The 54,919-nt window shown below is 65.6% G+C and carries 54 protein-coding genes (2 of these 54 only partly in view); 24 read left to right on the top strand and 30 right to left on the bottom strand.

Annotated features, from left to right (window positions below):
* A protein-coding gene (locus tag PVZ77_RS13035; RefSeq protein WP_273806897.1) for a methyltransferase crosses the window boundary here: on the bottom strand, positions 1-106 show its beginning. The gene continues 1,103 nt to the left of window position 1, outside the view; the window shows 106 of its 1,209 coding nt (coding positions 1-106); the start codon lies at positions 104-106; its stop codon lies beyond the left edge, outside the window.
* 288 nt (positions 107-394) lie between these two features.
* Between PVZ77_RS13035 and PVZ77_RS13030 the strand changes: the two genes are divergently transcribed.
* A complete protein-coding gene (locus tag PVZ77_RS13030) occupies positions 395-1,258 on the top strand; it encodes an isocitrate lyase/PEP mutase family protein (RefSeq protein ID WP_133860426.1) in 864 nt (287 codons plus the stop codon).
* Between the two features lie 3 nt (positions 1,259-1,261).
* Here the strand turns inward: PVZ77_RS13030 and PVZ77_RS13025 are convergent, their stop codons facing one another.
* The 17 genes from PVZ77_RS13025 to lptM form a co-directional block, all read right to left on the bottom strand.
* Positions 1,262-2,461, bottom strand: coding sequence for a glycosyltransferase family 4 protein (locus PVZ77_RS13025; protein WP_273806896.1), 1,200 nt, complete (start codon positions 2,459-2,461; stop codon positions 1,262-1,264).
* Between the two features lie 45 nt (positions 2,462-2,506).
* On the bottom strand, positions 2,507-2,824 hold the full coding sequence (locus tag PVZ77_RS13020) for a hypothetical protein (RefSeq protein ID WP_273806895.1): 318 nt from the start codon (positions 2,822-2,824) through the stop codon (positions 2,507-2,509).
* Positions 2,825-2,861: 37 nt separating this feature from the next.
* On the bottom strand, positions 2,862-3,950 hold the full coding sequence (locus tag PVZ77_RS13015) for a glycosyltransferase family 4 protein (RefSeq protein WP_133860429.1): 1,089 nt from the start codon (positions 3,948-3,950) through the stop codon (positions 2,862-2,864).
* 31 nt (positions 3,951-3,981) lie between these two features.
* The gene (locus PVZ77_RS13010; protein ID WP_273806894.1) at positions 3,982-5,229 is read right to left on the bottom strand and encodes a glycosyltransferase family 4 protein; all 1,248 of its coding nucleotides are present in this window, start codon (positions 5,227-5,229) and stop codon (positions 3,982-3,984) included.
* Complete coding sequence (locus PVZ77_RS13005) at positions 5,226-6,224, bottom strand: glycosyltransferase (protein ID WP_183631823.1); 999 nt, start codon at positions 6,222-6,224, stop codon at positions 5,226-5,228. Before PVZ77_RS13005 ends, PVZ77_RS13010 begins: the two co-directional genes overlap by 4 nt.
* 35 nt (positions 6,225-6,259) lie before the next feature.
* The gene (gene rfaH / locus PVZ77_RS13000) at positions 6,260-6,790 is read right to left on the bottom strand and encodes a transcription/translation regulatory transformer protein RfaH (protein ID WP_273806893.1); all 531 of its coding nucleotides are present in this window, start codon (positions 6,788-6,790) and stop codon (positions 6,260-6,262) included.
* Between the two features lie 47 nt (positions 6,791-6,837).
* Positions 6,838-9,051 carry a polysaccharide biosynthesis tyrosine autokinase gene (locus PVZ77_RS12995; RefSeq protein WP_273806892.1) on the bottom strand — a complete coding sequence of 738 codons (2,214 nt, stop codon included), beginning with the start codon at positions 9,049-9,051 and terminating at the stop codon, positions 6,838-6,840.
* Positions 9,052-9,108: 57 nt separating this feature from the next.
* Positions 9,109-10,044: a glycosyltransferase family 2 protein gene (locus tag PVZ77_RS12990; RefSeq protein WP_273806891.1), complete on the bottom strand. Its 936-nt coding sequence runs from the start codon at positions 10,042-10,044 to the stop codon at positions 9,109-9,111.
* Position 10,045: 1 nt separating this feature from the next.
* On the bottom strand, positions 10,046-11,581 hold the full coding sequence (locus tag PVZ77_RS12985) for a lipopolysaccharide biosynthesis protein (RefSeq protein WP_273806890.1): 1,536 nt from the start codon (positions 11,579-11,581) through the stop codon (positions 10,046-10,048).
* 19 nt (positions 11,582-11,600) lie between these two features.
* Positions 11,601-12,773: a DegT/DnrJ/EryC1/StrS family aminotransferase gene (locus PVZ77_RS12980; RefSeq protein WP_133860436.1), complete on the bottom strand. Its 1,173-nt coding sequence runs from the start codon at positions 12,771-12,773 to the stop codon at positions 11,601-11,603.
* Between the two features lie 44 nt (positions 12,774-12,817).
* Complete coding sequence (locus PVZ77_RS12975) at positions 12,818-14,197, bottom strand: pyridine nucleotide-disulfide oxidoreductase (protein WP_273806889.1); 1,380 nt, start codon at positions 14,195-14,197, stop codon at positions 12,818-12,820.
* Positions 14,198-15,160: 963 nt separating this feature from the next.
* Positions 15,161-15,865: an HAD family hydrolase gene (locus tag PVZ77_RS12970; protein ID WP_273806888.1), complete on the bottom strand. Its 705-nt coding sequence runs from the start codon at positions 15,863-15,865 to the stop codon at positions 15,161-15,163.
* Positions 15,862-16,755 (bottom strand): tyrosine recombinase XerC, encoded by an 894-nt coding sequence (gene xerC, locus PVZ77_RS12965; protein ID WP_273806887.1) that lies wholly within the window; start codon positions 16,753-16,755, stop codon positions 15,862-15,864. Before xerC ends, PVZ77_RS12970 begins: the two co-directional genes overlap by 4 nt.
* 15 nt (positions 16,756-16,770) lie before the next feature.
* Positions 16,771-17,457: a DUF484 family protein gene (locus PVZ77_RS12960; RefSeq protein WP_017639383.1), complete on the bottom strand. Its 687-nt coding sequence runs from the start codon at positions 17,455-17,457 to the stop codon at positions 16,771-16,773.
* Positions 17,454-18,284, bottom strand: coding sequence for a diaminopimelate epimerase (gene dapF, locus PVZ77_RS12955; RefSeq protein WP_273806886.1), 831 nt, complete (start codon positions 18,282-18,284; stop codon positions 17,454-17,456). Before dapF ends, PVZ77_RS12960 begins: the two co-directional genes overlap by 4 nt.
* A 10-nt stretch (positions 18,285-18,294) precedes the next feature.
* Positions 18,295-19,542 (bottom strand): diaminopimelate decarboxylase, encoded by a 1,248-nt coding sequence (gene lysA / locus PVZ77_RS12950; RefSeq protein ID WP_273806885.1) that lies wholly within the window; start codon positions 19,540-19,542, stop codon positions 18,295-18,297.
* Positions 19,543-19,551: 9 nt separating this feature from the next.
* Entirely contained in the window at positions 19,552-19,677 is a 126-nt protein-coding gene (gene lptM, locus PVZ77_RS12945) for an LPS translocon maturation chaperone LptM (protein ID WP_007161378.1), read from the bottom strand.
* A 169-nt stretch (positions 19,678-19,846) separates the two neighbouring features.
* Between lptM and cyaY the strand changes: the two genes are divergently transcribed.
* Complete coding sequence (gene cyaY, locus PVZ77_RS12940; protein ID WP_027598165.1) at positions 19,847-20,176, top strand: iron donor protein CyaY; 330 nt, start codon at positions 19,847-19,849, stop codon at positions 20,174-20,176.
* 380 nt (positions 20,177-20,556) lie between these two features.
* Positions 20,557-20,940 (top strand): nucleoside diphosphate kinase regulator, encoded by a 384-nt coding sequence (gene rnk / locus PVZ77_RS12935; protein ID WP_007161376.1) that lies wholly within the window; start codon positions 20,557-20,559, stop codon positions 20,938-20,940.
* Here the strand turns inward: rnk and PVZ77_RS12930 are convergent.
* On the bottom strand, positions 20,937-21,215 hold the full coding sequence (locus tag PVZ77_RS12930; protein ID WP_273806881.1) for a hypothetical protein: 279 nt from the start codon (positions 21,213-21,215) through the stop codon (positions 20,937-20,939). The two genes, rnk and PVZ77_RS12930, sit on opposite strands and share 4 nt — an antisense overlap.
* 55 nt (positions 21,216-21,270) lie before the next feature.
* On the opposite strand from PVZ77_RS12930, the gene PVZ77_RS12925 reads away from it, so the two are divergent.
* Positions 21,271-22,254, top strand: a complete 984-nt coding sequence (locus PVZ77_RS12925; RefSeq protein WP_273806880.1) for a magnesium transporter CorA family protein — start codon at positions 21,271-21,273, stop codon at positions 22,252-22,254.
* Positions 22,255-22,290: 36 nt separating this feature from the next.
* On the top strand, positions 22,291-23,166 hold the full coding sequence (locus PVZ77_RS12920) for an NAD(P)-dependent oxidoreductase (RefSeq protein WP_273806879.1): 876 nt from the start codon (positions 22,291-22,293) through the stop codon (positions 23,164-23,166).
* Positions 23,167-23,346: 180 nt separating this feature from the next.
* On the opposite strand, the gene PVZ77_RS12915 is transcribed toward PVZ77_RS12920, so the two are convergent.
* Both PVZ77_RS12915 and argH read right to left on the bottom strand, forming a co-directional pair.
* Positions 23,347-24,111, bottom strand: a complete 765-nt coding sequence (locus PVZ77_RS12915; protein WP_273806878.1) for an endo alpha-1,4 polygalactosaminidase — start codon at positions 24,109-24,111, stop codon at positions 23,347-23,349.
* A 290-nt stretch (positions 24,112-24,401) separates the two neighbouring features.
* Positions 24,402-25,796 carry an argininosuccinate lyase gene (argH, locus tag PVZ77_RS12910; RefSeq protein WP_273806877.1) on the bottom strand — a complete coding sequence of 465 codons (1,395 nt, stop codon included), beginning with the start codon at positions 25,794-25,796 and terminating at the stop codon, positions 24,402-24,404.
* A 128-nt stretch (positions 25,797-25,924) separates the two neighbouring features.
* On the opposite strand from argH, the gene PVZ77_RS12905 reads away from it, so the two are divergent.
* The 8 genes from PVZ77_RS12905 (at position 25,925) to rsd (ending at position 33,290) form a co-directional block, all read left to right on the top strand.
* Complete coding sequence (locus PVZ77_RS12905) at positions 25,925-27,001, top strand: sensor histidine kinase (protein WP_133860446.1); 1,077 nt, start codon at positions 25,925-25,927, stop codon at positions 26,999-27,001.
* A 4-nt stretch (positions 27,002-27,005) separates the two neighbouring features.
* Positions 27,006-27,752, top strand: a complete 747-nt coding sequence (locus PVZ77_RS12900) for a LytR/AlgR family response regulator transcription factor (RefSeq protein ID WP_007161369.1) — start codon at positions 27,006-27,008, stop codon at positions 27,750-27,752.
* A gap of 100 nt (positions 27,753-27,852) precedes the next feature.
* On the top strand, positions 27,853-28,791 hold the full coding sequence (gene hemC, locus PVZ77_RS12895) for a hydroxymethylbilane synthase (RefSeq protein WP_273806875.1): 939 nt from the start codon (positions 27,853-27,855) through the stop codon (positions 28,789-28,791).
* Positions 28,788-29,546, top strand: coding sequence for a uroporphyrinogen-III synthase (locus PVZ77_RS12890; protein ID WP_273806874.1), 759 nt, complete (start codon positions 28,788-28,790; stop codon positions 29,544-29,546). The genes hemC and PVZ77_RS12890 overlap by 4 nt, the downstream gene beginning before the upstream one ends.
* 17 nt (positions 29,547-29,563) lie before the next feature.
* Positions 29,564-30,730: a uroporphyrinogen-III C-methyltransferase gene (locus tag PVZ77_RS12885; protein WP_273806873.1), complete on the top strand. Its 1,167-nt coding sequence runs from the start codon at positions 29,564-29,566 to the stop codon at positions 30,728-30,730.
* Positions 30,727-31,935, top strand: coding sequence for a heme biosynthesis HemY N-terminal domain-containing protein (locus PVZ77_RS12880; RefSeq protein WP_273806872.1), 1,209 nt, complete (start codon positions 30,727-30,729; stop codon positions 31,933-31,935). Before PVZ77_RS12885 ends, PVZ77_RS12880 begins: the two co-directional genes overlap by 4 nt.
* A gap of 88 nt (positions 31,936-32,023) precedes the next feature.
* The gene (locus PVZ77_RS12875; RefSeq protein ID WP_133860451.1) at positions 32,024-32,509 is read left to right on the top strand and encodes a disulfide bond formation protein B; all 486 of its coding nucleotides are present in this window, start codon (positions 32,024-32,026) and stop codon (positions 32,507-32,509) included.
* 304 nt (positions 32,510-32,813) lie between these two features.
* Positions 32,814-33,290: a sigma D regulator gene (rsd, locus tag PVZ77_RS12870; RefSeq protein WP_133860452.1), complete on the top strand. Its 477-nt coding sequence runs from the start codon at positions 32,814-32,816 to the stop codon at positions 33,288-33,290.
* On the opposite strand, the gene PVZ77_RS12865 is transcribed toward rsd, so the two are convergent.
* Positions 33,287-33,751 (bottom strand): TIGR02444 family protein, encoded by a 465-nt coding sequence (locus tag PVZ77_RS12865; RefSeq protein ID WP_273806871.1) that lies wholly within the window; start codon positions 33,749-33,751, stop codon positions 33,287-33,289. The two genes, rsd and PVZ77_RS12865, sit on opposite strands and share 4 nt — an antisense overlap.
* A gap of 47 nt (positions 33,752-33,798) precedes the next feature.
* Here PVZ77_RS12865 and PVZ77_RS12860 point away from each other — a divergent pair, with 47 nt between their 5' ends.
* The 3 genes from PVZ77_RS12860 to rhtB are packed head-to-tail and all read left to right on the top strand — an operon-like array spanning position 33,799 to position 36,924.
* Positions 33,799-35,706: an ATP-binding cassette domain-containing protein gene (locus PVZ77_RS12860; protein ID WP_273806870.1), complete on the top strand. Its 1,908-nt coding sequence runs from the start codon at positions 33,799-33,801 to the stop codon at positions 35,704-35,706.
* The gene (locus PVZ77_RS12855) at positions 35,706-36,284 is read left to right on the top strand and encodes a mechanosensitive ion channel family protein (RefSeq protein WP_133860455.1); all 579 of its coding nucleotides are present in this window, start codon (positions 35,706-35,708) and stop codon (positions 36,282-36,284) included. The genes PVZ77_RS12860 and PVZ77_RS12855 overlap by 1 nt, the downstream gene beginning before the upstream one ends.
* 4 nt (positions 36,285-36,288) lie before the next feature.
* Positions 36,289-36,924 (top strand): homoserine/homoserine lactone efflux protein, encoded by a 636-nt coding sequence (gene rhtB, locus PVZ77_RS12850; RefSeq protein WP_273806869.1) that lies wholly within the window; start codon positions 36,289-36,291, stop codon positions 36,922-36,924.
* A gap of 9 nt (positions 36,925-36,933) precedes the next feature.
* Here rhtB and PVZ77_RS12845 read toward each other — a convergent pair whose 3' ends face one another.
* Entirely contained in the window at positions 36,934-37,698 is a 765-nt protein-coding gene (locus PVZ77_RS12845) for an SDR family NAD(P)-dependent oxidoreductase (protein WP_273806868.1), read from the bottom strand.
* Between the two features lie 101 nt (positions 37,699-37,799).
* On the opposite strand from PVZ77_RS12845, the gene PVZ77_RS12840 reads away from it, so the two are divergent.
* Positions 37,800-38,261 carry a YaiI/YqxD family protein gene (locus PVZ77_RS12840; protein ID WP_158889768.1) on the top strand — a complete coding sequence of 154 codons (462 nt, stop codon included), beginning with the start codon at positions 37,800-37,802 and terminating at the stop codon, positions 38,259-38,261.
* A gap of 14 nt (positions 38,262-38,275) precedes the next feature.
* On the opposite strand, the gene PVZ77_RS12835 is transcribed toward PVZ77_RS12840, so the two are convergent.
* Positions 38,276-40,396, bottom strand: coding sequence for a putative bifunctional diguanylate cyclase/phosphodiesterase (locus PVZ77_RS12835; protein WP_273806867.1), 2,121 nt, complete (start codon positions 40,394-40,396; stop codon positions 38,276-38,278).
* 117 nt (positions 40,397-40,513) lie between these two features.
* Positions 40,514-41,068 carry a DedA family protein gene (locus PVZ77_RS12830; protein ID WP_133860460.1) on the bottom strand — a complete coding sequence of 185 codons (555 nt, stop codon included), beginning with the start codon at positions 41,066-41,068 and terminating at the stop codon, positions 40,514-40,516.
* 263 nt (positions 41,069-41,331) lie between these two features.
* Here PVZ77_RS12830 and hemB point away from each other — a divergent pair, with 263 nt between their 5' ends.
* The gene (gene hemB, locus PVZ77_RS12825; RefSeq protein ID WP_273806866.1) at positions 41,332-42,354 is read left to right on the top strand and encodes a porphobilinogen synthase; all 1,023 of its coding nucleotides are present in this window, start codon (positions 41,332-41,334) and stop codon (positions 42,352-42,354) included.
* 9 nt (positions 42,355-42,363) lie between these two features.
* Positions 42,364-44,592, top strand: coding sequence for a polyphosphate kinase 1 (ppk1, locus tag PVZ77_RS12820; RefSeq protein WP_273806865.1), 2,229 nt, complete (start codon positions 42,364-42,366; stop codon positions 44,590-44,592).
* Between the two features lie 897 nt (positions 44,593-45,489).
* Here ppk1 and ppx read toward each other — a convergent pair.
* From ppx to PVZ77_RS12795, 5 genes are all read right to left on the bottom strand, one after another.
* The gene (gene ppx, locus PVZ77_RS12815) at positions 45,490-46,989 is read right to left on the bottom strand and encodes an exopolyphosphatase (RefSeq protein WP_273806864.1); all 1,500 of its coding nucleotides are present in this window, start codon (positions 46,987-46,989) and stop codon (positions 45,490-45,492) included.
* Positions 46,990-47,101: 112 nt separating this feature from the next.
* Positions 47,102-47,833 (bottom strand): amino acid ABC transporter ATP-binding protein, encoded by a 732-nt coding sequence (locus PVZ77_RS12810; RefSeq protein ID WP_183631757.1) that lies wholly within the window; start codon positions 47,831-47,833, stop codon positions 47,102-47,104.
* Entirely contained in the window at positions 47,820-48,470 is a 651-nt protein-coding gene (locus PVZ77_RS12805) for an amino acid ABC transporter permease (protein WP_178118366.1), read from the bottom strand. The genes PVZ77_RS12810 and PVZ77_RS12805 overlap by 14 nt, the downstream gene beginning before the upstream one ends.
* Positions 48,467-49,132 (bottom strand): amino acid ABC transporter permease, encoded by a 666-nt coding sequence (locus PVZ77_RS12800; protein ID WP_273806863.1) that lies wholly within the window; start codon positions 49,130-49,132, stop codon positions 48,467-48,469. Before PVZ77_RS12800 ends, PVZ77_RS12805 begins: the two co-directional genes overlap by 4 nt.
* A gap of 13 nt (positions 49,133-49,145) precedes the next feature.
* Positions 49,146-49,928, bottom strand: coding sequence for a transporter substrate-binding domain-containing protein (locus PVZ77_RS12795; protein ID WP_273806862.1), 783 nt, complete (start codon positions 49,926-49,928; stop codon positions 49,146-49,148).
* 267 nt (positions 49,929-50,195) lie between these two features.
* Here PVZ77_RS12795 and PVZ77_RS12790 point away from each other — a divergent pair, with 267 nt between their 5' ends.
* The 5 genes from PVZ77_RS12790 to PVZ77_RS12770 form a co-directional block, all read left to right on the top strand.
* Positions 50,196-50,891: a FadR/GntR family transcriptional regulator gene (locus PVZ77_RS12790; RefSeq protein WP_273806860.1), complete on the top strand. Its 696-nt coding sequence runs from the start codon at positions 50,196-50,198 to the stop codon at positions 50,889-50,891.
* A 227-nt stretch (positions 50,892-51,118) separates the two neighbouring features.
* Complete coding sequence (gene trxA / locus PVZ77_RS12785) at positions 51,119-51,445, top strand: thioredoxin TrxA (RefSeq protein WP_017639417.1); 327 nt, start codon at positions 51,119-51,121, stop codon at positions 51,443-51,445.
* Positions 51,446-51,671: 226 nt separating this feature from the next.
* Entirely contained in the window at positions 51,672-52,934 is a 1,263-nt protein-coding gene (gene rho, locus PVZ77_RS12780; protein WP_133860469.1) for a transcription termination factor Rho, read from the top strand.
* 118 nt (positions 52,935-53,052) lie between these two features.
* Positions 53,053-54,519, top strand: a complete 1,467-nt coding sequence (gene ubiD, locus PVZ77_RS12775; RefSeq protein ID WP_273806858.1) for a 4-hydroxy-3-polyprenylbenzoate decarboxylase — start codon at positions 53,053-53,055, stop codon at positions 54,517-54,519.
* Between the two features lie 11 nt (positions 54,520-54,530).
* On the top strand, positions 54,531-54,919 hold the start of the coding sequence (locus PVZ77_RS12770) for a CDP-6-deoxy-delta-3,4-glucoseen reductase (protein ID WP_273806857.1). It continues 580 nt past the right edge of the window; only the first 389 of its 969 coding nucleotides appear in the window; it begins with the start codon at positions 54,531-54,533; its stop codon lies beyond the right edge, outside the window.

Below are 54,919 nucleotides of genomic sequence, written 5' to 3'. Positions count from 1 at the left end.
AGGCCAGTTCGCGTTCGACGAAGGGTCTGGGCCGCCACAGGTGCTGATGCCGGGTCAGAAAGAGATCCAGGGCGGTGAAGCGGTCTAGCAAGTCGGCGGCAAGCATGATGGCATTAGGCAATGACGGGATTGGCAGGAAGGCAGGGCCTGGCCACTATTGTCACTTCGCCCAGGCAGACTTGGGTATCGAAATTTCCGGCGCCCGGCTGCGCCAGCTGAGCCTTGCTCGACGACATTCGGACCCTGGCTTCCGGTAGCTGAAGCGCGCGAGGCCGAGCGGTGACCGTGAGTCAGCTTGATGAATCGATTTATCTCAAAGCCGGACATCTGGTCGTGTCACCACTACTTGTCGCGCTAACATTGTCTGTTCGGTATATCCCAGAAGGAAAATCCTATGAAGCCAACCTCCCCGCACAAGCTGCGTCTAGCGTTCAGATCCCTGCTGAAATCGGACAGTTGCTACCACACGGCGTCCGTCTTCGATCCCATGTCGGCGCGCATCGCCAATGATCTCGGTTTCGAAATGGGCATCCTTGGCGGGTCGGTGGCTTCCCTGCAGGTGCTGGCCGCGCCGGACTTCGCCCTGATCACCCTGAGCGAGTTCGTCGAGCAGGCCACGCGCATCGGTCGGGTCGCCCGGCTGCCCATCATCGCCGACGCCGATCATGGCTACGGCAATGCGCTGAACGTGATGCGCACCATCACCGAGCTCGAACGCGCCGGGGTGGCTGCCCTGACCATCGAGGACACCGTGCTGCCGGCCGGCTATGGCCGCAAGTCCACCGACCTGGTGAGCGTCGAGGAAGGCATCGGCAAGATCAAGGGCGCGCTGGAAGCCCGTATCGACGAAGCCCTGAGCATCTTTGCCCGGACCAATGCCACCGAATTGAGCACCGCGGAAGTCATCTCCCGCACCAAGGCCTACGAGGCCGCAGGCGCGGACGGTATCTGCATGGTCGGCATTCGCGATTTCGCGCACCTGGAAGAGATCACCCAGCACCTGAGCGTGCCGGTGATGCTGGTGACCTACGGCAATCCCCAGTTGCGTGACAACGCCCGCCTGGCCAAGGCCGGGGTGCGGGTCGTGGTGAACGGCCATGCCGCCTACTTCGCGGCGATCAAGGCGACCTATGATTGCCTCAGGGAGCAGCGCGACATCACCGCGTCCGACCTGTCCGCATCGGAACTCTCCACCAAGTACTCGACACTGCAGGAGTATCGAGTCTGGGCGCGGGAATTCATGGACGTGAAGGAGTAACCATCAGGCCGTGCTCAGCGAACTCGGCTGCAGGCCCTTGCTGGGAAAGGGCGTCACGATGTCCAGATCCAGGTCGGCGGGCAGGTGCAGAGCGGCGACCCGGGCTTCGACGAAGGCGCGCATTTCCTGACGGAAGCGCTTGGTGGCGAAGCGCTCGGCATTCTGCCGGCACGCCTGCTGGCTGATCGGTGTTTCCAGGGCCTCGAACTGGCGCACGGCGGCGCATAGCGAGGCAGCGGTCTGCTCCGGATAGAAGACGCCGGTCGGCTGTTGCGTATCCAGGCCGCGCACGGTTTCCAGGACGCCACCCCGGCCATAGGCGATGACGGGGGTACCGCAGGCCTGGGCTTCGATGGGGGTGATGCCGAAATCTTCCTCGGCGGCAAAGACGAAGGCCCGCGCCCGGCGCATGTGATCCAGCAGGCAGTCGAAATCCTGGTAGCCCAGCATGGTGACGTTGGGGCCGGCGACTTCCTTGGCCTTCTCGAATTCGGGGCCGGCGCCGATCACCACCAGCTTCTTGTCGGGCATCGAGCTGAAGGCTTCGACGATCATGGGCATGCGCTTGTAGGGCACCATGCGCGAGGCCGTGAGATAGAAGTCCTCCTTGCCGCCGCTGGGCGTGAAGCGACTGATGTCGACCGGCGGATAGATGACCTTGGCTTCGCGGCGATAGGCCTTGCTGATGCGCCGGGCGATGAAGTGGGAGTTGGCGACGAAGGCGTCCACGCCAGCGGCGGTGCGCTGATCCCAGATGCGGACGTAGTGCAGGATGACGCGCGCCAGCTTGCCCTTGAGGCCGCGGTCGAGACCGGCTTCCTTGAGGTACTGGTGCTGCAGGTCCCAGGCGTAGCGGATGGGCGAGTGGACGTAGCTGATGTGCAGCTGGTCCGGACCGGTCAGGACGCCCTTGGCCACCGCATGGCTGCTGGAGATGATCAGGTCGTAGCCGGACAGGTCGAGTTGCTCGATGGCGTGCGGCATCAGCGGCAGGTAGGTCTGATAGCGCTTCTTGGCCTGGGGCAGGCGCTGGATGAAGGTGGTGGTCGCCTGCTTGCCCTGCAATTGCGCCCGATCCTCGTCCGAAAGGAAGTCGATCACGCTGAACAGGTCCGCCTCCGGCCAGATGTCGAGCAGTTCGGCAAGCACGCGTTCGGCGCCAGCAAAGGTTACCAACCAATCGTGAACGATGGCGATTTTCATGTCGTCTTCCTTAAGCGTGAAATGAAATCAAGTGCTGGTGCTGATTCATGGAGTGCGGGTCTTTCTGGTCACTGCATATCCCCAGGGCAGCCGGGTGATCTCGATGCTGTCCGAAGGGCTGTCGAGCTCGTGCAACTTGATGGTTGGGCTTTGTGCAAAGACGGTGTCTGTTGCAGGCGTTTCGCAAGCAGCGGCGTTATCCGGACATTCCGCGGTCGCTGCCGCGATGTCGTCCGAGCCGCCTTGCAGTAGGTGGCATTCAGCGACCTGAAGGACGCGCCCGGACGTTCTCGTGTCGTTGTCGAGCGTCAGGGGTACCGAGGAGCGGCTCTGGCCTGCCATGGCGTTGCTTGTCTCTTCCATGAGTTCTTGATCGCTGAATTATTGTTCTGTGGTCGTTTCAGGCGGCCCTGGCCGTGGTCTTCGAGGAGCTCGCCAGGGCGCTGTCCAGCAGGTCGGAGACCTTGCTGGCCGAGGTCTGCCAGTTGAAGCGCTGGATGTTGGCCAGGCCCTTGGCGCGGAGCGCCTCCCTGAGCGGTGCGTCCTGCAGGATGGTGCGCATCGCCTGGGTGATGCTGGCCGTCTCGTAGGGGTCGAAATAGAGGACGCTGTCCTGCAGCACTTCCGGCATGGAGGCGGTATTGGCCGAGATCACCGGGCAGCCGCAGGCCTGGGCTTCGAGGGGCGGGATGCCGAACCCCTCGTAGAGCGACGGAAAGACGAAGGCGGTGGCCTGGCGATACTGGCGCGCCAGTTCGGCATCGTCGATGCGGCCGAGCAGCTTGACCCGCGGATCCCTGGCGGCCAGGGTCGCCAGATCGCTCTGGCCGAACACGGCGTGGCTGTCGCCGACGATACGCAATTCGACCTTGAGGTCCCGCGGCAGGGCGGCGAAGGCTTCCAGCATCCGCGAGAAGTTCTTGTGGTAGCTGGGCGAGGACACCGCCAGCAGATAGGGGGTATCGGCGCTGTCGATTCGCGGCGCCAGGGTGAAGGCGTCGGCGACGGCATTGGGTACGACCGTGATCGAGTCGCTCGGGTAGCGATAGAAGCGCGAGATCTCGTCCCGGGAGAATTCACTCACGGTGATCAGGGCATTCGAGCGCTTGAGCAGCATGGGGATCAGGCAGCGGTACGAGGTGCGGAATTTCCACGAGTAACTCTCTGGAAAGCGCACGTAGTTGATGTCGTGGTGGGTGGCGATCTGGTTGGTATAGAGCAGCGGCGCCGTGCTGCACAGCGACAGCAGCAGGGGGCTGCCCTGGCTCTTCAGCCAGTTCGGCAGGTCCCATTGCTCCCAGCGCTGGCCCTGGCGGGTGCCGATGATCTCGATGTTCAGCCGCTTGGCCACGTCGGGCCTGACGACGCCGGGCGGCGCGACGAAGCGCAGGTCGGATCGCAGCTTCGCCAGCTCCAGCGAGATGCATTCCGCGAAGCGCTGGACGCCGCGAAGATCCTGGGTGATGAAGCGGGAATTGACGATGATCATGATTCTGCCCGTTGCCGTGACCTGGGGTGGATCAGTTGGAAAGCTGTGTGTGAGGTACGTGAAGCGGCTTGGTGGAGCCGTGTTGCGCCTTGCCCAGGACGTCCTCGAAGAGCGTCAGGTACTGGTCAAGCATGGTGTCCATGCTCAGCAGATCGGCCACCGCGGTGCGACTCAGCAGACTCAGCCGCTGGCGCAGCTCGGCATCGTCATGCAGGCACTGCAGGGCGCGGCCCAGGGAGTCGCGGTCGTCGGGATTGCAGAGCAGGCCGTTGACCCCATCGCGGACGATCTCCGGCAGGCCGCCCATGCGGCTGGCGATGACCGGTTTGCGGAAGGCGCAGGCCTCGACGGCGACCATGCCGAAGGGCTCGGCCCACAGCGACGGCGCGACGAAGACGTCGATGCTCCGATAGAAGGCCTCGGGCTTCTGATAGCCGACGAAGCTGACCTTTTGCGGATCGGCCATTGCCTTGAGCTGGGTTTCGTAATCCAGCTGGCCCTTGCCGGCGATGGTCAGGGTCGCGTTGAGCGACAGCCGCTGGAACTGCTCGATCAGCCAGCCCACGCCCTTGTTCTCCGACAGGGTGCCCATGTAGCCGAAGCGGACGACGCCGTCCGGACTAGGGGTCGCGGTCTCGGCATTGCTGCCGGCGATCAGGCTGGCGTTATGGATCACCTGGCGTGGAACGCCGCCGAAGTAGCCCTTGTTGACGATGGTATCCAGCAGGTAGCGACTGACGCCGACGACGGCATCCACCTTGGCGGACTGCTCGGCGTGGGGCCGGCGCAGGGCCGCGCAGCTGCCACAGAGTTTCTGGCAGCTCTGGCCCTTCTTGAACAGGGTGTTCTTCGGGCACAGCAGGTACATGTCGTGCAGCACCTGCACGATGGGAACGCCGCTGGCGCGGATCTCGTCCCAGGCCGCGACCGACCAGCCGGACAGGTTGTGGCACACCACCAGGTCCGGCTTTTCCTGTTGCAGCACCTGGCGCAGGGGCGCTCGCATCGCGCTGTTGTACTGGTCGCGAAAGTGCCAGCCGAAGCGCGCCAGCGGACCGGGGCGCTGCTGGGTCAGGGGCCAGTAGAAATTCTTCAGCCCGGCGCGATAGACGCGAACGTCGTTCACCGTCTCCTGCCGCACACCCTGCTCGGGACCGGTCACCAGCACGGCCACGTCGTGACCGCGCTGCTGGAAGCCTTCCACGCTGCGTTGCAGGATGAGCTCCGCGCCACCGCCCACATGGGGCGGATAGAAGCTGTTGAGAAAGAGCAGTTTCATAGCGGATAGCTGCGGTTTATCCCCAGCGCGCCGGTTTCGCCGTCCTGGACCGCCTGCCGGATCAGCGCCAGGCGCTGACGGCTCTTGTCGTCACGGGCGAACAGCTTGAGCAGGGTGTGGAAGACGTAGCGGTTGAGGCTGTACATCGGCCGCGAGCTGGCCCAGACGTTCTTGTCGAACCAGGCCTGGTTGCGCGCGGCGTAGTAGGCACGGAAGTCCGAGCCGGCCTGCAGGTAGTTCTGGTAGACGTTGCTGGTGCCTTCCTTGATGTTCCAGGAGTGCTCCAGTTCTTCGAGCTCCGCCTCGGTGACCATGAACAGCTTTCCGCCGGCCTGGGTGATGCGGTAGGTGTACTCGGTGTCGTCGGAGTAGAGCACCAGCTCGCGCAGGGGCAGGCCGATGCGCTCATAGAGGCTGCGGTGGGCGAGCATGCCGCCATAGGGGGCGAAGGGCAGCTCGACCAGGGCTTCCGGCTGGCCACCGCGCGGACGGCCCCAGGGCAGGCGGCGCCAGATCTTGTAGGGGATGCGGGCCACGTGAAAGCCGAAGTAGCTCGAACGCGGCTGGGTGATCATCCGCGTCGGGATGCACTGGGCGATGTCGGCCTGCTGGGTCGGCCGGTAGCCGAGCACGGCGACCTTGTCGCGACCGTGGACGGCGCCGAGTTCGTCGAGGCGACGGTGCAGCACGTCGAGGGCATCGCCCAGGGGTGCGTTGTCGTCGTCCATCATCCAGATATGGGTGGTATCGGTGGCCAGGGCCGCTTCCAGGGCCACGGCGTAACCGTTGGCGGAACCGGTGTTCTCGCTCAGGGCGATCACCTTGACCTGACCGGGCCAGCGGGTCTCGAGGCTATCCAGCGACACCGTCGCCGCATTGCTCACCACGACGACCTGGTGAATGGTGCGTTCGGCCAGGGCGCGGGTGACCAGCTGCTCCAGATAGCCGAGGCGATTGCCGTAGGTGACGGTAACGACCGTGGTCTTGCATTGCATGAACAGATTCCTCCAAAGGGCCTTACAGTTCTTGGTCAGGCGCGCAGCCGCTGGTTGACGGTGGCGACTGCCGACAGTTGATCAAGAGCGACGCTGACCCGTTGTTCGCGTTGCAGGATGCGCAGCAGGATGATGGCCCGTTCGTTGCCATCGGCACTCAGGAACACGGCGTCCATTTCCAGCTCCTGGCTGTACTGGACCCGCACGGTCTCACCGGGCTGATGGCTGGGTGCAGGCTCCGCCAGCGCGGCGAGGCGCTGGCGGATGTCGTCGATGATGCCTTCGCTCACGGCCGTCGGCTGGGTGCCGAAACTGACGATCCGATTGACGCCGCGCGTCGAGCGGATGGGGTACCAGTTGTCGTTCACGTCGTTGAGCTGAATGAACAGGTACCCCGGGAACAGCGACTCGCTGCCGCTCGCGCGACTTCTGCCGGTGGCCTTGCGCTCGCGCTGGGGCCGGAAGCAGACGTAACCCTGTCTGCTCAGGTTTTCTTCGGCGCGGACTTCCTGGTTGGGCTTGGTCTGCACCAGATACCAGTGACCGGCGGGATGGGCGAGCGTCATGGGCGAGTTCCTTCTCTAGGGGCAGTCAGGCGCGGCGGAGCGGCGTATCAGGTACGGGGGCCGTATTCGTAGTAGCCGTAGACGCCATCGTCTTCCATGGACGTCGAGGCCTTGCGCTGCACGCCGTTGAGGATGGCGCCCTTGATGGTGATGCCGTTCTGGGCGAAGCGACGACGGGAGTTCTCCACCGCCTTGAGGGTGCTCTGACCGAAACGGGTGACCAGCAGCGTGGTGCCGGCGAGGCGACCCACCAGGGCGGCATCGGTTACCGCCAGGATCGGCGGGGTATCGATGATCACCAGGTCGTAGAGGCTGCCCACTTCGTCCAGCAGACGGGAGAAGTTGGCGTGCATCAGCAGCTCCGAGGGATTCGGCGCGGCCTGGCCACAGCTGATGATGTCCAGTTGGGCGATACCGCTCGGCACGATGGTTTCACGCAGCTTGCTGCGACCGGTCAGCAGCTCGGACAGGCCGGCTTGCGGTTGCAGGCCGAACACGCGGTGCAGATAGCCCTTGCGCATGTCGGCGTCGATCAGCAGCACGCGCTGACCCGATTGGGCGACCACGGTGGCGAGGTTGCTGGAAACGAAGGATTTGCCGACGCCCGGGGTCGGGCTGGAAATCATGATCACCCGGTTCTTGGCTTCCAGCATGGCGAAGTGCAGGCTGGATCTCAGGCTGCGCAGGGATTCCACCGCCAGGTTGGCCGGTTGCACCACGCTCAGCAGGTTGGGTTCGCCGGTACGGGTCTTCTTCTTCAGGCGACGGTTCAGGCGCTCCTGATCCTTGGTGAAGGGCAGGGTGGAATAGACCGGCAGGCCGATCTGCTCGACGGTGTCGGGATTCTCGATGCCCTTCTGGAAGGCCTGGCGGACGAACACCACCACCACGGAGGTGACCAGACCCAGCAGCAGCGACAGGATCAGCGCGATCTTGCGATTGGTGGCCGGCTCGTCGAGGTTGACGTCGGCGTTGTCGACCAGACGCACGTTGCCGATGGTGCCGGCGCGGATGATGTCCTGTTCCTGGGCCTGGTTGAGCAGCAGCTGATAGGTCTGGTTGGTGACCTTCATGTCGCGGTTCAGGCGCAGCAGTTCCTGCTGGGTGCTGGGCAGGGCTTCCACCTTGCGCTGCAGACTGCGTTTTTCCACTTCCAGCTGGGCGAGCTGGTTCAGCAGGGTCTTGTAGCTGGGGTGATCGCGGGTATAGAGGCGATCGTATTCGGCCTGCTTGAGCTTGAGCTGGGAGATGTTGGTGTCGAGGGTGACGATCTTGTCCAGGACGGCCTTGGTTTCCAGGCTGATGTCCACGGAGCGGCTGTTGGTCTGATAGCTGTTCAGGGCCGCTTCGGCGCTTTCCAGGTCCTTGCGCACCGCCGGCAGCTGGCCGCGCAGGAAGTCCAGGCGCTGGGCGGCTTCCGCCGAGCTGCGCTCGACATTCTGCATGACGTACAGGCGGCTGATCTCGGACAGGACGCTCTTGGCCAGGTCGGGATTCTCGTCCGCCAGGGACAGGTAGATGATCCCCGACTCCTTGCCGGCTTCGCTGGTCTTGATGCGATTCTGATAGAGCTGCGCGGTGGTGATGACGCGATTGCGGGTCACCTTGAATTCGGTACCGGGGCGCGCGGTCAGGGTCTTGATCTGCATGCGATAGCCGTTACCGGTGGCCATCTGGCCGACCTGGCCGTCGAGCAGGGGCTGCTTGTCCTTGTCCAGCAGGCGATAGCGACCGTTGCTGCCGGCGACCACCGTCAGGGTCTCGCCGTACATGTCGTCCGGGACGTCGAACTGGAAGACGTCGATCTGCTCGCCGCCCCAGGCGAAGCCGCGCAGTTGCGGCCAGCTGTCCGCCAGCTGACCTGGCTTCTCGGCTTCGTAGTGGCGCCACAGGTAGTGGCCGATCAGCGGGAAGAAGCGCGGCTTGGCCTCGATGTCCAGGCGCAGATTCTCCACGGTCTTGGTCAGCACCGCGCGCGACTTCAGCAGCTCGATCTCGGCCACGGCCGGCGAGGCCGAATTGGGTCGCACCACGGTCTCGGCGACCGCCGTGAGCGCATTCTTCTTGGGTTCGATCTGGATCATCGCCCCGGCGACGTACTGCGGGGTGGACAGCACGGCGTAGGTGATGCCCACGGCCAGAAAGCCCGCGGTGATGCCCGCGATCAGCTTCTTGTGGTCAAGAAGCGTGAGGGCCATCGTCTTGAGATCCAGATGTTGTTCTTCGTGTTGTTCGAACGAAGAGCGCTGCATGACGGTCATTGGGGTCCCTTCCTTTTAGCTGGATACCTGGCAGCCGGAAAACTGCTCTGTGTAAGTTCAGTAGGTGACGCGTTTGGGGGCGAAGCGTCGGCCGATGTTGAGGGTGATGTTGCTGACCGCCCGCAGAAGCGCCTTGACCTTCTGCGTCGGTGGAATCGAAGACAGCGAAAGACTCAGGACCTGGCGCAGGAAGAAGACATGCAGGTCGCGCTCGCCCAGCCGGTAGTAGTAGTTGGCCAGGCAGTACTGGGTGTGGAGATCCATCTGCAGGCGCTTCTGGCTGGCACGCATGGAAAAGATCCCGCCCTCGTGCACGCGGTAGGCGGCGGGGCGGATCTCGTCCATGAACTTGCCCTTGCCGTGGGCTCCGAGCAGCGACCACCAGACGATGTCCATGAGCGCAGCGGTTTCCAGCTCCGGCGGCAGTTCCCGCAGGACATTGCGGAAGCAGGCGGTCAGGGTGGACAGCGGCAACGCCTTCTTCAGGTCGGTTTCGCTGCGGTCGTAGTGATCCTGGCCACCGAAACGCTGCGGATTGACGATCCCCTTGCTGTTGAAGGCATAGGAAGCGTGGAAGGTCAGGGCGTAGTCCCGGTTGTTCTCCAGAAAGTCCACCTGCAGCTGCAGCTTGCGCGGATCGTTCCAGTAGTCGTCGCCTTCGCAGTAGGCGATGTAGTCGCCGCGGGCGTGCTGGAACACCGGCATGCCATAGGGCTTGCCCTGGCTGTACTGGTTTTCCTTTTGCAGGATCAGGCGGATCAGCCGGGGATAGCGGCGCTCGTAGTCCTTGAGAATTTCCCGGGTGCCATCGGTCGAGGCGTCGTCGTTGACGATGATCTCGAAAGGAAAATCGGTCTGCTGGCGCAGGAAGCCGTCGATGGCCTGGCCGATGTACTCGCGATGGTTGAAGGTCAGGCAGACGATGCTGGCGACCGGCCGACTGCAATCCGTCGGCCAGTTCTTCATGATCTCTGCTTCGGTCCGAGCGTCCATGTCAGATACCTGCTTTGTAGAGTTGGGAAAACAGGCGCGAGCGGGTCTGTTTCGGAGAACAGAGCACGTAGCTCAGCGCCATCAGCACCAGGGTCAGGCCACCGCCCAGGGCGAGGGTGGCCAGGATGGCGAACCGCTCCTGCGGTTGAATCTCTTGGTACAGCAGCTTGCTCAGGCCCACGCCGATGGCGGTCACCACCACGGCCACCAGCAGGTCCTGGTTCCAGTAGCGCTGCAGATTCGGCGCGAAGCGGCCGTGGACGATCATCGGCCAGATCACGAAGGGGATCAGGCGCATGAAGAACCAGGCCAGCGCTGCGCCATAGGCGCCGTAGTGCAGGACCACCAGGATCACGATGGGCACCGAGATGGCCGCGGATACCAGGCTGTACCAGACGTGCAGGCGCAACTTGCCGTAGGCGTACTGCAGATAGAACTGGAACTGGCTCAGGGCGAGCAGCGCCGCGCCCAGGGCGTACCAGAACAGGATCGGCTCGCTCCAGTGCGCGGAGACCTTGTCGCCGGTCCAGGCGAAGACCAGCGCCTCGCCATGGAAGGCCACCATGGCCGCCAGCGGCAGCAGGATGGCGAAGGCGAAGCGCGCCGCGTTGCGATAGAGCCGTTCCAGTTCGAGCGGTTTGTCCTGGGACACCAGGACCGTCATGCGCGGCAGCAGGGCCTGTACCAGCGGATTGGTCAGGGTGACGATGCCGGTGGAGATCAGCGCCACCAGGCTGAAGTAGCCGTACTCGGCCAGGGGCAGCGCCTTGGACAGCACCAGCTTGTCGAGCTGGGTCAGGGCGATCCACAGGATCGAGGTAAAGGACATGCTCAGGGCGAAGGGCACGATGGGCTTCACCCGCTGCCAGTCGAAGCCGCTCCACCAGGTGGGGTTGGGCAGCAGGCGATAGGCCTTGAGCGCATAGACCAGCATCTCGAACACGGCGACGAAGGCCTGGAACACAAAGAAGTCCAGCGGCTCCTGGGAAATCCACATCACCAGGATCAGGCCGCCGAAGTAGCGGACGGTGGCGATCAGCACATTGACCAGGTTCAGCCAGCCGTGCAGCTCGACCCCCTGGACGCCGCTCTTGTACAGCGTCGACAGCAGGCGGAAGGCGATCATCAGCCCCATCAGGCCGATGCAATGGGCCACGGTCTCGGTGGGCAGGCCCTGGACGTTGAGCCAGTGACCCGCCATCCAGTCCGCATTCAGCTCGATGGCGACGAACGCCAGGGTCGCCAGGGGAATGAAGATGAATTCCAGCGAGCGCAGCAGCTGACCACGGGTGCGCCCGGCACCGGTCTGGCCACGGCCATGGGCGACATCGCGCACCAGGGACGCGGAGATGCCGACGTCGAGGAGTTGCAGCCAGGTCTGCAGCACGGCGAAGAAGCCGATCAGACCATAGGTTTCGGCACCCAGATGACCGAGATACATCGGCTGGATCAAGATGCCGATCAGCAGCGCATAGGCTTGGCCGGCATAGTTGATCAGGGTGTTGCGCAACACCGACACTTTCGCGGGACTGGTCATGGGAGATAGCGGGCCAGGGTCAAGTTAGAGCAGGAGAGGAGTCGCCGGGAAAATCCCAGCTCGGCAGCAGCTGTGCCGGGGTGATGAGTGCCCGCAGGGATTCCATGCTGGTCTTTTTCTGCTGCGCCAGGAGCAGGGTGTCGATCAGCAGGTCCTGGGTCGCCTGCGGCAGGTCCGGATAGAGCGGCACGCAGAGGATGCGGTGACTCAGCTTGCGCGAGACCGGCTTGATCGCCTGGGGCTGCAGGTAATCCAGGGTTTCCAGCGACGGATAGAAGTAGCGGCGCGGGTTGATGCCGACGGCGTTCAGGGCCTTCTTGGTGTCGAGCAGACTCGGCTCGTCACGCAGGGCCACCGGGAAGTAGCTGTAGTTCAGCTGGGTGCCGTAGGTGGGACGCTGCAGGTCGAATGCGCCCTGCAGGCGTCTCTCATAGTGCTGACCGATGACGGCGCGGCGGGCCAGGATGTCTTCCAGTTCGTCGAGGATGCACAGCCCCATGGCCGCGGAAACCTCGTTGAGCTTGGCGTTGATGCCCACGCCTTCGATGCGTTCGGCATCGACGATGCCGAAGTTGATCATGCGGCGGACGCGCTCGGCGAGTTCGTCGTCCTCGGTGATGATCGCGCCGCCTTCGATGGTGTGGAACAGCTTGGTGGCGTGGAAGCTGACGGTGGTGATGTCGCCCCACTGCAGTACCGAGCGGCCTTCGAACAGGGTGCCGAAGGCATGGGCGCCGTCGTAGACGACCTTCAGGCCGTGGCGGTTGGCGACCTGCTGCAGGCCGCGGACATCGCAGGGATTGCCGAACACGTGGGTGGCGACGATGGCCGAGGTGTCGTGCTCGATGGCGGCTTCGACGTTGGCCGGATCCAGGTTCCAGGTTTCCGGATGGATGTCGGCGAACACCGGCCGGATCCCTTCCCAGTGCAGGGTGCTGGTGGTGGCGACGAAGCTGAACGGCGTGGTGATGGCGCTGCCGGTCAGGCCCAGGGCGCGATAGGCGACCTGCAGGGCCAGGGTACCGTTGTTGACCAGGATGATGTTTCTGACGCCCAGGTAGTCGCGCAGGCGCTCTTCGAGCTGAGCGTGCAGAGGGCCCTGGTTGGTGATCCAGTTGTTGGCGTAGATCTTGTCGATATACGCCTTGAAGCGTTCCTTATCGCCAAGGTAGGGCTTGGTCACATTGATCATGATCCGGTACCTGCTTATCGAGTCCTTGATACGTGTCGGTTCGGTCAAGCGTGTTCGGCGACCGGACTGGCCGGTTGCCGGAAGGCGGCGCCGGGCTTGTCCAGACGTTCCAGAACCGACTCCAGGGCCTCGCGACTGGCATCGTTGTGGAACTGCCAGACCCCGTAGATGCGTCCGGAAAAGGACGCCTCGCTCCCCAGGCGAGGATCCACTGCCAGTCCCGAGCCCAGGCCGAACAGGTGCAGGCCCTTGAGGCGCTGGCCGTGCTGGTCCAGTGGGCTGCCGGCGGCATCGGAGTCCAGACCGCCGCGCAGGGTGCGCAGGGTCAGCGGACGGCCGTCCTGGCAGCGCAGCTCGGGCACGATGGGCTGGTAACCCATGCCCTGCACCAGCAGGGCGGCGCTGTCGAACAGCGTCTGGGCGCTGGCCAGTTGTTCGGCGCTGCCATCCAGTTGCAGCGTCTTGACCTTGACCGGGGTACCGCCGATGCCCTGACCGACAAGGACCTGGCGGCCGATCTCGTGGGCGCGGTAGCGCAGTCCGCCGGAGCGGTTGACCCGCTTGGAGATGGGGCAGATGTCCTGCAGCGGGTCGAAGGCGTAGCCGGCGGCCAGGGCTTCGGCGGCGGTCTCGTAGAACAGCCGGATCGGTGAGCGATGGACCAGGGTCAGTTCGCGCAGACCATCGTGGTGCAGGGCGCTGGCCAGGTTGTCGAGGGCGGAGAAGGCGCTGTGAGAGCCACCGACCACGCAGATCGGACCGCCATCCTTGAGGCGGGCCCGATAGCGCTGGCGCAGGGCTTCGGGTTGCAGGCGCAGCAGATTGTCGGAGCTGTCGATCGAGGCGCTCTGGGGCAGCTGCAGGCCCATGGCCTGGATGCTTTCTTCGAAGCTGTGGCGGGTCTGCTTGCCGCCCAGGTTCAGCACCAGGCTGGAGGTACGGACGCGGCGGATGGCGCCGGCCTGTTCCAGCCAGACGACATAGCTCGAGCCTTCGCAGGTCACTTCGATGATGCGGGTCTGGCGCCAGGTGGGGATGCCGTACTGGCGTTCGAGCCAGGGCAGGACCAGGCCGGCGGCCTGCTGGAAGAGCTGGCCGACGATGGGCAGCGCCGGTGCTTCCTGGGCATTCAGCTTGAGGTGGCGAAAGGTCGGGGACGCTTGCAGCGGGGCCAGGATGGGCGCCAGCAGCGGATCGCGCAGGCAGTCCAGAAAGACGTCGCTCACCGAGTTGGCGATGATCTGATAGTCACCCAGCTTGCCGGCGCCGAGTTCGGTCCCGGCGTCGACGATGATGGTGCCGGCCTGGGCGAGTTGCTCCAGGGCACCGCGCTTGATGGCATTGAACAGGAATCCCAGGCCTGCCGGACCGGCGCCGCCAATTAGACATCCTAATGTCGATTCCGATAGATCATTCCTTGCCATCGGGGCTTCCTCTCTGTGCGCCTTCGAGGCGCAATTAACGTGATTGAAACTGGCTTTCACAGTGCCCGGCAGTCAGCAAAAAATGCAGCGGATCGTTTTAATCTTTATTGACTTAATGACCGTCTGATGAATGTCGGTCAGTGCCTGTTTTAACTCTTGCCAATAATTAATCCGCAGGTGTCGGCAGCAGAAGTAAGCGAACTTGCTCGAGCCTGTCTGCCAAGCACTTTCCACACTCATCCGGGCCAGGCTGCTGGTGACGGAGGCAGGCCGAAGTTGGTCTGGCTGAGCCACTTTTCGGCCTGGTACGGGCACGGTTGAAGTTGCCTGGGGGAAAAGAATTAAGTCCCGCTCGGGTGACATCCCTGTAGTCCTGCAGGTGCTTGCTGGCACGGTGATCGTCCCCTTCTGTCCAGCACCGGGCATGGCTACCGCACAGGTTTGCCGTGACGTGGGTGGTAACCGGTCCAATCGGGACATGGCTACCGCACGGGTTTGCACCTGGACGGGATGAACAGAGGGTTATTTACCGATATCAAGACCTGACAATGTTTGAGCAGGAACTTGAGAAGCCATCGGCGAGACGCAGAGGAGGGGGGAGGTAATGCTGTCTTCCCTGACCTGAACGGCGGCTGGTTCAGCGCGCAATCCCAGCGCTACTTCGAACTTGTCGCAATGATTGTCAAAAGGGTTAGCACTGTCAACGCGAGGTCCGGAGGGGAAATCCGGCCAGCGAGACGGCTATCGGCGCTGTTGTTATCGAGGAATCGCCAGCCAAATGAGGTGTGCTTGGCAAAAAATCGTCCAGCCGCGCGGCTTTTGGTGAAGGGGGTCGCAAAGCTTCTGCTGTCGAGGTCGATAAGTGTGACGAATATTTTGGCGATTGGTTAACAGAACCCGGGGCCCTAGTAGACGACCGGCGAGCACGAGAAATCAGCCTTTCGGCATTGGGTATTACTGACTTCACGGCCTGCCTGACCAGCCTTCCAGCAGGGCGGGAAGCTCGCTCAGGCTGCGGATCTCCGCATCCGGCTTGCCAGGACCCTGCCAGGGGGTCTGCAAGGGGTTGAACCAGACGGCGCGGATACCGGCGCGCTGGGCGCCGGCGACATCGTCCACGGGGTTGTCGCCCACATGCACGGTGGCGTCGGCAGCGATGCCGGTGAGACGCAGGGCCTCGCGGAAAGGCATGGGGTCGGGTTTGCCGACGCCCAGCTGCTCGGCATTCAGGGCAAAGCGGAAGTAGTCGGCCAGGCCGATGGTCTGCACATCCGCATTACCGTTGGTCAGCACCCCCAGGGTATAGCGATCGGCGAGGCGCTCCAGGGTGGGGTGGACGTCGTCGAACAGGGTGACCTGCTGGCGAGCGGCCAGGTAGACCGCGAAGCCTGCTTCGGCCAGCTGGGCAGCCTCGGGCTCGACATAGCCGGCATCGAGCAGCGCCTGATGGATGACCCGGCGGCGCATCTCGCTGACCCGGTGCTTGAGACCGGCGTCCTGCTGCAGCAGGTGATCGCGGATCGCCCAGAGGTGCTCGACCGGAACGCTGCCCAGCCGCGGCGCGGAGGCGGCGAACCAGTCACGCAGCAGGGCTTCGGCGGAATGGATGACCGGCGCGATTTCCCAGAGGGTGTCGTCGAGGTCGAAGGTCACGAGGCGAATCGTCATCGGCTGGCCTTGCGCTTGGCGCGGGGGTGCGCCTTGTCATAGACCTCGGCGAGCTGGCCGAAGTCCAGGTGGGTGTAGATCTGGGTGGTGGCGATGTCGGCGTGGCCGAGCAACTCCTGGACCGCGCGCAGATCGCCGGAGGCGCTGAGCATGTGGCTGGCGAAGCTGTGCCTGAGCATGTGCGGATGCAGGTGCTGGCCCAGTTCGCGCACGCCGGCCTCGCGCACCCGCAGCTGTACCGCGCGGGGCGTCAGGCGCAGACCGCGCTGGCCGATGAACAGGGCGTCGTCGCGCGGTGCGGCCTGGAGCCGGACCCTGAGCCAGGCCTCCAGGGCGTCCCGGGCCTTGCTGCCGATGGGCAGCACCCGCTCCTTGTTGCCCTTGCCGCGCACCTGGACCAGGCCCTGGGCCAGATCCACGTCCGCGAGGTCCAGCCCGACCAGCTCGGAGAGGCGCAGTCCGGAGCTGTAGAAGAGCTCCAGCAGCGCCTGATCACGCAGGCCGAGAAAGTCGTCCTCCACGGCGCCATCGAGCAGCTGCATGGAGCGGTCGACGTCGAGCACCTTGGGCAGGGCCTTCTGTGCCTTGGGGGGCGTGAGTCCATGGGCCGGATCCTGGCTGCAGTGGCCTTCGCGGATCAGGTAGAGATAGAAGCCGCGGCAGGCCGACAGCAGCCGCGCCAGGCTGCGACTGGAGGCGCCGGCCCGGTGCAGCTGGGCGATCAGGGCGCGCAGACGGCGACCGTCCAGGCCGCCCCAGTCGCTCAGGCCTTCGGTTTCGACGAAGGTCAGCAGCTTGCGCAGGTCGCGCCGGTAGCCGTCGAGCGTGTGGGGCGAAACCTGGCGCTCCAGCCGCAGGTGGTCGAGATAGGCATCGAGCTGGACCTGCATGCTCCGCTCCCGGGCTCAGCGCACCGTACGCAAGGGGACGGGAAAGCGCGGCAGTACCCGCGCCAGGACTTCCGCGACGTGGCTCAGGAACAGCGTGCCCAGGCTGCTGCGATAGTGCTGGGGATCGGGGCTGCCGATCGCCAGAACGCCATGCAGACCCTGATGGGAGAGGGCGGCGACGGCCGCGGACCCGACCTCTTCCTTGGCCGAGTCGCCGAACAGGAAGGCCAGTTCGTGGGCGCGCAGGACACCGCTGGTGGTCTTCTCGCCGCCCAGCAGGCCGCCGATCACCTTTTGTGCTTCGGCAGGCGTGACGCTGCGGCCGACCGGCAGGGGATGCTCGTGGAACAGGATGAGGCCGACGTAGGGCACCTTGAATTCATGGCGCAGGCTGTCCTCGACGGTGCCTATCACCTCTTCGAGGCTGTTGGCGTCGAGCAGGCCGATGATCAGCCGCCGGGTCTTGTCGAACAGCCGGTCGTTGTCCCGCGCCACGTCCATCAGATGGGCCAGGCGATGGCGCATCTCGCCATTGCGATCGCGCAGCAGACCCAGTTGCCGCTCGACCAGGGAGATGGCGGTGCCCCGCTGGTGGGGGACGCGCATCTCCGCCAGCAGCTCTTCGCGATCGGCGAAGAAGTGCGGATGATCCAGCAGCCAGTCGGCGACCTGGTCCGCGGTCAGTTCCGGGGTGTCGCTCATACTCTTACCTGGCCTTCATAGACACGGGTGGCCGGACCGGTCATGAGCACCGGTTGACCGACGCCGTCCCACTCGATGTTGAGCAGGCCGCCCGGCAATTCGATGCTGACCGGCGATTTCAGCCAGCCCTGGCGGATCCCGGCCACGGCGGCGGCGCAGGCGCCGGTGCCGCAGGCGCGGGTCTCGCCGACGCCACGTTCCCAGACTCGCAGGCGGGCGCGCTGGGCGTCGATGATCTGCAGGAAGCCGATGTTGGCCTTTTGCGGAAAGCGCGGATGGCACTCCAGCTTGGGACCGAGGATGAGCACCGGGGCCTGGTCGACGTCGGCGACCCGCAGCACGCCATGGGGATTGCCCATGGAGACCACCGCCAGCTCGACCGTCTCGCCCTCGACCTGGACGGCATGACTCAGGGTCTCGGCCTCGGCGATGAAGGGGATCTCGGCCGCCTGCAGGCGTGGGGCGCCCATGTCGACGCGGACCTGGCCGTCGCCCTTGAGGTGCAACTCGATGATGCCGCCCTTGGTTTCGACGCGGATCTGCTTCTTGACCGTCAGGCGCTTGTCGAAGACGAAGCGGGCGAAGCAGCGGGCACCGTTGCCACACTGTTCGACCTCGGAGCCATCGGCGTTGAAGATGCGATAGCGAAAGTCCACGTCCGGGGTGCTGGGGGTCTCGACGATCAGCAGCTGGTCGAAGCCGACACCGGTCTTGCGGTCACCCCACAGGCGAACGTGCTTGGGCTGGATGTGCGCGTGCTGGCTGATCAGGTCGAGGACCATGAAATCGTTGCCCAGACCGTGCATCTTGGTGAAGCGCAGTTGCATGGAACTCCCCTCAGGCCGGCAGCCGGCTCTCGCCTGCGAAGAGTTCTTCCAGCGTCTCGCGCCGACGGACCAGGTGCGCCTGGTTGCCATCCACCATCACCTCGGCCGCACGGCCACGGGTGTTGTAGTTGGAACTCATGGTGAAGCCATAGGCCCCGGCGGAGCGGATGGCCAGCAGATCGCCTTCGGCCAGGACCAGCTCGCGGTCCTTGGCGAGGAAGTCGCCGGTCTCGCAGATGGGACCGACCAGGTCGTAGCGGCGGGCGTCGCCCTGGCGCTCGGTCACCGGCTCCACCGCCATCCAGGCCTGGTACAGCGCCGGACGGATCAGGTCGTTCATCGCCGCGTCGACGATGGCGAAATCCTTGTGGGCGGTGTGCTTGAGGTATTCCACGCGGGTCAGCAGGATGCCGGCGTTGGCGACGATGAAGCGGCCGGGTTCGAACACCAGGGTCAGGTGGCGCCCGGCGATGCGTTCGCGGATGGCCTGGATGTAGTCGCCGGCCAGCGGCGGCTGTTCGTCGCGATAGCGCACGCCCAGGCCGCCGCCGAGATCGAGATGGCGCAGGACGATACCGCGCTCGGCGAGGCGATCGATCAGCGCCAGCAGGCGGTCGAGGGCATCGAGGAAGGGCGGCAGGGTGGTGAGCTGGGAGCCGATGTGGCAGTCCACGCCGAGAATCTGCAGATTCGGCAGCTCGGCGGCGCGGGCATAGACCGCCTCGGCGTCGGCGATGTCGATGCCGAACTTGTTTTCCTTGAGACCGGTGGAGATGTAGGGGTGGGTACCGGCGTCGACATCGGGATTGACCCGCAACGAGATCGGCGCGACCACACCCAGCTCCGCAGCCACCTGTTGCAGCCGTTCCAGCTCGTCGGTGGATTCGACGTTGAAGCAGTGCACGCCCACTTCCAGGGCGCGGCGCATGTCGTCTCGGGTCTTGCCTACCCCGGAGAACACCACCCGGTGCGGATCGCCACCGGCGGCCAGGACGCGCTCCAGCTCGCCGCGGGAGACGATGTCGAAGCCGGCGCCGAGGCGGGCCAGGACGTTGAGCACGCCGAGGTTGGAGTTGGCCTTGACGGCAAAGCAGACCAGGTGCGGCAGACCGGCCAGCGCATCGGTATAGGCGCGGTACTGGCCCTCGATGTGCGCTCGCGAGTAGACGTAGGCGGGGGTGCCGAACTGCTGCGCCACGGCGCTCAGGGCTACCCCTTCCGCATGCAGTTCACCTGCACGGACAGCGAAGACTTCCATGGTGGCTCCTTAGAACACGTCGTGGCGGTGTTCTTTGGCGGCTTTCTGGTCGTCGGGCAGGTACAGCGGGCCTTTCTGACCGCAGCCGGCCAGCAGGCAGGCGCAGGCGATGAAGAGGAGAGACAGGCGCTTCATGACGCTAAACCTTTATTCAGGCGAATATTGCCCGGAGTATAACGGGGTTGAGCGACTCTTTGACACGCCCGGATGGCTGAAGCGCAGCTGCCGGCAGCAGCCGCGACTGGACGCCATCTGGGCGGCCCGCTACCGTGCGGCGATTCTTTCCCTTCTTTCGAGGATCGTCATGAGCCGGCTCAGCGAAGCGCAATTCCATCACCTCGTCGACCAGACCCAGCGCCAGGTCGAAGACGCCTATGACGACAGCGGGCTGGACCTCGATCTGGAAAATGCCGGTGGCGTGCTGACGATCAAGTTCGACAATGGCAGCCAGGTCATCCTCAGCCGTCAGCCCCCGCTGGTGCAGCTCTGGGTGGCGGCGCGCTCGGGTGGCTATCACTTCGACTGGGATGGCCAGAACTGGATCTGCGACACCTCGTCCGAGACCCTTGGTGCGCTGCTGGTACGGGTCACCCTGGAGCAGACCGGCGAGAGCGTGGCCCTGCCTGGGCTATGACGACCTGCGGTCGGTGCGGCTTGACCGCTGCCGCGACCTCTGTGCTAGCGTGACCTAAGAGCTTGTTCAAAAGCTGCTGCGCGTCGGCCAAACGGCGTTGAAAATGTCCTGGGTCGCCAGCCCGGTCGGAATGCTCATTTACCAGTCGTAACTTGAGCGCGAGCCCGGTCCGCTTCCTCAGCTATTTTCGCGGGGCCGCCTAGGCCTTGTTTGACTCTAACTCGCGAGCTTTTGAACAGGCTCTAACGGCGCCTTTCGAGCGCCGTTTTCTTTTGCCGCCCGTGTCGCGGCTTCCCACTGGGTGTCTGTTGCCCGTCATCTCGTTGGTCCGCCGCTGCTCGCGGCAGGGGCCGCGTCGTCTTGTCCTCCAGGAGTCCGCCATGCGCCATGCATCGCCCATCACCGTTTCCGCCGTCGATCTGCCCCGTCTCGAAAGGCTGCTCGACGCCCTGCCCGAATTCGGGCCCGTGGCCGAGGCCCTGGACGAGGAACTGGCCCAGGCGCGAGTAGTGGCGCCCGAGGAGATCGGTGCGGTAGTCACCATGAATTCGCGGGTGCGTTGCCGCGAGACCGATACCGGCAAGGAATACCAGGTGGTACTGGTCTATCCGGAGGACGCCGGTGGCGAGGGGCGGGTCTCGGTGCTGGCGCCGGCCGGCAGCGCGCTGCTCGGGGCGACGCCCGGCGAGCACCTCAGCTGGCCGGTGCCCGGCGGCAAGGAGCAGCAGGTTGAGCTGCTGGCGCTGGAGCCGGCCGAGGCCTAGTCGTCCGCCGGTTCCGGCAACTCGGGCAGGGCCCGTAGCAGGCGCTCGTAGTGGGCGCCGTCGAAGGGGCGGTCGGCGTCGAGCATGGCTGCGATCTCAAAGGACAGCGCCTGGGCCATCAGCAGCACCGCTTCCTCGCGGTCATAGCCGACCAGGGTCAGCTTGTTGAGTACGGCCTGGACATAGTCCGGCTCGCCGGCGGCGAGCTGGTTCTCCACCGCTTCGATCAGATGGGAGGAGACAAAGGATTCTTCGTCATCGGCGTGGTCAATCATGTCTGGATACCTTTTGTTACAGTGCGACCCCTGATTCTGGCCTGGAGTCTTCTCGATGATCACCTGCTATCGCCTGTCCGCCGACGAGCTGGTCGCGCAGCCCTTGTCGCCGGGAGACCCGCTGCCCGCGGATCTGCTCTGGGTCGATCTGCTCGATCCCAGTGAGGCGGAAGAGCGCTATCTGGAGCAGGCACTGGCGATGGATATCCCCACCCGGGAAGAAATCGCCGAGATCGAGGAATCCTCGCGACTCTATCAGACCGACCAGGCCCTGCACCTGACCACCACCGTGGTCAGCGGCTTCAGCGAGCATCAGCCGCAGGCCTCGGTGGTCAATTTCGTGCTGACGCCCGAGTGGCTGGTGACGGTGCGCTACGCCGAACTGGCCGCCTTCAAGACCTTTCTCGGCAAGGCCCAGCAGCAGGCGAGCCAGCACTGTCGCAGCGATGTCATCTTCGCCTCGCTGCTGGACAGCCTGGTGGATCGCGTGGCCGACATCCTCGAATCGGTACAGGCGCATCTCAATCGCCTGGCCAAGGCGGTGTTTCGCGAACCCCTGGATCCGCAACAGGCCAAGCAGCCGAAGACCGACCTGCAATCCATCGTCAAGCAGCTCGGTCGCAGCAACCAGCTGCTGGCCCAGCTCAGCGAGAGTTTGCTGGGCATCAACCGCATCGTCTCCTACCTGCGGCGGGCGGGTGCCACCTGGATCTCCGGGACGGCCAAGACCTGGTTCAAGACGCTGGAACGCGACGTCCGCTCGCTGAGCGATTACCAGGCCAAGATGAACGGCGAGATCGGCTTTCTGCTCGACGCCACCCTGGGCCTGATCAGCGTGGAGCAGAATAACATCGTCAAGGTGTTCACCATCGCCTCGGTGCTGTTCCTGCCACCGACCCTGGTGGGCACCATCTACGGCATGAACTTCAAGGTCATGCCGGAGCTGGACTGGCATTTCGGCTATCCGCTGGCGCTGGGCGCCATGGTGGTCTCGGCGCTGATTCCCTATGCCTGGTTCAAGTTTCGCCGCTGGCTGTAGCCGGCGGCATCCATCGCACCGCGAGGAGGCAAGTCTATGCGTATCGGATTCATCGGTCTGGGTGGCATGGGCCAGGGCATGGCCGCCAATCTGCTCAAGGCGGGCCATGAGGTGGTGGTCTGGAATCGCTCCCCGGAGCCGGTCCAGGCCCTGGTCGGGCAGGGTGCCCGCGCGGCAGCGACGCCGGCGGAGGCCTTCGATGTGGCGGTGGTCTTCAGCATCCTGGCCAATGACGCCGCTACCCGTGAGGTAGTCCTCGACAGCGGCGCCCTGCAGCAGGCGCGGGCGGGACTGATCCACGTCAGCATGGCCACCCTGTCGGTGGCGCTGGTCGACGAACTGGTCGCGCGCCATGCCGAGGCGGGCGTGGGTTATGTGGCGGCGCCGGTGTTCGGGCGCACCGACGTGGCCGCCAGTGGCCAGCTCAACATCGTGGTGGCGGGCGATCCCGAAGCGATCCAGCGCGTCCAGCCGCTGCTCGATGTGCTGGGACGCAAGACCTGGCCGGTGGGCGCGGAGCCGCGGCAGGCCAACGTGGTCAAGATCGCCGGCAACTTCATGATCGCCAGCGCCATCGAGACCATGGGCGAGAGTACCGCCCTGGCGCGCAGCTATGGCGTGGCGCCCGCAACGCTGCTGGAGATTCTCACCAGCACCCTGTTTGCCGCGCCGGTGTATCAGAACTACGGGCGCCTGCTGACCGAGCGAAAGTTCTCGCCGGCGGCCTTCAAGCTCAGCCTGGGACTCAAGGACGTCGGCCTGGCCCTGGCGGCCGGTCAGGAAAAGGCGGTACCGCTACCCTTCGCCAGCGTCCTGCGAGACAACCTGCTGGAGGCCGTCGCCCAGGGCGAGGGCGATCTGGACTGGATCGCGCTGGGGCAGAGATCGCACAAAAAGGCCGGCCTCGACTGAGAGCCTGCTCAAGGTCTGCTGCGCGTCGGCCAAACTCCGTTGAAAAGGCCCTGGGTCGCCAGCCCTACCTAGGCGGCCCCGTCGCAATGCTCGTTTACCACTCGTAAACTCGCGCGAGCCCGGTCCGCTTCCTCAGGCCTTTTCGCGGGGCCGCCCAGGCCTTTGAATAGGCTCTCGCGGCTACTTGCAGGCGGTGCCCAGCGCCGCCAGCGACAGCGGGTAGAACTGCAGGTTGTAGCCCGAGGTCTTGGCCTGGCTGCAGCGCTTGGTGCTGTAGAGGCCGTAGTCGATGATCATCACCGGCTTCTTCTGGGTGCGGAAGTAGCTGTAGGCGTTGCACTCGGCGTAGTCGTAGCAGCTCTCGTTGAGGGCGAAGTCGAACTTGCCGTAGAGGCTCGGCACCAGGTCCACGGCGTTCTTCAGGCCCACCAGCAGACTGCGCCTGTGCGCCTCGTCGGCCAGCCAGTTGAGGAAGTCCAGTTGCTGGGCCCTGGTCAGCTTGAGGCCGTTGGGGTTGCTGAAGCCGTCGACGTTGTCCGGGTCCACCCCCTGGCAGCCCTTCTGCACCGCCAGGTCCAGCCGCTTGGCCAGCAAGGCGCGGACGTCGGCACGGCGGATGTCCAGCCAGCGTTCGCCCGGCCAGGCGTCCAGCGCCTTGCCCAGAGCGGCCTTGGGATAGAGCGCGGCGTCGGACCGCCAGTCTTCCCAGGTGCCGGCGCTGAAATAGCAGATCACCGTCTTCCCGTTGCCCTTCAGGTTGGCGATCACCGCCTTGCTGGTGTCGTAGAGATCGATGTCGTAGAGGGTGCGATCGGGCTTTTGCAGCACGCCGTTCAACTGGACATGCCAGGTGAGCGTCTGTGGCAGCGGCGGCGGCAGGGCGGCCTGGCTGGACGCCGCGGCGAACATTCCGCAAAGCAGGATGGAACAGGCTGAAAGGCGCATGAGACTTGACTCGAACGGCTGGTCAAGTCTCCAGTATCGGCTGCCGGGTCGCAGTCCTGAGCGCCAGTCGTCGAACCTATCAACGGCTGGTCGGCCGTCGCCTGACCGGCTTTCCGGCCCCCTTGCGCAGAGAGCCCTGGCCTAGAGCCCTTGTCTTCGGATCAGGCGCCTGCTCGGCGGTGGAATGAGCCCTTGCGCCCGGTCGCCCTGCCGATGAGCGGCAGGGGCGAGGTCTTCGGCCGGCGGCTTGCTCGCCCGCGGAGGTGTGAGCGAGAAGCGCAGTGGCCGGATCAGCGCTGGGCCAGCAGCGCGCGACCGCGTTGCACGGCGGCGCGGACCTGGGCCGGGGCGGTGCCGCCGATGTGGTCGCGGGCATTGACCGAGCCTTCCAGGGTCAGGACGGCGAAGACGTCCTGCTCGATCTGGTCGCTGAAGCGCCGCAGTTCGTCCAGGCTCATCTCGGCCAGGTCCTTGCCGCTGTCCACGCCGTACTTGACCGCGTGGCCGACGATCTCGTGGCAGTCGCGGAAGGGCAGGCCCTTGCGCACCAGGTAGTCGGCGAGGTCGGTGGCGGTGGAGAAGCCGCGGCGGGCAGCCTCGCGCATGATCTCGCGCTTGGGCTTGATGGCCGGGACCATGTCGGCGAAGGCCCGCAGGGAATCGCGCAGGGTATCGGCGGCGTCGAACAGCGGTTCCTTGTCTTCCTGGTTGTCCTTGTTGTAGGCCAGCGGCTGGCCCTTCATCAGGGTCAGCAGGCCGGTGAGGGCGCCGAACACCCGGCCGGTCTTGCCGCGCACCAGTTCGGGGACATCGGGATTCTTCTTTTGCGGCATGATCGAGGAGCCGGTGCAGAAGCGGTCGGGCAGGTCGATGAACTGGAACTGGGCGCTGGTCCAGAGCACCAGTTCTTCGGAGCAGCGCGACAGGTGCATCATCGCCAGGGAGGCCGCGGCGCAGAATTCGATGGCGAAGTCGCGATCCGAGACGCCGTCCAGGGAATTGCCGCCGATGGCCTCGAAGCCCAGCAGTTCGCAGGTGACCTGGCGCTGGATGGGGTAGGTGGTGCCGGCCAGCGCGGCGCTGCCCAGGGGCATGCGGTTGACGCGCTTGCGGCAGTCGACCAGGCGCTCGTGGTCGCGGGAGAGCATCTCGAACCAGGCCAGCAGGTGGTGGCCGAAGGTCACCGGTTGCGCGGTCTGCAGATGGGTGAAGCCGGGCATGATGGTGTCGGCTTCGGCCTCGGCCAGTTGCAGCAGGCCTGCCTGCAGGCGGTTGAGCTCGACGAGGATGGCGTCGATCTCGTCGCGCAGCCACAGGCGGATGTCGGTGGCCACCTGGTCGTTGCGGCTGCGTCCGGTGTGCAGCTTCTTGCCGACCACGCCCAGGCGCTCGGTCAGGCGCGCCTCGATGTTCATGTGCACGTCTTCCAGGTCGACGCGCCACTCGAAGGTGCCGGCTTCGATCTCGCCGCGGATCTCGTCCAGCCCGGCGACGATGGCGTCGCGCTCGGCTTCGCTGAGCACGCCGGCCTGGGTCAGCATGCGGGCATGGGCCTGGCTGCCGAGGATGTCGTGGCGGTAGAGGCGCTTGTCGAAGTCCACCGAGGCGGTGAAGCGGGCGACGAAGGCGTCGACGGGTTCGCTGAAGCGTCCGCCCCAGGACTGGTTGGTTTTTTCGCTGCTCATGGATCGGCCTGCTGCTGGGCTTGTCGGTAAGGGTGAGAAGGGGCCGATGATAGCAGTCCTGGGCGGGCGCCGGCCCGATTCAACGGAGCCGACTTGCCGACGAGTGGTATCTGACCCACACTGCCTCCATGATACTCGAACGCCGCAAAACTCCCCGACCGGTCAAGGTCGACGACTTCTTCGTCCCGGCGCTCTGCGAACCGGAAGCCCTGCTCGTGCTGGTGGTGCTGGCCGAGCTGCTGGTGCTCGTCCTGGTGCTGGCAGAACCCTTCACCCTGCAGTTCAACTGGATCCGCCTGGCGCTGGTGTCGCTGTTCGTGCAGTGGATCGTGCTGCTGTCGGCGGCGCTGCTCTGTCGCCTGCGGCCCTGGTTGGCACGCCATCGACCGGTGGTGGCGGGCGGCTTCTGCTGCGCCATCGTGGTGGCGCTGACGCTGCTCTGCACCCTGGTGGCCGACTGGTTGCAACTGGCCGGACCGCTGCAGCGGGTCGGCGAGGTGCGGCTGTACATGAGACACGCGCTGATCGCCCTGATCATGTCCATGCTGCTGCTGCGCTACTTCTGGCTGCAGAGCCAGTGGCGCCGCCAGCAGCAGGCCGAATTGCAGGCGCGCATCGAGTCGCTGCAGGCGCGCATCCGCCCGCATTTCCTGTTCAACAGCCTGAACAGCATCGCCAGCCTGGTCGCCCTGGACGCCGACAAGGCCGAACGCGCGGTGCTGGACCTGTCGGCACTGTTTCGCGCCAGCCTGGCCCAGCCAGGCAGTCGGGTACGCTGGTCCGAGGAACTGGAACTGTCGCGGCGCTATCTGGAAATCGAGCGCCTGCGCCTGGGCGATCGCCTGCAGCTGCAGTGGGACGTGGACGGGGTGCCGGCGGACCTGCCGATTCCCCAGCTGACGCTGCAGCCGCTGCTGGAAAACGCCCTGATCTATGGTGTCGCGCCGCGCATCGAAGGTGGCCTGGTGACCATCTTCGCGACCTACCGGGACGGGGTCTTCGAACTGGTCATCAGCAATCCCTATGACCCGGAGGTGGAGCAGCAGCCACGCCCACCGAAGGGCACCCGTCAAGCTTTAAGCAATATCGAGGCGCGATTGACGGCACTTTTCGGACCAGCTGCGAGTCTCAAAATCGAACGCCGCGACCAGCGGCATACAACGTCTCTTCGCTATCCATGCGAGCGACTCATGCGGGAAGCCTGAGCTTATGAATGTCCTGATCGTCGATGACGAACCCTTGGCGCGCGAGCGTCTGGCCCGTCTGGTGGGGCAACTGGACGGTTATACCGCCCTGGAGCCAACAGCCACCAACGGTGAGGAAGCCCTCGCTTTGGTCGAAAACCTCAAGCCCGATATCGTCCTGCTCGACATCCGCATGCCGGGTCTGGACGGCCTGCAGGTGGCCGCACGACTCTGCGAGCGCGAATCGCCGCCTGCGGTGATCTTCGTGACCGCCCACGACGAATATGCGCTCGACGCCTTCCAGGTCAGCGCCGTGGGCTATCTGGTCAAGCCGGTGCGGCAGGAAGACCTGGCCGCTGCGCTGAGCAAGGCCCAGCGTCCCAACCGGATGCAGCTGGCTGCCCTGACCAAGCCGCCGGCCAGCGGTGGCCCGGGTCCGCGTAGCCACATCAGCGCTCGCACCCGCAAGGGCATCGAGCTGATCCCGCTGGACGACGTGGTCTACTTCATCGCCGATCACAAGTACGTGACCCTCAGGCATTCCGGCGGCGAGGTGCTGCTGGACGAGCCGCTCAAGGCGCTGGAAGACGAATTCGGCGAGCGCTTCGTGCGCATCCACCGCAATGCGCTGGTTTCCCGCGAGCGCATCGAGCGGTTGCAGCGGACGCCCCTGGGTCACTTCCAGCTGTTCCTCAAGGGCATGAACGGCGACGCCCTCACCGTCAGCCGCCGCCATGTGGCCGGTGTGCGCCGCCTGATGCACAGCATCTGACACGTTCATGGGCCGACGACCGGCGCGCAGCGCGAAAGCGGCGCCGGTCGATTTGCTATCATGGCCGGCAATCTGACGTCCTGACGTGCCGGTAATGCCCATGCCCCGCGAAATTCGTATCGCCACGCGCCAGAGTGCCCTGGCGCTCTGGCAAGCCAACTTTGTCAAAGACCGCCTCGAAGTGGCGCATCCGGGTCTGCGGGTAAGCCTGCTGCCGATGATCAGTCGCGGAGACAAGCTGCTCGACGCGCCGCTGGCCAAGATCGGTGGCAAGGGCCTGTTCGTCAAGGAACTGGAAAACGCCCTGCTCGAAGGCAGCGCCGACATCGCCGTGCACTCCATGAAGGATGTACCCATGGAGTTTCCCGCCGGCCTCGGCCTGTACGCCATCTGCGAGCGGGAAGACCCGCGCGACGCCTTCGTCTCCAATCGCTACGGCGGTCTTGCCGAATTGCCCCGGGGCAGCGTGGTGGGGACGTCCAGCCTGAGACGCCAGGCCCAGTTGCTGGCCCTGCGCCCGGATCTCGAGATCCGCTTCCTGCGCGGCAACGTCAATACCCGGCTGGCCAAGCTCGATGCCGACCACTACGACGCCATCATCCTGGCCGCCGCCGGGCTGATCCGCCTGGGCTTCGCCGCGCGCATCCGTGAATGCCTCACCGTCGAGGACAGCCTGCCGGCAGGTGGCCAGGGCGCCGTGGGCATCGAGTGCCGGACCGACGATGCCGAGGTCCATGCGCTGCTCGAACCCCTGCACCATTTCGACACCGAACGCCGGGTCGCTGCCGAGCGCGCCCTGAATCGCCGTCTCAATGGCGGCTGCCAGGTGCCCATCGCCTGCTATGCCGTGCAGCAGGGCGAGTTGCTCTGGCTGCGCGGTCTGGTCGGCCAGCCCGATGGCGGCCTGCTGCTGCGCGCCGAGGCCCGCGGCCCGCTGAACGATCCCGCCACCCTTGGCGTGGCGGTGGCCGAGGACCTGCTCGCCCAGGGCGCCCAGGACATCCTCGATGCCGTCTACGGGACCAGCGGCGCATCATGAGCGGCTGGCGGCTACTGCTGACCCGGCCGGCGGAGGAGAATCCACCGCTCGCCGCCGCTCTGGACCAGGCGGGTATCGCCACTGCCAGCCTGCCCTTGCTGGACTTGCAGCCGCTGGCGGAAACGCCCGCACAGCGCTCGCTCTGGCTCGATCTCGATCGCTATGCTGCCGTGCTGGTGGTGAGCAAGCCGGCGGCCCGTCTGGGCCTCGCCGCCCTCGATCGATACTGGCCGCAACCGCCGCTGCAGGCCTGGTTCGCCGTGGGTGCGGCCACCGCCGCCGTGCTCGAAGACTATGGGCTGTTGGTGCACCACCCCCAACGCGAGGACAGCGAAGGCCTGCTGGCCCTGCCGGCCCTGGCCGCAGCCCTGCAGCGCCCGGCACCCGAGGTGCTGCTCCTGCGCGGGGAGGGCGGCCGTGATCTGCTGGTCGAAACCCTCACCGCCCGCGGCGCCCGCGTCGAGGTGCTCGAACTCTATCGCCGCCAATGCCCGGAGTACCCCGCAGGGCAGGTCCTAGAGACTCTGGCAGCGGAACGCCTGAATGCCATCATGGTCAGCAGTGGGCAGGGTTTCGCGCATCTGCAGGCCTGTGCGGGTGCGGATTGGCCCGCGGTGCGCCGTTATCCCCTGCTGGTACCCAGCGCCCGTGTGGCCGAACTGGCTCGCGCCAGCGGCTGCCAACTCATCATCGAGTGCCAGGGCGCCAGCGCCAGTGCCTTGATCGCCGCGCTTGCCCATCACCATCCGGATTGACCCTACAAGGAATTCCCGTGAGCGAAACTCAAGCCCCCCGCGCCGACGATGTCTCTCCCGATCCAGTCGTGACTCCCGCCTCGCCGCCGCCATCACCGCCACCGGCAGGCGTGCGCCGCAAGGGCTCGGGCAAGGCGTCCGGCCTGGCACTGCTGGCCCTGCTGGTAGCCGCCGGTGGCCTGGGTGTCGGCGGCTGGAGCGTTTGGCAACTGCAGCAGGTGCGCCAAGCCGAGCAGAGCCAGGCCGCCCAGGCCGAGGATCTGCGCAGCCAGTTGCGCCAGCTGGAAAACCGCAACCAGGCGTTGAGTGCCGATCTGGGCCGCCTGCCCTCGGCCAACGAGCTGGAAGAGCGCCGCCGTCAGCTTGCCGAGCTGCAGGGGGACCAGCAGCACCTCGCCGAGCAGTTCAAGGAGGTGGTCGGCCAGAGTCGCCAGGCCTGGCGCCTGACCGAGGCCGAGCACCTGCTGCGCATGGCGACCCTGCGCATGACCGCGCTGCAGGATGTGCCCAGTGCCCAGAACCTGCTGCAGGGCGTCGATGACATCCTCAAGGCGCAAAACGATCCGGCTGCCTTCAACGCGCGTCAGCAGGTGGCCAATGCCCAGCAGACCTTGCGCCAGCTGCCCGATCTGGACCGGACCGGGCAGTTCGTCCAGCTGGCCTCGTTGCGCAACCAGGTGCAGAGCCTGGAGCCCCTGCCGCCGCGCTTCTCCACCACGGTGGCCGACCAGCCCGGCGTGGAAAAGGCCGCGGTCCCGCCGAGCAATGCGCTGCAGCAATGGTGGCAGGATTTCCGCCAGCGCATCTCCAGCTACTTCCGCATCGACTTTTCCGCCGATCAGCCGATCCGTCCGCTGCTGGCCGAGGAGTCCCTCGCCCAGGTGCGCCTGGCCATGAGCCTGGCGCTGGAGCAGGCACAGTGGGCCGTGCTCAACGGCAATCAGGAGGTCTATCGACTCTCCATCGAGCAGGCCGAAGACGTCCTCGCCGCGCACTTCAACAACCAGAATCCAGACAGCCGTGCGGTCAAGCTGCGTCTGCAGGAGCTGGCCGAGCGCCCGGTCACCTTCGAAGCGCCTGACCTGACCCCGGCCCTGACCGCGCTGCAGGCCTACATCGCCCAGCGTCAGCAAATCCAGCCGAACAATGCCGCCGCCGGCGCGGCTCAGGAGAATCGCCCATGAAGCGCCTGTACCTGCTGTTCCTGTTCGCCCTGCTTGTCGGCCTGGGCGTCGCCGTGGTGCTGGCCAAGGAGCCGGGCTACGTCCTGCTGTCCTACAGCAACTTCCGCTACGAATCGAGTCTCTGGGCCTTCCTGGCGATGCTGGTGGCCGCCTGGCTGGCGCTCTACATCCTCAAGCTGGTGCTGGGTGCCCTGGGTCTGACCGGCAAGGTGCTCAACCCCTGGTCGCGGCACAATCGCCAGCGCCGCCTGGAGCAGGCGCGCCACAAGGGGCAGCTGGAACTGGCCGAAGGCAACTGGAGCGGGGCCCTCAAGCATCTGAAAGGCGCCGCCGAGCACGCCGACCAGCCGCTGTTCGTGCTGCTGGGCGCTGCCCGCGCCGCCAACGAACTGGGTGACCTGGAAGAACGGGATCGCCTGCTGCGCCAGGCTCGCGAGCGCGAACCCCAGGCCGAGCTGGCCATCGGCCTGCAACAGGCGCGGCTGCAGATCGACCGGGGCCAATACCTGGAAGCCCGCGACAGCCTGGCGCCGTTGCAGGCCAAGTATCCGAAGAATGGCGAGGTCCTGCTGCATCTGCAGCGCCTGCAGGTGACCCTGCGTGACTGGCCGGCGCTGATCGCCCTGTTGCCGCAACTGCGCAAGCAGCAGGTGCTGCGGCCCCAGGAACAGGATGACCTGGAACGCAAGGTCTGGATCGCCACCCTCGACGAGGTTCCCGCCCAGGGCGCGGAATCGGCGGTGGATTCCCAGTGGCAACAGGTGCCCACGGCGCTCAAGGGCGATGCCTCGGTGGTACTGGCCTATGCCCGTCAGCTGCGCGCCATCGGCCGCGACGATCTGGCCGAGGAGGTGCTGCACATCACCCTCAATCGCCAGTGGGACGAGCGCCTGGTGGAGCTCTATGGCCAGCTGCGTCCGCGTGACGCCAGTCGCCCGCTGCACCATGCCGAGGGCTGGCTCAAGGACCGACCCCAGGACGCGGTGCTGCTGCTGGCCCTGGGCCGGCTGTGCATGAACAACCAGCTGTGGGGCAAGGCACGCGAATATCTGGAGCGCAGCCTGGCGCAGCGGCCGTCCGCGGTCACCGCCGGTGAACTGGCACGAGTGGCCATCCAGCTGGGCGATGTGAACCGCAGCCAGCAGCTCCTGCAGAGCCAGTGGCGCGAGTCCGACGCCCCTTCGCTGCCGACGCCCAGGGTCTGACGGCGCACCTCGTCTGCCCGGGTCCTTGAAAGGTGCCCGGGCTTTCACTACCGTAACGTCCCAATTCCCTGTTGGAGACGGCGCGTCCGTGACTAGTCCCCGCTTCATCTTCCTGTTCATGGCCGCCACCTGCGCGGTGCTCATGGGCGTCGGTCTCTATCTCGAACACGTGGTCGGCCTCGAGCCGTGCCCGCTGTGCGTCATGCAACGGATCTTCTTCATCCTGGTCGGGGTGGTGGCGCTGATCGCCGGCATCCAGGCACCGGGCAAGCGTGGGCGGCGCATCTATGGCGTGGTCCTGCTGCTGCTGGCCGCGGCCGGTGCCGCCACCGCCGGCCGCCAGGTCTATCTGCAGACGGTCCCGGCGGAAGAGCTGGCGGCCTGCCTGCCGAGCCTGGACTACATGATGCAGGCGCTGCCCTTCCAGGAGATCATCCGCCTGGTCCTGCACGGCACCGCCGACTGCGCCGAGGTCAACTGGACGCTGTTCGGTCTGAGTATCCCGGAATGGAGCCTGCTGGCCTTCGTGCTGCTCATGGCCCTGAGCCTGGTCAAGGTCTTTCGCCGTCGCTAGTGTGGGGTTTCTGAAGCTCGCGCAAGAAGTGGCGAGTGAGTCTTGTTCGGTTCGGCGCCCCGGGCGGGCCAGGCGCCGGGACGGGTCATGGCAGGGCTATGGCGAGGAGTGCCAACGACGTCCAAGGCGGTCCGCCACTGCGGACAGGAAGCGCCGCCAAAATTGTGTGGTTAACTGCTGAAGCGCCACATTGGGCCTTTCTCCGAGCAACGGCACTCGCCTGGCGAGACGATGTCGGTATAGTTCCTGATAACCCCCGGGCGTCTGCGCCCGGACCGTCTCGCCCGTATAGAGAGCTGCCGTCATGCTAGAAACCTGCCGCAATGCCCAGGAACGCTGGGGTGGGGTCCACCAGCTGATCGACCGCTGGCTGATTGCCCGCCGCGAGCTGGTGACCGCCTACGAAACCCTGGACATGGAGCCCCTGCTGGGTCCGGTGCGCGAGGTCGGTGAACTGGAGCGACTCTGCGACATGCTGGTCGACTACATGTCCACCGCGCATTTCGAGATCTACGAGCAACTGGTGGCCGAAGCCCGTGAATTCCAGGACGAGCGCGCCATCGAGTTCGCCGACAGCGTCTATCCGCGCCTGCAGGCCCTGACCGACGCCGCCCTGAACTTCAACGACAGATTCGAGCGCGGGGCCTACCGGGACCCGGGTCTGCTGACCATCGAACTCAAGCTGCTGGGCGAAACCCTGCGCGAGCGCTTCGAGCTGGAAGACTGCCTCATCGAGGTGCTGCACACCTCGCACCAGCAACCGCGTCTGGCTTCGGTCTAGACTCGGATCATCCGCGCCGCCTCGGCCAGCAGGTCGAGGTCCGCTGCGGCTGCCTCGCGCGGTGCCAGCGCGTGCAGCCAGTCCTCCTGGTCCCGTGCCTCTCGGCACGGCCAATGGCCGGCGAGTCGCGCCAGACGCGCGAGCTGTTCACGTTCCGCTGCCAATTCCAGTCCCTTGAGCTGCTCGCGCAGTGCCGCCAGGCTTTCGTCCGCGCTGGACGCCGCCTTCCAGGCCTGCCGTAGCTGGCGCAGCGGACGCACCACCGTATCCTGCCAGTGCTGCGCGGCGCGGCGCAGCCGCGTCAGGCCTTCATTGTCGAGGGCGCAGGCACGCCGATCCAGCCAGAGTGCCGTCAGCACCAGGCAGACATCGGCACCGGCTTCCTGCAGACGCAAACAGGCGCCTTCCACACCGGGCCGGGCGTATACTGCCAACGCGAATTCCCACAGGTCCTCTTGCATGTCCGCCTCCCCATTCGTGGGTGGTGGAGCTGCTACACTCCGCCGCCATGATCCGACTACAGAACCTTACTCTACAGCGTGGTCCCCAGCGTCTGCTCGAAAGCGCTGAGCTGACCCTGCATCCCGGCCAGAAAGCCGGTCTGATCGGTGCCAATGGTGCCGGCAAATCCAGTCTCTTCGCCCTCCTGCGCGGCCAGCTCGGTGCCGACGCCGGCGACTGTCACATCCCGGCGGCCTGGCGCATCGCCCACATGCGCCAGGAGGTGGATACCCTGGAGCGGCTGGCGGTGGACTATGTGCTGGATGGCGACAGCGACTTGCGCCGCATCCAGCGCGAGCTGGCAGCCGCCGAGGCGGCCCAGGACGGCAACGCCCTGGGCCGGCTGCACGCCGACTTCGAGGCGGCCGACGGCTATACCGCCGACGCCCGGGCGCGCAAGCTGCTGGCCGGACTGGGCTTCACCGCCGCGCAGATGGAACGCCAGGTCGGCGACTTCTCCGGTGGCTGGCGGATGCGCCTGAACCTGGCCCAGGCGCTGATGTGCCCTTCGGACCTGCTGCTGCTCGACGAACCCACCAACCACCTGGATCTGGACGCCATCCTCTGGCTGGAAGACTGGCTCAAGGGCTATCCCGGCACCCTGATCCTGATCTCCCACGACCGCGACTTCCTCGATGCCGTGGTCGATCACGTGGTGCACCTGGACCAGCAGAAGCTCAATCTCTATCGTGGCGGCTATTCCAGCTTCGAGCGTACCCGCGCCGAACGCCTGGCGCAGCAGCAGCAGGCCTATGACAAGCAGCAGGCCCAGCGTGCCCACATGGAGAAGTACATCGCCCGCTTCAAGGCCCAGGCCACCAAGGCGCGCCAGGCACAGAGCCGGATCAAGGCCCTGGAACGCCTGGAAGAGCTGGCGCCGGCCCATGTCGACTCGCCCTTCGAATTCGTTTTCCGTGAGGCGGACAAGCTGTCCAGCCCACTGCTCGACCTGGCCGAAGGCCGACTCGGCTACGGCGAGACCACCATCCTGCACCCGGTCAAGCTGCAGCTGGCGCCGGGGGCACGCATCGGCCTGCTCGGCCCCAACGGCGCCGGCAAGTCGACCCTGATCAAGACCCTGGCTGCCGAGCTGGAACCCCTCGGCGGCCGCCTGCAGCGCGGCGAGAACCTGGCCATCGGCTACTTCGCCCAGCACCAGCTCGATTCCCTGGACGCCAAGGCCAGTCCGCTGCTGCACCTGCAGCGCATCGCCCCCGGCGAGCGCGAGCAGGGTCTGCGTGACTTCCTGGGTGGCTTCGACTTCCGTGGTCCGCGCTGCGACGAGGTGGTTTTGAATTTCTCCGGTGGCGAAAAGGCCCGGCTGGCCCTGGCGCTGATCGCCTGGCAGAAGCCCAACCTGCTGCTGCTGGATGAACCCACCAACCATCTGGATCTGGACATGCGCCTGGCGCTGACCCTGGCGCTGCAGGAATTCGCCGGGGCGGTGCTGGTGGTCTCCCACGATCGTCATCTGCTCAAGAGCACCACCGACGAATTCCTGCTGGTGGCCGATGGCAAGGTGCAGGCCTTCGACGGCGACCTGGACGACTACAGTCGCTGGCTGGTGGATTTCCGTGCCCGGCAGGTGCTCGTGGCGGACGGCGACGCGGCGGTCGACAAGACCGATCGCAAGGCGCAGCGCCAGGCCGCCGCCGCCCTGCGCCAGCAGCTGGCGCCGCTGAAGAAGGCCGCCGACAAGCTGGAAGCCGAGCTGGGCAAGCTGCAGGAAAGGCTCGCTACCCTGGAAGCCCGCCTGGGTGACAGCGGACTCTACGACGCTTCCCGCAAGGAGGAGCTGCGCCAGGCGCTGGCCGACCAGGCCACTGCCAAGACCCGCGAAGCCGAGCTGGAAGAACAGTGGCTGGAGGCCCTGGAGCGGTTGGAAGGTCTGCAAGCCGAACTCGAGGGGGCCTGATGACTCAGTGGCTGTACACCTGGCTGCCGGGTTGGGGCGACTACCTGCTGGTGGCCGGTCAGGTGGCCCTGGTGCTGCTGCTCGGCTACGTGCTGCAGCGTATCGTGGCCCGCGCCGTCACCGGCCTGGGCGAACGCTATCCGCTGCCGCCGCAGATCGTCCTCGGGCTGCGTGGAGTCCTGCGCTGGCTGATCATGGGCAGTGCCATCCTCATGGCGCTGGAGCGCTTCGGGGTCTCCGCGGCGGTGCTCTGGACGGCCATTTCCGGTTTCGTCGCGGTGGCCGCGGTGGCCTTCTTCGCCATCTGGAGCGTGCTCTCCAACCTGTTCTGCGCGGTGCTGATCTTTACCGTCGGCCCCTTTCGCCTGGGCGATCGCATCGAGGTGCTGGACGCTTCGGACAAGCCGGGCATCAAGGGGCGGGTGGTGGCCATCAACATGCTCTTCGTGACGCTGCAGGAACTGGACGATAACCAGGAAGCCACCCTGGTGCAGATCCCCAACACCCAATTCTTCCAGAAGTCGGTCCGGCGCTGGCGCGATGCCGACGGCTCCTTCGATTTCCATCTCGACAGGTGAATCCATGAGTCTGCAGGTCTGGACCGGTTTCTTCATTGCCTGCTGGATGATCAGCCTCTCGCCGGGGGCGGGCGCCGTCGCCTCCATGAGTGCCGGCGTCAACCACGGTTTCCGGCGCGGCTACTGGACGGCGCTGGGCCTGCAACTGGGACTGGCGCTGCAGATCGCCGTGGTCGCCGTGGGCGTCGGCGCCTTGCTGGCGACCTCGCAACTGGCCTTCACCCTGATCAAGTGGTTCGGCGTGGCCTATCTCGCCTACCTGGCCATCCGCCAATGGCGCGCCGCGCCGCTGGACCTGGGTGAGCAGGTGGTCGGCGAACGTCTGCCACCGCGGATCGGTGCCCTGGTCATGCGTGGCTTCCTGGTCAACGTGAGCAATCCCAAGGCGCTGATCTTCCTGCTCGCGGTGTTGCCGCAATTCGTCGATCCCCACGCGCCCCTGGCCGCGCAGTATCTGCTCATCGGGGTGACCATGGTCACCGTCGACCTGATCGTGATGGCCGGCTACACCGGTCTGGCTGCCCGGGTGCTGACCCTGCTGCGCACGCCTCGGCAGCAGCGCATCACCAACCGGGTGTTCGCCAGCCTGTTCCTCGCCGCGGCCGCGCTGCTGTCCACGGTGCGCCGCGCCGCGGTCTGAAGCCGGGCGCTACCAGACCACCGGCTGTCCCTGCCAATCCCAGAAACTGCCGGTCTCGGCCGGCGCCCGTGCGGCCAGCACCTCCAGCAGCCGTTCGGCCGCATAGGCGGGGGTGAACAGCTTGTCGGCCGGTACCCGGGCCTGGAAGGGCCGGGACAGCGCCGTGTCGGTGGTGCCAGGGTGCAGGGCCAGCACGCAACTCTGCGGATTGAGCCGAGCGAGTTCGATGCTGGCGCAGCGCAGGCCTTGGTTGAGCGCGGCCTTGGCCATCCGATAGCCATACCAGCCGCCCAGCTGGTTGTCGCCGATGGAGCCGACCCGCGCCGAGAGCGCGGCGATCTGACAGGGGTGCTGGCCCTTGAGCAGCGGCGTCAGCTGGCGGATCAGCAGCAGCGGCAGCACGGCATTGGCCAGATAGCTTTCCAGCAGCCCGGCCTGATCCACCTGCGTCAGACTCTTCTCGGCGCGCGCCCGCGCGCCCTGCAACAGCCCCGAGGCGCACAGCAGCAGATCCAGGCGGGACGTCTCGTCAGCCAGGCGGGCCGCGAGGTCGGGCTCGGCCAGCGGATCGACGTCGAGGCCGCGCAGGCGCGGGCCATGGCGCCGCTCCAGCGCGGCCAGACCGGCATGCCCTTCGGCCTGACGGGCGCAGGCCCAGACCCGCGCGACGTCGTCGCGGGCCAGCAATTGGTCGCACAGGGCCAGACCAAGGCCGCCGGTGGCGCCATACACCAGGACCTGGGCGGGCTGCTCCAGGCGTTGCCAGAAGGTCATGGGAGACTCCAGTCAGATCGCTATCCCTGTCCGACCGCGCCGCCGCGCTGGGGTGCGCCGCCGCGGCGCGGTATCCTGGGCTTTTGCCGGAGAAATCCCCCGTGATCCTGTGGATCGATGCCGATGCCTGTCCGCGCGCCGCCAAGGAGCTGGTCTGCAAGTTCGCCCTCAAGCGCAAGCTGGAGGTGGTGCTGGTGGCTGGCCAGCCGCAGATCAAGCCGCCCTTCGCCTGTGTGCGCCTGGTGGTGGTGCCCAGTGGCCCCGACGCCGCCGACGACCATCTGGTCGAGCAGGCGCAGCCCGGTGACCTGGTGATCTGCAGCGACATTCCCCTGGCCGACCGGCTGGTGAAGAAGGGCGTGGTCGCCCTCGATCCGCGCGGCCAGGAATTCGACGAGCGCAACATGGGCCAGCGCCTGGCCATGCGCAATCTGATGACCGACCTGCGCGACCAGGGCCAGATGGGCGGCGGCCAGGCCGGCTACGGCGAACGTGATCGCCAGGCCTTCGCCAATGCCCTGGATCGGCTGCTCACCCGCCTCCAGCGCAGCGCTGCTGGCTAGGTGCGGAGCGTCGGCTAGGCCGGGACGGCCGCGATGGCGGGTTGCTGCAGCCAGGTGCGCAGTTGCGGCAACGGCATGGGCCGGCCGAACAGATAGCCCTGCATGAAGTTGCAGCCGTTGGCCTGCAGGAACTGGCGTTGCTCGCTGGTTTCCACCCCTTCGGCGACCACGTTGAGGCCCAGCTTGTGCGCCATGGCGATGATCGCCGCGGCGATGGCCATGTCGTTGCTCTGCTTGGGGATGGTGCGGACGAAGGCGCGATCCACCTTGAGCGAGTCCACCGGCAGCCGGCTCAGATAGGCCAGGGATGAATAGCCGCTGCCGAAGTCGTCGATGGACACCCGCACGCCCAGCGTACGGATCTCGCCGAGCACCTCGACGGCCACGTTGAGACTGTGCATCAGGGCGTTCTCGGTCACCTCGAGGATCAGCGCCGACGCCGGCAGGTCCTCGGCCTGCAAGGTCCGGGCGATGGATTGGGGCAGCAGACGATCGCTCAGATTGAGTGCCGAGCAATTCACCGAAACGCGCAGTTCCGCATGCCCCTCACGGTGCAGCTGGGCGAGATCGGCGCAGGCCTGGCGCATGACCCAGCCATCCAGGTCGGCGATCAGGCCGGTTTCCTCGGCGACGCGCACGAAGCGTTCGGGGCTCAGTGGGCCCAGGACCGGATGCTGCCAGCGCACCAGCGCTTCCAGGGCCACCGGAGCGCCGCACGGATCGACGATGGGCTGATAGGCGACGTGCAGGCCGCCCTGGGCCAGGGCGTGGCGCAGGTCCATCTCCAGGCTGAGCAGGTCGTCGGCGTCGCGCTGGAGATCGGTGGTGAATCTCTGGCTGCGATTGCGTCCGCTGCGCTTGCAGTGGCCGACCGCAAGGCCCGCGCTGCGCAGCAACTGGCCGGCGTTGGCGCCGTCCTGGGGATAGTGGGCGATACCCAGGCTGAAGGTCATGGCGATGCGCTGTCCGGCCAGTTCGAAGGGCGGGCGCAACTGCTCCAGCAGGCGCATGGCCAGGGGCTGGCTGTCGCCGCGCTGGCCGAGCGGCAGCAACAGGCTGAATTCGTCGCCGGCATAGCGGGCCAGCGGCAGGTCGTTGTCGAGCACCGCGCGGATCCGCTGCGCCATCTGGATCAGCAATTCATCGCCAAGGGCATGCCCGAGGCTGTCGTTGATGCGCTTGAAGTGATCGATGTCCAGCATCAGCAGGGCGAACTGCTCACCGGTGCGCGCCTGGCCGATGGCCCGGTCGACGGTCTGGATGAAACTGCCGCCGTTGAGCAGGTGGGTGAGGGGGTCGTGCAGGGTGATCTGATCGAGGGTGGTCGAGACCCGCTCCAGCCGCAGGCGCTGGGCATTGAAGCGTTCGCCGGCCCAGGCGGCGAGCAGCCCCACCATGATGATGAACAGGGTGCCGAGGGCGATGCCCATGCCCAGCTCCAGGTGTTGATTCATTTCTGCCAGGCCGTCGGGTTCGAAGCCGATCGGCACGGCGAGGGTCAGGGCGGCCATGCCGGTGAAGTGCATGGAGACGATGGCGAAACCCAGGACCAGGCTGCCCAGCACGCGCAGCCAGAGGGTCCTGAGGCCGGTCCTGCCGCGCAGGCGGAAGGCCAGCAAAAGGGCGCCCAGGGACGCGAGGCTGGCGATCACCACGGAAATCACCACCAGCAGCGGATCATAGAGCTGCACGGCGACCGACTGCATCGCCAGCATGCCGGTGTAGTGCATGGTCGCGATGCCCAGGCCGGCGGCCAGGGCCGCGAGCAGGTACTGCGGTGCGGTCAGGGACTCGCGCCCGATCAGGTGCATGACCGTGTAGGACACGGCGACGGCGATCAGCAGCGAGGCCAGGGTCTGCAGGGGTGCATAGTGCACATGGATGCCGATCTTGAACGACAGCATGGCCAGGAAGTGCATCGACCAGATGCCTCCGCCCAGGGCGACGGCGCCGATCAGCTTGGCCAGTTCGCTGCCGCGGCGGGAGCGACTGTTGGTCACCCAGTCGGCCATGGCCAGGGCGGTGTAGCCGGCGGCGCTGGCGATCAGGTACGCCAGGACCACGAGTAGGCTTTCGTACTCGTTGGCAGCCAGGATCTGATGGCCGGGAGGCAGCAGGGTGGAGAAGTTCAGCATGCTCTATCGCCAGCGTGCACACGAGGTTTCGGGAGGGGTTGATGCTCAGGGCATCGGCAGCGGTAGCTGGGCCTTTAATCTGTTCGATCGACGTACCGGTTAGGGAGCGGCCTGCCGTCAGGCCTTGGGTGTCCGGCTGCGGCGCCATAGCCAGAGCAGCAGGCCGATCACCACCAGGCCACCTAGCACCATCAGTTCATACCGCTTGAGATTGCCCAGCACCCCTTCGAGGACGGCGCCGAAGTGAAAGGCGGCATAACCCAGCACCGTGGCCCAGACGATGGCGCCGATGCCGTTGAGGATCAGGTAGCGCGCCGGCGGATAGCCCGACAGGCCGATCGCCACCGGCATCACCGTGCGCAGGCCGTAGACGAAGCGAAAGCTCAGCACCCAGAGATCCGGATGGCGCCGGATGTGCGCCAGCGCCTTTTCGCCGGCGGCTTCCCACTTGGGTTTGCGCGCCAGCAGCTTGCGCCCATGGCGCCGGCCGAGGAAGTACCAGAGCTGATCGCCGGCATAGCTGCCGCAGAAGGCGACCAGGATGACGGTCTGGATGTTCATGTAGTCGCGGAAGGCCAGGAAGCCGGCCAGCACCAGAATGGTTTCGCCCTCGAAAAAGGTGCCGAGAAAAAGGGCGAAATAGCCGAAATCGTGGAGGAATTGTTGGAGCATTCGGCGCTACACGAGGTGAATAAAGATGGCGCAGCCTACCCCGGTTGGTGTCTGGAAAGAAAGTGTGACGGACTTCCGTCCGCCGGGTGCCAGACGGTCAGGCAGGGATTTCGCTGCGACCCTGTGTCACGCCGGGTCCAGCCGGCGTCTGCCTTGGATAGGACCTATAGGCACTCCATATTGTCATCTGCTGTTACCAATCGGTCATGATTGTGGCCTATAACCCATCACACTGACCCGTGATCCGGGTCTGGGAGTCGATCGTGAGTTTTACCCCCATCAGCCGTAGCTATCCTGCCACTCGCATGCGCCGTCAGCGCCGCGACGAGTTTTCCCGTCGTCTGATGCGCGAGCATGTGCTGACGGTGGATGACCTGATCCTGCCGGTCTTCGTGCTCGATGGCGAAGGCCGTCGCGAGGCCATTCCCTCGATGCCTGGCGTTGAGCGGCTGTCCATCGACCTGCTGCTGGAAGAGGCCGCCGAACTGGTGGCGCTGGGGATTCCCGCGGTCGCGCTGTTCCCGGTCACGCCCACCGAGCGCAAGTCGCTGGACGGCGCCGAGGCCTACAACCCCGACGGCATCGCCCAGCGCGCCACCCGGGCCCTGCGCGAGCATTTCCCGGAACTGGGGGTGATCACCGACGTGGCCCTGGATCCCTTCACCACCCACGGCCAGGACGGCATCCTCGACGAGCGCGGCTACGTGCTCAACGACATCTCGGTCGAGGTGCTGGTCAAGCAGGCGCTGTCTCATGCCGCTGCCGGCGCCCAGGTGATCGCCCCGTCGGACATGATGGACGGTCGCATCGGCGCCATCCGCGCCGCCCTGGAAGACGCCGACTATCACAACGTGCAGATCATGGCCTACTCGGCCAAGTACGCCAGCGCCTACTATGGGCCTTTCCGTGACGCCGTCGGCTCGGCCGCCAACCTGGGCAAGGGCAGCAAGGCCACCTACCAGATGGATCCGGGCAACAGCGACGAGGCCTTGCACGAGATCGCCGGCGACCTGGCCGAGGGCGCCGACTCGGTGATGGTCAAGCCGGGCATGCCCTACCTGGACATCGTCCGCCGGGTCCGCGAGGAATTCCGCGTGCCGACCTTCGTGTACCAGGTGAGCGGCGAGTACGCCATGCACATGGCCGCGATCCAGAACGGCTGGCTGTCCGAGGCCGTGATTCTCGAATCGCTCCTGGCCTTCAAGCGTGCCGGGGCCAACGGCATCCTCACCTATTTCGCCAAACGCGCCGCCCAACAACTTCGCCAGGGGCCTTCGCGTTCCTAAGGAGCTTCAATGAGTAGCCAGGGTTTCGTCGAAACCGATCTGCAACAGCCCGTCACCGCCGAGTCTCTGGAGACGCCGGAGGAGGCGATCGCGACGGACGTCGAGGTGCAGCCGTCCGCGCCCGTGCTCGAGGTGCCTGCCGCCCCCAGCGTGCCGGCGGCCAACGTGGACGACAGCAGCCTCTACATCCATCGCGAGCTGTCGCAGCTGCAGTTCAACATCCGCGTGCTGGAGCAGGCTCTCGACGAATCCTATCCGCTACTCGAGCGCCTCAAGTTCCTGCTGATCTTTTCCAGCAACCTGGACGAGTTCTTCGAGATCCGCGTGGCGGGCTTGAAGAAGCAGATCGCCTTCGCCCGCGAGCAGGCCGGGGCCGATGGCCTGCTGCCGCACCAGGCGCTGGCGCGCATCAGCGACATCGTCCACGGCCAGGTGGACCGGCAGTACGCCATCCTCAACGATGTCCTCCTGCCGGCCCTGGCCGAGCAGCGGATTCGCTTCATCCGCCGTCGTTACTGGGACGTCAAGATCAAGGCCTGGGTGCGCAAGTTCTTCCGCGACGAGATTGCGCCCATCATCACCCCCATCGGCCTGGACCCGACCCATCCCTTCCCGCTGCTGGTGAACAAGAGCCTCAACTTCATCGTCGAGCTGGAGGGCATGGACGCCTTTGGTCGCGACTCCGGTCTGGCCATCATCCCGGCGCCACGCCTGCTGCCGCGGATCATCCGGGTGCCGGAGGAAGTCGCGGGCCCCGGCGACAACTACGTCTTCCTGTCCTCGATGATCCACGCCCACGCCGACGATCTCTTCCCCGGCATGAAGGTCAAGGGCTGCTTCCAGTTCCGCCTGACCCGCAACGCCGATCTCTCGGTGGACACCGAGGATGTCGAAGACCTGGCGCGTGCCCTGCGTGGCGAGCTCTTCTCCCGCCGCTACGGCGATGCGGTGCGGGTCGAGGTGGTGGACATCTGCCCGAAACACCTTACCGACTACCTGCTCAAGCAGTTCAATCTGGGCGAGAGCGAGCTGTACAAGGTCAACGGCCCGGTCAACCTGACCCGGTTGTTCTCCATCACCGGGCTGGACAGCCATCCGGAATTGCAGAGCGCTCCCTTCACGCCGACCATTCCCAAGCTGCTGCAGAAGAAGGACAACCTCTTCAACGTGCTGGGCAAGCTCGATGTGCTGCTGCTGCACCCCTTCGAGTCCTTCACTCCGGTGATCGACCTGATGCGCCAGGCCGCCAAGGACCCCAACGTCCTGGCGATCAAGCAGACGCTCTACCGCAGCGGCGCCAACTCCGAGATCGTCGACGCCCTGGTGGACGCGGCGCGCAGTGGCAAGGAGGTGACCGCGGTCATCGAATTGCGCGCGCGCTTCGACGAGGAGTCCAACCTGCAGCTGGCCAGCCGCCTGCAGCAGGCCGGCGCCGTGGTCATCTATGGCGTGGTGGGCTTCAAGACCCACGCCAAGATGATGCTGATCCTGCGCCGCGAGAACGGCGAGCTGCGCCGCTATGCCCACCTGGGTACCGGCAACTACCACGCCGGCAACGCCAAGCTGTACACCGACTACAGCCTGCTGACCGCCGACGTGGCCCTGACCGAGGACGTGCACAAGCTGTTCAACCAGCTGATCGGCATGGGCAAGACCTTGCGCATGAAGAAGCTGCTGCACGCGCCCTTCACCCTGAAGAAGAACCTGCTGGAGATGATCAACCGCGAAGCGTTGGCGGCCAGCGAAGGGCGGCCGGCGCAGATCATGGCCAAGGTCAACGGCCTCACCGATGCCAAGGTCATCCGCGCCCTCTACAAGGCCAGCCAGGCCGGGGTGAAGATCGACCTGGTGGTGCGCGGCATGTGCTGCCTGCGCCCCGGTGTACCGGGTGTGTCCCACAACATCCAGGTGCGCTCCATCATCGGCCGCTTCCTGGAGCACAGCCGCATCTACTACTTCCTCAACGGTGGCGACGAGAAACTCTATCTCTCCAGCGCCGACTGGATGGAGCGCAACCTCGACATGCGCGTCGAGACCTGCTTCCCGGTGGAAGGCAAGAAGCTCATCACCCGGGTCAAGAAGGAGCTGGAAGGCTATCTCACCGACAACACCCAGGCCTGGGTACTGCAGGAAGACGGCAGCTACATCCGGCAATCGCCGACCGGCAACCAGAATGCCCGCAGTGTGCAGGCGACGCTGCTGGAGCGATTGGCCAGCCCGGTGGTGAATACGCGCTGAGGAAGTTTCGGGCCCATGCCGACGTGGGCCCTGGCCGGTTTCGTAGGTTGGGTTGAGCGGGAGCGAAGCCCAACAATGTTGAGTCGTTACTGGGTGCCGGGCTTATGGGTGCATTCGCTGATTATCGAGTGTTTTGATGGTTTTGTTTCGCCCACCCGGGCGAGTCACTTTTGCCAGTCGCGGCAAAAGTAACCAAAAACGCTGTCCCCACGTTTCGGCCCTCCGCTTCGCTCCGGGTCCCCTCGCTCCGGCGCCGCTCCAGTGGCACGGCACGAAGGGGCCTCCTGCCCCTCGCGCCTTGCTCGGCGTCCTGCCTCGCATCCCCTTCCGCGGCACCTACACTCGGCCTCACTGATGGGGACGAGGCGCCAGCCTGAGGATTCGGTATTTACTGTCTCTGTAGCGTGGAAAACCGCGCAGCGTTTTCCACTGTTGGGCACCGACACCATCAGTGGACAAGGCTTCGCCGTTGTCCACGCTACGGGCTACGGGCTACGGGCTACGGGCTACGGGCTACGGGTTATTCAACTAAAACTTTCAGGCTAGCGAATCGCCCCGTTCAGGAGGGCGAACGCCGGTGTCGTGGAGTGGGTCGAGCCGCATGGATGCGGCGAGAGGCCTAACGGGCCATGGACGGCCCGTGTAGGCCGACCCCGGAACGACGCTGGCGTGAGCGGACCCGGCGCGCAGCGTAGGGCCGGATGGTCGGGGCAAGCGTTTTTGCTTACTTTTTTCGCGACTGAAAAAAGTGAGTCGCCCGAGTGGGCGAAACAAGGAGTACCAGAAGACTTCGATAAAGAGCCAATGCACACAAAGAGTTGGGTACTAAAAACTCGAGGTGAAGCCCCCGCACCGTTGGGCTTCGCTTCCGCTCAACCCAACCTACAAAAAGTCCCCTCACCGCACGCTCAACTTGTACCCCACCCGCTCCAGCCACTGCGCCTCCTGTTCGAAGTCGGCCTGGGTCAGGGGGTTCTCCGCCAGCCAGCCATCGGGGAATTGCACGTCCAGACTGCGCTCGCCGGCGCTGAGCTGGACGTCCGGAATGCTCTTGTGGCGGATGTGGTGGAAGAGGATGGCGTAGCGCAGCAGCAGCGTCAGGCGCAGCAGCGGCTCGCCTTCCGCGCCCAGCTCCTGCAGGCGCTCCACGGGGATGTTGCGGCGATGGCCGCGCACCAGCAGGGCCAGGGCCTGCTGGTCGCGGCGGGAGAAGCCGGGCAGGTCCGAGTGCTCGATCAGGTAGGCGCCATGCTTGTGGTACTGGTAGTGGGCGATGTCCAGGCCGACGCCGTGCAGGCGCGCCGCCCAGCGCAGCAGTTCGGCATGATTCTCGTCGGTCAGGGCCCAGGCCTCGGCGACCTGTGCCAGGGACTTCAGGGCGCGCTTTTCCACCCGCTCGGCATGGCGCTGATCGACGTGGTAGCGCTCGGCCAGGGCGTTGAGGGTGCGTTCGCGGACGTCCTCGTGGCTGTGCCGGCCGATCATGTCGTAGAGCACCCCTTCGCGCAGGGCGCCTTCGGAGAGGTGCATTTCCTGCAGCTCCAGGGCCTTGAACAGGGCTTCGAGGATGGCCAGGCCGCCCGGCAGGATGGCGCGTCGATCCGGCTTCACGCCGTCGATGTTGAGCAGGTTGATGTCGCCCTGCTTGAGCAGCTTGCGCTTGAGCCACTCGATGCCCTCCGGGGTGATCTCGCCATTGCCGCGGCCGGCGGCCTGGATCGCCAGGGCCACCGCACGGATGGTGCCGGAAGCGCCAAGGGCCTGGTGCCAGCCCATCTCGCGCAGGCCCTGGTCGATGTTCATCAATTCCAGGCGGGCGGCGGTGTAGGCACGGGCGTACTGGGCGGCGGTGATCTTGCCGTCGGCGAAGAATCGCTTGGTGAAGCTGACGCAGCCCATCTGCAGGCTCTCGCGCTGCAGGGTCTCGAAGCGCTGGCCGATGATGAATTCGGTGCTGCCCCCGCCGATGTCGGTCACCAGGCGGCGTCCGGGCACATCGGGCATGGAGTGGGACACGCCCAGATAGATGAGGCGGGCCTCTTCGCGACCGGAGATGACCTCGACCGCATGGCCGAGCACGGCTTCGGCGCGCTGGATGAATTCGCCGCGGTTGCGCGCTTCACGCAGGGCGTTGGTGCCCACCACTCGCACGGCGCCGCGCGGCATGCCGGCGATCAGCTGGGCGAAGCGGCGCAGGCAGTCCAGGCCGCGCTGGATGGCCTCTTCACTGAGCAGGCGCGACTCGTCCAGGCCGGCAGCCAGCTGGATCTTTTCGCCCAGCCGCTCAAGGATGCGGATCTCCCCGTGGGAATGGCGCGCCCGGACGATGTGAAAGCTGTTCGAGCCCAGGTCGATGGCGGCGATCAGTTCGTGGGGTTCGGCTGGCGAAGGCTGCATCTGGAGGCTCTCGGCGATAAACCGCGCCATCGTGCCAGCTAGCCGGTGACGGCTTCAAGCGCACAGCGGTTACGGTTGCGCAAAGTGGCAGAAAAAATAGGGTTTTTCCGCCTCATGAAGCCACCTGGCCGATGAACTGGGCCAGTTCCGGCGTCTGCGGACGGGCGAACAGCTCCTGGGGATGACCGCTTTCGTGAACCTTGCCCTGGTGCATGAACACCAGCTTGTCGCCAACCTCGCGGGCGAATCTCATCTCGTGGGTGACCATGATCAGCGTCATGCCCTCGCGGGCCAGCTGCTTGACCACCGCCAGCACCTCGTTGACCAGTTCCGGATCCAGCGCCGAGGTGATTTCGTCGCAGAGCAGCACCTTGGGCGACATGGCCAGGGCGCGGGCGATGGCTACCCGCTGCTGCTGACCGCCGGAGAGGCGGTCCGGGTAGCTGTCGAATTTCTCCGCCAGACCGACCCGATCGAGCATTTGCCGCGCCAGGGCGCGGGCCTCGTCCTTGCTGGTCTTCTTGACCACCTGGGGCGCCAGCATCACGTTCTCGCCCACGGTCAGGTGCGGAAAGAGGTTGAACTGCTGGAAGACCATGCCGACCTTCTGCCGCAGCGATCGGAGATTGACCCGCGCGGCGTCCAGGTATTCGCCATCCACCTCGATGACGCCGTCGTTGATGGATTCCAGGCCGTTCAGGGTGCGCAGCAGGGTGCTCTTGCCCGAACCGCTCTTGCCGATGATGGCCACTACCTGGCCTTCCTCGACGGTCAGGTCGATGCCCTTGAGCACATGGTGGTTGCCATAGTGTTTGTGCAGGGCGGTCACTCTAAGCAGCGGCATGCAGTCTCCTTTCCAGCCAGCGTGCGGCCAGCGACAGCGGGTAGCAGAGGATGAAATAGCCCAGGGCGGCGAGGCCGTAGACGGTGAAGGGCTGAAAGGTGGCATTGGCGAGCATGCCGCCGATCTTGGTCAGCTCGGTGAAGCCGATGATGGAGGTCACCGCGGTGCCCTTGACCACCTGCACCGAGAACCCCACGGTGGGCGCCACGGCGATGCGCAGGGCCTGCGGCAGGATCACGTGGCGCAACTGTTCGAAGCGGGTCAGCGCCAGGCTTTCCGAGGCTTCCCACTGACCGTGGGGAATGGCTTCGACGCAGCCACGCCAGATCTCGGCGAGATAGGCGCTGGTGAACAGGGTCAGGGCCAGGCCGGCGGCCAGCCACGCGGGGACTTCCAGACCCAGCAGCGACAGCCCGAAGAAGGTCAGGAACAGCTGCATCAGCAGCGGGGTGCCCTGGAACAGCTCGATGTAGCCGCGCGCCAGCAGGCGTAGCGGCCGGAGCGTCGAGTTGCGCGCCAGCAGGACCAGTGCGCTGGCCAGGCCGCCGAAGAGGAAGGCCGCCAGCGACAGCACCAGGGTCAGGCCGAGGCCGCTGGCCAGGCTGCGCAGGATGTCGGCGAGCGTGAAGTCCATCAACGCCTCCTGACGATGAAGAAGACGCCCAGCCAATGCAGCGCCTGACGCACGCCAATGGCCATGAGCAGATAGATGAGGGTGGTCAGCAGATAGGTTTCGAAGGCGCGGAAGTTGCGCGACTGGATGAAGTTGGCGGCAAAGGTCAGCTCCTCGGTGGAAATCTGCGAGCACACCGCCGAGCCCAGCATCACGATCACCAGCTGGCTCGACAGCGCCGGCCAGACCTTGGCCAGGGCCGGACGCAGGATCACGTAGCGCAGGGTTTCGAAGCGGGTCAGGGCCAGGGCCGCCGCCGCTTCCAGCTGGCCACGCGGTATCGCCTGGATGCCGGCGCGGATGATCTCGGTTGAATAGGCGCCGAGGTTGATGACCATGGCCAGCACCGCCGCCTGGCCGGCTTCGATCCGCACCCCGATGGAGGGCAGGCCGAAGAAGATGAAGAACAGCTGGATCAGGAAGGGCGTATTGCGGATCAGCTCGACGTAGACCCCGAAGGCCTGGGCGAAGGGCTTCAGGCGCCAGGCGCGGCAGGTGGCACCGACGATGCCGATGAGGATACCGAAGAAGCCACCGATCACCGTCAGCTCAAGGGTGTAGAGCGCCCCCTTGAGCAGCAGGTCGCTCTGCGCGAGCACGGGCTGGAAGTCGAACTGATACGCCATGGCGCGTCGATCCTCAGAGAGCGGCCGGCAGGGGATCGCCCAGCCATTTTTCGGAGTTCTTGCTCAGGGTGCCGTCGGCGCGGGCCGCATCGATAATGGCATCGACCTTGTCCTTGAGCGCCGGCTCGTTCTTGTTGATGCCCACGTACACCGGCGAGTCCTTGAGCTTGACCTTGAGAACCGGTTCCTTGGCCGGGTTGCGGGCGCCGATCACCTTCATCACCACGCTGCCGCTGGCGATCAGCTCGGACTGCCCGGCCAGGTAGGCGGCGATGGTGGAGTTGTTGTCCTCGAAGCGCTTGATCACGCTGTCCTTCGGCGCCACGTCGGTGAGCGCCAGGTCTTCGATGGAGCCGCGCGTGACCGAGATCACCTTGCCGGCCAGCTGCTCGGGTGTGCTGATGGTGGCATCCTTGGGGCCGAAGACGCCGAGATAGAAGGGCGCATAGGGCTTGCTGAAGTCGATGACCTTTTCCCGGTCGGGATTCTTGCCCAGGCTGGAGATGACCAGGTCCACCTTGCCGGTGGTCAGGAAGGGAATGCGGTTGGTGCTGTTGACCGGGGTGACTTCCAGCTTCACGTTCAGCTTGTCCGCCATCAGTTGCGCGGTGTCGATATCCAGGCCGCGCGGTTTGAGATCCGGGCCGATCGAACCGAAGGGCGGGAAGTCCTGCGGCACGGCGACCCTCAGCACGCCGCGCTGCTGTATATCGGCCAGTTGATCGGCCTGGGCGGAAGTGTGCAGGGCGGTGAGGCCCAGGGCGAGCAGGGAGAGGGCGGTCCAGCGCTTGAGCATGACGAGACTCCGGAAGCAGGATGGGATGGCTCTACCAGTGCATTTCATGTGCCAGCCGCCTGCCAGAGGGGCGCAAGGGCCGTCAGGCTTGAGGATTGGTCTTACTGGTCTGAACAGTTGCTCCAGGACAGCCGCCTGCGCTGGCGCCTGCAGTGAGCCGCTTTGGTGCGCGGTTGTCGCGGCGTGCTCTGCCTTGGGGCTGCACTTGAAGTCGCTGGAAATTGGGCATAAAAGGCAAGCTTCCGGACTGACTGGCCTGACCACGCCATGCCCCTCGCTGCCACTCGCGCCGTACCCCAATATGCCGTCGACGCCATTCGCCGACTGATCGAGACCGAAGGCTATGCCCCCGGTGCGGCCCTGCCCGCGCAGCGTGAGCTGGCCGAGCGGCTGGGGGTGAGTCGCGCCTCCCTGCGCGAGGCGCTGTCCACCCTGAGCGCCCTGGGCCTGGTCAGCGTCCAGCCCGGGCGCGGCGTCTATGTGCAGGCAGCGACGGGTGCGGTGGACGGACACTGGCCCTTCGCCGACGAGGTGACGGCGGCCCATGTCTTCCAGCTGAGATTCGCCCTGGAAGGCTTCGCCGCAGGGCTGGCCGCCGTCACCCTGGGGCCTGCCGACCTGGATCGCCTGGAGGTCAATCTGGCCGCCCTGCACCGGGCGCTGCGGGCCAACGAGCTGGAAGAGGCGGCCGTGCTGGACTTCGACTTCCATCGCCAGCTGCTGCTGGCCGCGGACAACCCGGCCATGCTGGCGGTGATCACCAGCAGCCCCGAACGCTTCCACGAGAGCCAGAAGCTGCCCTTCGTGCGCCCCGAGCGGGCCCTGGAAACCTGGCAGGAACACCGGCGCATCCTCAGGGCCCTGAGCCGCCGCTCGCCCGCGTCGGCGCAAAAGGCCATGCGCGAACATATCCGCAATGCGGCCCTGCGCAGTGGAACCCCCTTCACGGTTCCTGCTGTCTAAACAGCGATCCACGATCGGTGGAACGGTGACCGGTCAGGGTTGCAAAGGCTTCGGAAATGCAGCTCGACTCCGCTTTCTCAGGCCTTGTCGCCCGTTTGCCAGATCGTGAACCACTTCTGCCATCAATGCCGGTCATAGCCACCATCAATGTTCGAATGCTTTCGAAGTGACGGCAGCAGGGCTATCATGGCCATACTTCAAGTCGCACCCGAATTCGGAGAGAGTCAATGAGCGAATACATCACCAACGTCAGCGACGCCAGCTTCGAGCAGGACGTGCTGAAGTCCGACAGCCCCGTGCTGGTCGACTACTGGGCCGAATGGTGCGGTCCGTGCAAGATGATCGCGCCGGTTCTGGACGAGATCGCCAAGGACTACCAGGGCAAGCTCAAGGTCTGCAAACTGAACATCGACGAAAACCAGGACACCCCGCCGAAGTACGGCGTGCGTGGCATCCCGACCCTGATGCTGTTCAAGAACGGCGCGGTCGAGGCCACCAAGGTCGGCGCCCTGTCCAAGTCGCAACTGGCCGCCTTCCTCGACGCCAACGTCTGAGGCAGCCAGTCGAAAGCCCCGCCATGCGGGGCTTTTTTATGCCCGGACGGCTGGACGAGTACCCATGCAGGTGCTAGATTCCAGCCACGACCCCATCAGCGGGCCGTCTTCTCATCTGCTGTAGCCGTCAGTTCTCCTCTTCAGAACGCATCCCGCGAAGCTAATCTCGCATCCGGCCGCTCAGCTCGAATCCCTCCTTCGCCTCTTCTCACGTCAACATACGTCTATGAATCTGACCGAACTCAAGCAAAAGCCCATCACGGAACTGTTGGAAATGGCGGATGCCGCGGGCTTGGAAAACATGGCCCGGTCCCGCAAGCAGGACATCATCTTTGCGCTGCTCAAGAAGCACGCCAAGGGTGGCGACGAGATTTCCGGGGATGGCGTGCTGGAGATCCTGCAGGACGGCTTCGGCTTCCTGCGTAGCGCCGACTCCTCCTACCTGGCCGGTCCCGACGACATCTATGTCTCTCCCAGCCAGATCCGCCGCTTCAACCTGCGTACCGGCGACACCATCATCGGCAAGATTCGTCCGCCGAAAGAGGGCGAGCGCTATTTCGCGCTGCTCAAGGTCGACACCATCAACTTCGACCGTCCGGAAAACGCCAAGAACAAGGTGCTGTTCGAGAACCTCACGCCCCTGTTCCCCACCAAGCGCCTGACCATGGAAGCCGGCAACGGCTCCACCGAAGACCTCACCGGTCGGGTCATCGACCTCTGCGCTCCCATCGGCAAGGGTCAGCGCGGGCTGATCGTCGCGCCGCCCAAGGCCGGCAAGACCATCATGCTGCAGAACATCGCGGCCAACATCACCCGCAACAATCCCGAGTGCTACCTCATCGTGCTGCTCATCGACGAGCGTCCCGAGGAAGTGACCGAGATGCAGCGCACGGTGCGCGGTGAAGTGGTGGCCTCCACCTTCGACGAGCCGCCGACCCGCCACGTGCAGGTCGCCGACATGGTGATCGAGAAGGCCAAGCGCCTGGTCGAGCACAAGAAGGACGTGGTCATCCTGCTGGATTCCATCACCCGTCTGGCCCGGGCCTTCAACACCGTGATCCCCAGCTCCGGCAAGGTGCTCACCGGTGGTGTCGACGCCCATGCCCTGGAGAAGCCCAAGCGCTTCTTCGGCGCCGCGCGCAACATCGAGGAAGGCGGCAGCCTGACCATCATCGCCACCGCGCTGGTAGAAACCGGCTCGAAGATGGACGAGGTGATCTACGAGGAATTCAAGGGCACCGGCAACATGGAGCTGCCCCTGGAGCGTCGGATCGCCGAGAAGCGCGTCTTCCCGGCCATCAACATCAACAAGTCCGGCACCCGCCGCGAAGAGTTGCTCACCGACGAGGAAGAGCTGTCGCGCATGTGGATCCTGCGCAAGATCCTGCATCCGATGGACGAGATCGCCGGCATCGAATTCCTCCTCGACAAGTTGCGTCAGACCAAGACCAACAGCGAGTTCTTCGATTCGATGAGGCGCAGCAAGTAAGGCGCAGTCGCATGCAAAGGCCGGGAAATCCCGGCCTTTGGCGTTTCTGGGCCAGTGCTTTCTCGATGCGCGACTCAGGCGGTAGACTGCCAGACTTTCCCCAGCGCCAAGAGGCCGCATGCAATACCGAGATCTGCGTGACTTCATCCGCAGCCTGGAGCAGCGTGGTGAACTGAAGCGCGTGACCGCCCCGGTCTCGCCGATCCTCGAGATGACCGAAATCTGCGACCGGACCCTGCGCAAGCAGGGGCCGGCGCTGCTGTTCGAGAATCCCGTGGGCTTCTCCATGCCCGTGCTGGGCAACCTGTTCGGTACGCCCCAGCGCGTGGCGCTGGGCATGGGCGCCGAGGACGTCGGCGCCTTGCGCGAGATCGGCAAGCTGCTGGCCTTTCTCAAGGAGCCCGAGCCGCCCAAGGGCCTCAAGGACGCCTGGTCGAAGCTGCCGATCTACAAGAAGGTCATCAGCATGGCGCCCAAGGTGCTCAAGGATGCGCCCTGCCAGGAGGTGATCGAAGAGGGCGAGGCGGTCGATCTAGGCAGGTTGCCGATCCAGCACTGCTGGCCGGGCGACGTGGCGCCGCTGATCACCTGGGGTCTGACGGTCACCCGCGGACCCAACAAGGAACGCCAGAACCTCGGCATCTATCGCCAGCAGGTCATCGGTCGCAACAAGCTGATCATGCGCTGGTTGAGTCACCGGGGCGGCGCGCTGGATTTCCGCGAGTGGTGCCAGAAGCATCCCGGCCAGCCCTACCCGGTGGCCGTGGCCCTGGGCGCCGATCCGGCCACCATCCTCGGCGCCGTCACCCCGGTACCCGACACCCTGTCCGAATACGCCTTCGCCGGCCTGCTGCGCGGCAGTCGCAGCGAACTGATCAAGTGCGTGGGCAACGACCTGCAGGTGCCGGCCAGTGCCGAGATCGTGCTGGAAGGGGTCATCCATCCGGGCGAGACCGCGCCGGAAGGGCCCTATGGCGATCACACCGGCTACTACAACGAGGTCGATACCTTCCCGGTCTTTACCGTGGAACGCATCACCCGCCGCCGCGACCCTATCTATCACAGCACCTACACCGGGCGGCCGCCGGACGAGCCGGCCATTCTCGGCGTGGCGCTCAACGAAGTCTTCGTGCCCATCCTGCAAAAGCAGTTTCCGGAGATCGTCGACTTCTACCTGCCGCCGGAAGGCTGCTCCTACCGCATGGCGGTGGTGACCATCAAGAAGCAGTACCCCGGCCACGCCAAGCGGGTGATGCTGGGCGTCTGGTCGTTCCTGCGGCAGTTCATGTACACCAAGTTCGTGATCGTCACCGACGACGACATCAATGCCCGCGACTGGAACGACGTCATCTGGGCCGTGACCACGCGCATGGATCCCAAGCGCGACACCGTGATGATCGACAACACTCCCATCGACTACCTGGACTTCGCCTCGCCGATCTCCGGCCTGGGCTCGAAGATGGGCCTGGATGCCACCCACAAGTGGCCGGGCGAAACCACCCGCGAGTGGGGGCGGGCGATCGTCAAGGACGAAGCGGTGGTCAAACGGGTGGACGAGATGTGGTCCAGTCTCGGGATCGACTAACGGAGACGACGATGAAGGTCACCCTGCAGCCCTCGGGTGCGGTACTGCAAACCCAGCCCGGCGAAGCCATCCTGGCCGCCGCGCAGCGCCTCGGCTACAGCGGGCCGCACAGCTGCCGCAATGGCAATTGCCAGCTCTGCGCCGCGCTGCTGGTGGAGGGCCAGGTCGCCCAGCACGGCCAGACCGTCGATCATGGCGAGATCTATGTCTGCGTGGCCGTACCCCTGAGCGACTGCCTGCTGCAGTGGGACGGCGTCCTCGCGCCTGGCGAATTGCCGGTGCGCCAGCTGGCCTGTCAGGTGGTGGCCCTGGATGACGTGGGTGGCGATGTCCGCCGGGTGCGCCTGCGTGCTCCCGCCGGGCGGCCGCCGCGCTATCACGCCGGTCAGTACCTGCTGAT

The sequence above is a fragment of the Pseudomonas sp. SHLD1 genome (assembly GCF_028640935.1).
Classification (GTDB): domain Bacteria; phylum Pseudomonadota; class Gammaproteobacteria; order Pseudomonadales; family Pseudomonadaceae; genus Chryseomonas; species Chryseomonas aestiva.
This window is presented reverse-complemented; position numbering and strand designations above follow the sequence as displayed.

Excerpts from the sequence above, each read along its gene's own strand:
- xerC (WP_273806887.1), bottom strand. The coding sequence starts at position 16,755 with ATGCAGGTCCAGCTCGATGCCTATCTCGACCACCTGCGGCTGGAGCGC.
- PVZ77_RS12795 (WP_273806862.1), bottom strand. The coding sequence starts at position 49,928 with ATGCTCAAGCGCTGGACCGCCCTCTCCCTGCTCGCCCTGGGCCTCACC.
- ppx (WP_273806864.1), bottom strand. The coding sequence starts at position 46,989 with ATGCAGCCTTCGCCAGCCGAACCCCACGAACTGATCGCCGCCATCGAC.
- PVZ77_RS12985 (WP_273806890.1), bottom strand. The coding sequence starts at position 11,581 with ATGACCAGTCCCGCGAAAGTGTCGGTGTTGCGCAACACCCTGATCAAC.
- cyaY (WP_027598165.1), top strand. The coding sequence starts at position 19,847 with ATGAGCCGGCTCAGCGAAGCGCAATTCCATCACCTCGTCGACCAGACC.
- PVZ77_RS12970 (WP_273806888.1), bottom strand. The coding sequence starts at position 15,865 with ATGACGATTCGCCTCGTGACCTTCGACCTCGACGACACCCTCTGGGAA.
- lysA (WP_273806885.1), bottom strand. The coding sequence starts at position 19,542 with ATGGAAGTCTTCGCTGTCCGTGCAGGTGAACTGCATGCGGAAGGGGTA.
- PVZ77_RS12890 (WP_273806874.1), top strand. The coding sequence starts at position 28,788 with ATGAGCGGCTGGCGGCTACTGCTGACCCGGCCGGCGGAGGAGAATCCA.
- PVZ77_RS12960 (WP_017639383.1), bottom strand. The coding sequence starts at position 17,457 with ATGAGCGACACCCCGGAACTGACCGCGGACCAGGTCGCCGACTGGCTG.
- PVZ77_RS13025 (WP_273806896.1), bottom strand. The coding sequence starts at position 2,461 with ATGAAAATCGCCATCGTTCACGATTGGTTGGTAACCTTTGCTGGCGCC.
- PVZ77_RS12860 (WP_273806870.1), top strand. The coding sequence starts at position 33,799 with ATGATCCGACTACAGAACCTTACTCTACAGCGTGGTCCCCAGCGTCTG.
- PVZ77_RS12790 (WP_273806860.1), top strand. The coding sequence starts at position 50,196 with ATGCCCCTCGCTGCCACTCGCGCCGTACCCCAATATGCCGTCGACGCC.
- PVZ77_RS12835 (WP_273806867.1), bottom strand. The coding sequence starts at position 40,396 with ATGCTGAACTTCTCCACCCTGCTGCCTCCCGGCCATCAGATCCTGGCT.
- PVZ77_RS12810 (WP_183631757.1), bottom strand. The coding sequence starts at position 47,833 with ATGCCGCTGCTTAGAGTGACCGCCCTGCACAAACACTATGGCAACCAC.
- PVZ77_RS13010 (WP_273806894.1), bottom strand. The coding sequence starts at position 5,229 with ATGAAACTGCTCTTTCTCAACAGCTTCTATCCGCCCCATGTGGGCGGT.
- lptM (WP_007161378.1), bottom strand. The coding sequence starts at position 19,677 with ATGAAGCGCCTGTCTCTCCTCTTCATCGCCTGCGCCTGCCTGCTGGCC.
- PVZ77_RS12915 (WP_273806878.1), bottom strand. The coding sequence starts at position 24,111 with ATGCGCCTTTCAGCCTGTTCCATCCTGCTTTGCGGAATGTTCGCCGCG.
- rnk (WP_007161376.1), top strand. The coding sequence starts at position 20,557 with ATGCGCCATGCATCGCCCATCACCGTTTCCGCCGTCGATCTGCCCCGT.
- PVZ77_RS12980 (WP_133860436.1), bottom strand. The coding sequence starts at position 12,773 with ATGATCAATGTGACCAAGCCCTACCTTGGCGATAAGGAACGCTTCAAG.
- ppk1 (WP_273806865.1), top strand. The coding sequence starts at position 42,364 with ATGAGTAGCCAGGGTTTCGTCGAAACCGATCTGCAACAGCCCGTCACC.
- PVZ77_RS12920 (WP_273806879.1), top strand. The coding sequence starts at position 22,291 with ATGCGTATCGGATTCATCGGTCTGGGTGGCATGGGCCAGGGCATGGCC.
- PVZ77_RS12845 (WP_273806868.1), bottom strand. The coding sequence starts at position 37,698 with ATGACCTTCTGGCAACGCCTGGAGCAGCCCGCCCAGGTCCTGGTGTAT.
- PVZ77_RS12995 (WP_273806892.1), bottom strand. The coding sequence starts at position 9,051 with ATGACCGTCATGCAGCGCTCTTCGTTCGAACAACACGAAGAACAACAT.
- PVZ77_RS13015 (WP_133860429.1), bottom strand. The coding sequence starts at position 3,950 with ATGATCATCGTCAATTCCCGCTTCATCACCCAGGATCTTCGCGGCGTC.
- PVZ77_RS12800 (WP_273806863.1), bottom strand. The coding sequence starts at position 49,132 with ATGGCGTATCAGTTCGACTTCCAGCCCGTGCTCGCGCAGAGCGACCTG.
- PVZ77_RS13020 (WP_273806895.1), bottom strand. The coding sequence starts at position 2,824 with ATGGAAGAGACAAGCAACGCCATGGCAGGCCAGAGCCGCTCCTCGGTA.
- argH (WP_273806877.1), bottom strand. The coding sequence starts at position 25,796 with ATGAGCAGCGAAAAAACCAACCAGTCCTGGGGCGGACGCTTCAGCGAA.
- hemC (WP_273806875.1), top strand. The coding sequence starts at position 27,853 with ATGCCCCGCGAAATTCGTATCGCCACGCGCCAGAGTGCCCTGGCGCTC.
- PVZ77_RS12975 (WP_273806889.1), bottom strand. The coding sequence starts at position 14,197 with ATGGCAAGGAATGATCTATCGGAATCGACATTAGGATGTCTAATTGGC.
- rsd (WP_133860452.1), top strand. The coding sequence starts at position 32,814 with ATGCTAGAAACCTGCCGCAATGCCCAGGAACGCTGGGGTGGGGTCCAC.
- PVZ77_RS12830 (WP_133860460.1), bottom strand. The coding sequence starts at position 41,068 with ATGCTCCAACAATTCCTCCACGATTTCGGCTATTTCGCCCTTTTTCTC.
- rhtB (WP_273806869.1), top strand. The coding sequence starts at position 36,289 with ATGAGTCTGCAGGTCTGGACCGGTTTCTTCATTGCCTGCTGGATGATC.
- PVZ77_RS12925 (WP_273806880.1), top strand. The coding sequence starts at position 21,271 with ATGATCACCTGCTATCGCCTGTCCGCCGACGAGCTGGTCGCGCAGCCC.
- PVZ77_RS12990 (WP_273806891.1), bottom strand. The coding sequence starts at position 10,044 with ATGGACGCTCGGACCGAAGCAGAGATCATGAAGAACTGGCCGACGGAT.
- PVZ77_RS12880 (WP_273806872.1), top strand. The coding sequence starts at position 30,727 with ATGAAGCGCCTGTACCTGCTGTTCCTGTTCGCCCTGCTTGTCGGCCTG.
- rfaH (WP_273806893.1), bottom strand. The coding sequence starts at position 6,790 with ATGACGCTCGCCCATCCCGCCGGTCACTGGTATCTGGTGCAGACCAAG.
- ubiD (WP_273806858.1), top strand. The coding sequence starts at position 53,053 with ATGCAATACCGAGATCTGCGTGACTTCATCCGCAGCCTGGAGCAGCGT.
- trxA (WP_017639417.1), top strand. The coding sequence starts at position 51,119 with ATGAGCGAATACATCACCAACGTCAGCGACGCCAGCTTCGAGCAGGAC.
- PVZ77_RS12855 (WP_133860455.1), top strand. The coding sequence starts at position 35,706 with ATGACTCAGTGGCTGTACACCTGGCTGCCGGGTTGGGGCGACTACCTG.
- rho (WP_133860469.1), top strand. The coding sequence starts at position 51,672 with ATGAATCTGACCGAACTCAAGCAAAAGCCCATCACGGAACTGTTGGAA.
- PVZ77_RS12905 (WP_133860446.1), top strand. The coding sequence starts at position 25,925 with ATGATACTCGAACGCCGCAAAACTCCCCGACCGGTCAAGGTCGACGAC.
- PVZ77_RS12930 (WP_273806881.1), bottom strand. The coding sequence starts at position 21,215 with ATGATTGACCACGCCGATGACGAAGAATCCTTTGTCTCCTCCCATCTG.
- PVZ77_RS12900 (WP_007161369.1), top strand. The coding sequence starts at position 27,006 with ATGAATGTCCTGATCGTCGATGACGAACCCTTGGCGCGCGAGCGTCTG.
- PVZ77_RS13005 (WP_183631823.1), bottom strand. The coding sequence starts at position 6,224 with ATGCAATGCAAGACCACGGTCGTTACCGTCACCTACGGCAATCGCCTC.
- PVZ77_RS13030 (WP_133860426.1), top strand. The coding sequence starts at position 395 with ATGAAGCCAACCTCCCCGCACAAGCTGCGTCTAGCGTTCAGATCCCTG.
- PVZ77_RS12865 (WP_273806871.1), bottom strand. The coding sequence starts at position 33,751 with ATGCAAGAGGACCTGTGGGAATTCGCGTTGGCAGTATACGCCCGGCCC.
- dapF (WP_273806886.1), bottom strand. The coding sequence starts at position 18,284 with ATGCAACTGCGCTTCACCAAGATGCACGGTCTGGGCAACGATTTCATG.